Origin of the sequence: Flavobacterium sp. XS2P24, assembly GCF_030010285.1 — a bacterium.
GTDB classification, from domain to species: domain Bacteria; phylum Bacteroidota; class Bacteroidia; order Flavobacteriales; family Flavobacteriaceae; genus Flavobacterium; species Flavobacterium algoritolerans.
The window spans coordinates 173,014-230,684 of sequence record NZ_JASCRU010000003.1 but is presented as its reverse complement, the minus strand read 5'-3'; the positions used below and the strand labels follow the sequence as shown (position 1 = coordinate 230,684).

At 33.0% G+C, this 57,671-nt stretch carries 53 protein-coding genes, 1 pseudogene and 1 riboswitch (1 of these 55 running past the window's edge); of the genes and pseudogenes, 38 read left to right on the top strand and 16 right to left on the bottom strand.

The features are described 5' to 3' along the window. Positions 1–74 precede the first annotated feature (74 nt). Positions 75–695, top strand: a complete 621-nt coding sequence (locus QLS31_RS04185; RefSeq protein WP_282742809.1) for an L-threonylcarbamoyladenylate synthase — start codon at positions 75–77, stop codon at positions 693–695. Between the two features lie 100 nt (positions 696–795). On the opposite strand, the gene QLS31_RS04180 is transcribed toward QLS31_RS04185, so the two are convergent. Genes QLS31_RS04180 through QLS31_RS04170 form a run of 3 tightly spaced genes read right to left on the bottom strand, consistent with a single transcriptional unit; the run spans position 796 to position 3,144 of the window. Then, positions 796–1,629 carry an OmpA family protein gene (locus tag QLS31_RS04180; protein WP_282742808.1) on the bottom strand — a complete coding sequence of 278 codons (834 nt, stop codon included), beginning with the start codon at positions 1,627–1,629 and terminating at the stop codon, positions 796–798. Between the two features lie 44 nt (positions 1,630–1,673). Beyond that, complete coding sequence (locus QLS31_RS04175; RefSeq protein ID WP_282742807.1) at positions 1,674–2,681, bottom strand: glycosyltransferase family 2 protein; 1,008 nt, start codon at positions 2,679–2,681, stop codon at positions 1,674–1,676. Positions 2,682–2,694: 13 nt separating this feature from the next. Beyond that, on the bottom strand, positions 2,695–3,144 hold the full coding sequence (locus QLS31_RS04170) for a type I restriction enzyme HsdR N-terminal domain-containing protein (protein WP_282742805.1): 450 nt from the start codon (positions 3,142–3,144) through the stop codon (positions 2,695–2,697). 92 nt (positions 3,145–3,236) lie between these two features. On the opposite strand from QLS31_RS04170, the gene holA reads away from it, so the two are divergent. The 3 genes from holA to ettA all read left to right on the top strand — a co-directional run bounded on the left by holA (position 3,237) and on the right by ettA (position 6,264). Beyond that, positions 3,237–4,241: a DNA polymerase III subunit delta gene (gene holA / locus QLS31_RS04165; RefSeq protein WP_282742804.1), complete on the top strand. Its 1,005-nt coding sequence runs from the start codon at positions 3,237–3,239 to the stop codon at positions 4,239–4,241. 76 nt (positions 4,242–4,317) lie between these two features. Continuing rightward, positions 4,318–4,500 carry a CAL67264 family membrane protein gene (locus QLS31_RS04160; protein WP_091169561.1) on the top strand — a complete coding sequence of 61 codons (183 nt, stop codon included), beginning with the start codon at positions 4,318–4,320 and terminating at the stop codon, positions 4,498–4,500. Between the two features lie 69 nt (positions 4,501–4,569). Continuing rightward, the gene (gene ettA / locus QLS31_RS04155) at positions 4,570–6,264 is read left to right on the top strand and encodes an energy-dependent translational throttle protein EttA (RefSeq protein WP_282742802.1); all 1,695 of its coding nucleotides are present in this window, start codon (positions 4,570–4,572) and stop codon (positions 6,262–6,264) included. Positions 6,265–6,328: 64 nt separating this feature from the next. Here the strand turns inward: ettA and QLS31_RS04150 are convergent, their stop codons facing one another. The 3 genes from QLS31_RS04150 to QLS31_RS04140 all read right to left on the bottom strand — a co-directional run bounded on the left by QLS31_RS04150 (position 6,329) and on the right by QLS31_RS04140 (position 9,219). Continuing rightward, the gene (locus tag QLS31_RS04150) at positions 6,329–6,454 is read right to left on the bottom strand and encodes a hypothetical protein (RefSeq protein WP_282742801.1); all 126 of its coding nucleotides are present in this window, start codon (positions 6,452–6,454) and stop codon (positions 6,329–6,331) included. A gap of 77 nt (positions 6,455–6,531) precedes the next feature. Then, the gene (locus QLS31_RS04145; protein WP_282742799.1) at positions 6,532–6,948 is read right to left on the bottom strand and encodes a DCC1-like thiol-disulfide oxidoreductase family protein; all 417 of its coding nucleotides are present in this window, start codon (positions 6,946–6,948) and stop codon (positions 6,532–6,534) included. Positions 6,949–7,053: 105 nt separating this feature from the next. Beyond that, positions 7,054–9,219, bottom strand: coding sequence for a DNA mismatch repair protein MutS (locus QLS31_RS04140; protein ID WP_282742798.1), 2,166 nt, complete (start codon positions 9,217–9,219; stop codon positions 7,054–7,056). Positions 9,220–9,364: 145 nt separating this feature from the next. On the opposite strand from QLS31_RS04140, the gene ung reads away from it, so the two are divergent. Beyond that, positions 9,365–10,036, top strand: a complete 672-nt coding sequence (ung, locus tag QLS31_RS04135; RefSeq protein WP_282742797.1) for a uracil-DNA glycosylase — start codon at positions 9,365–9,367, stop codon at positions 10,034–10,036. A 149-nt stretch (positions 10,037–10,185) separates the two neighbouring features. Here the strand turns inward: ung and QLS31_RS04130 are convergent, their stop codons facing one another. From QLS31_RS04130 to QLS31_RS04110, 5 genes are all read right to left on the bottom strand, one after another. Then, a complete protein-coding gene (locus tag QLS31_RS04130) occupies positions 10,186–10,560 on the bottom strand; it encodes a DUF4258 domain-containing protein (protein WP_282742795.1) in 375 nt (124 codons plus the stop codon). Positions 10,561–10,596: 36 nt separating this feature from the next. After that, on the bottom strand, positions 10,597–11,796 hold the full coding sequence (locus QLS31_RS04125) for an alanine dehydrogenase (RefSeq protein ID WP_282742793.1): 1,200 nt from the start codon (positions 11,794–11,796) through the stop codon (positions 10,597–10,599). A 94-nt stretch (positions 11,797–11,890) separates the two neighbouring features. Then, a complete protein-coding gene (locus tag QLS31_RS04120) occupies positions 11,891–12,364 on the bottom strand; it encodes a GNAT family N-acetyltransferase (RefSeq protein ID WP_282742792.1) in 474 nt (157 codons plus the stop codon). An 8-nt stretch (positions 12,365–12,372) separates the two neighbouring features. After that, positions 12,373–12,780, bottom strand: a complete 408-nt coding sequence (gene tsaE / locus QLS31_RS04115; RefSeq protein ID WP_282742790.1) for a tRNA (adenosine(37)-N6)-threonylcarbamoyltransferase complex ATPase subunit type 1 TsaE — start codon at positions 12,778–12,780, stop codon at positions 12,373–12,375. A 71-nt stretch (positions 12,781–12,851) separates the two neighbouring features. Then, positions 12,852–14,405 carry a response regulator gene (locus tag QLS31_RS04110; protein ID WP_121342078.1) on the bottom strand — a complete coding sequence of 518 codons (1,554 nt, stop codon included), beginning with the start codon at positions 14,403–14,405 and terminating at the stop codon, positions 12,852–12,854. Positions 14,406–14,870: 465 nt separating this feature from the next. Between QLS31_RS04110 and QLS31_RS04105 the strand changes: the two genes are divergently transcribed. The 8 genes from QLS31_RS04105 to QLS31_RS04070 all read left to right on the top strand — a co-directional run bounded on the left by QLS31_RS04105 (position 14,871) and on the right by QLS31_RS04070 (position 23,872). Further along, positions 14,871–15,560, top strand: coding sequence for a hypothetical protein (locus QLS31_RS04105; RefSeq protein WP_282742787.1), 690 nt, complete (start codon positions 14,871–14,873; stop codon positions 15,558–15,560). A 28-nt stretch (positions 15,561–15,588) separates the two neighbouring features. Then, positions 15,589–16,533 carry a hypothetical protein gene (locus tag QLS31_RS04100; RefSeq protein WP_282742785.1) on the top strand — a complete coding sequence of 315 codons (945 nt, stop codon included), beginning with the start codon at positions 15,589–15,591 and terminating at the stop codon, positions 16,531–16,533. Between the two features lie 75 nt (positions 16,534–16,608). Next, positions 16,609–18,939, top strand: coding sequence for a tellurite resistance TerB C-terminal domain-containing protein (locus tag QLS31_RS04095; RefSeq protein WP_282742783.1), 2,331 nt, complete (start codon positions 16,609–16,611; stop codon positions 18,937–18,939). Continuing rightward, a complete protein-coding gene (locus QLS31_RS04090; protein ID WP_282742781.1) occupies positions 18,936–20,249 on the top strand; it encodes an ATP-binding protein in 1,314 nt (437 codons plus the stop codon). Before QLS31_RS04095 ends, QLS31_RS04090 begins: the two co-directional genes overlap by 4 nt. Further along, entirely contained in the window at positions 20,249–22,375 is a 2,127-nt protein-coding gene (locus QLS31_RS04085) for a DEAD/DEAH box helicase (protein ID WP_282742779.1), read from the top strand. The genes QLS31_RS04090 and QLS31_RS04085 overlap by 1 nt, the downstream gene beginning before the upstream one ends. A 246-nt stretch (positions 22,376–22,621) precedes the next feature. Continuing rightward, the gene (locus QLS31_RS04080) at positions 22,622–22,789 is read left to right on the top strand and encodes a hypothetical protein (RefSeq protein WP_282742777.1); all 168 of its coding nucleotides are present in this window, start codon (positions 22,622–22,624) and stop codon (positions 22,787–22,789) included. A 31-nt stretch (positions 22,790–22,820) separates the two neighbouring features. Beyond that, positions 22,821–23,360, top strand: coding sequence for a GNAT family N-acetyltransferase (locus tag QLS31_RS04075; protein ID WP_282742776.1), 540 nt, complete (start codon positions 22,821–22,823; stop codon positions 23,358–23,360). Between the two features lie 32 nt (positions 23,361–23,392). Beyond that, positions 23,393–23,872, top strand: a complete 480-nt coding sequence (locus QLS31_RS04070; protein WP_282742774.1) for a GyrI-like domain-containing protein — start codon at positions 23,393–23,395, stop codon at positions 23,870–23,872. A gap of 115 nt (positions 23,873–23,987) precedes the next feature. On the opposite strand, the gene QLS31_RS04065 is transcribed toward QLS31_RS04070, so the two are convergent. From QLS31_RS04065 to QLS31_RS04050, 4 genes are read right to left on the bottom strand one after another with little or no spacing between them, the layout of a single operon-like run. After that, the gene (locus QLS31_RS04065; protein ID WP_282742772.1) at positions 23,988–25,388 is read right to left on the bottom strand and encodes an efflux transporter outer membrane subunit; all 1,401 of its coding nucleotides are present in this window, start codon (positions 25,386–25,388) and stop codon (positions 23,988–23,990) included. After that, complete coding sequence (locus tag QLS31_RS04060) at positions 25,378–28,548, bottom strand: efflux RND transporter permease subunit (protein ID WP_099715478.1); 3,171 nt, start codon at positions 28,546–28,548, stop codon at positions 25,378–25,380. Before QLS31_RS04060 ends, QLS31_RS04065 begins: the two co-directional genes overlap by 11 nt. Before the next feature lie 33 nt (positions 28,549–28,581). Then, a complete protein-coding gene (locus tag QLS31_RS04055; protein ID WP_121342072.1) occupies positions 28,582–29,688 on the bottom strand; it encodes an efflux RND transporter periplasmic adaptor subunit in 1,107 nt (368 codons plus the stop codon). A gap of 35 nt (positions 29,689–29,723) precedes the next feature. Then, entirely contained in the window at positions 29,724–30,212 is a 489-nt protein-coding gene (locus QLS31_RS04050; protein WP_282742770.1) for a hypothetical protein, read from the bottom strand. A gap of 242 nt (positions 30,213–30,454) precedes the next feature. Between QLS31_RS04050 and QLS31_RS04045 the strand changes: the two genes are divergently transcribed. The 16 genes from QLS31_RS04045 (at position 30,455) to QLS31_RS03970 (ending at position 47,340) form a co-directional block, all read left to right on the top strand. Then, on the top strand, positions 30,455–31,249 hold the full coding sequence (locus QLS31_RS04045) for a DUF1080 domain-containing protein (protein WP_099715481.1): 795 nt from the start codon (positions 30,455–30,457) through the stop codon (positions 31,247–31,249). A 123-nt stretch (positions 31,250–31,372) separates the two neighbouring features. Then, positions 31,373–32,602 (top strand): HD domain-containing protein, encoded by a 1,230-nt coding sequence (locus QLS31_RS04040; protein WP_099716332.1) that lies wholly within the window; start codon positions 31,373–31,375, stop codon positions 32,600–32,602. Between the two features lie 40 nt (positions 32,603–32,642). Further along, positions 32,643–33,686, top strand: coding sequence for a UDP-3-O-(3-hydroxymyristoyl)glucosamine N-acyltransferase (lpxD, locus tag QLS31_RS04035; protein WP_282712930.1), 1,044 nt, complete (start codon positions 32,643–32,645; stop codon positions 33,684–33,686). Beyond that, positions 33,679–35,067, top strand: coding sequence for a bifunctional UDP-3-O-[3-hydroxymyristoyl] N-acetylglucosamine deacetylase/3-hydroxyacyl-ACP dehydratase (locus tag QLS31_RS04030; RefSeq protein ID WP_282713076.1), 1,389 nt, complete (start codon positions 33,679–33,681; stop codon positions 35,065–35,067). Before lpxD ends, QLS31_RS04030 begins: the two co-directional genes overlap by 8 nt. A 70-nt stretch (positions 35,068–35,137) precedes the next feature. After that, positions 35,138–35,923, top strand: a complete 786-nt coding sequence (gene lpxA, locus QLS31_RS04025; RefSeq protein WP_099715483.1) for an acyl-ACP--UDP-N-acetylglucosamine O-acyltransferase — start codon at positions 35,138–35,140, stop codon at positions 35,921–35,923. Positions 35,924–35,978: 55 nt separating this feature from the next. Next, positions 35,979–36,545 (top strand): elongation factor P, encoded by a 567-nt coding sequence (efp, locus tag QLS31_RS04020; protein WP_099715484.1) that lies wholly within the window; start codon positions 35,979–35,981, stop codon positions 36,543–36,545. Positions 36,546–36,614: 69 nt separating this feature from the next. Then, a complete protein-coding gene (locus QLS31_RS04015) occupies positions 36,615–37,544 on the top strand; it encodes a UDP-3-O-(3-hydroxymyristoyl)glucosamine N-acyltransferase (protein WP_282742768.1) in 930 nt (309 codons plus the stop codon). 1 nt (position 37,545) lies between these two features. Further along, on the top strand, positions 37,546–37,908 hold the full coding sequence (locus tag QLS31_RS04010; RefSeq protein ID WP_282742767.1) for a nuclear transport factor 2 family protein: 363 nt from the start codon (positions 37,546–37,548) through the stop codon (positions 37,906–37,908). A gap of 94 nt (positions 37,909–38,002) precedes the next feature. Further along, a complete protein-coding gene (gene sucD / locus QLS31_RS04005) occupies positions 38,003–38,875 on the top strand; it encodes a succinate--CoA ligase subunit alpha (RefSeq protein WP_282712933.1) in 873 nt (290 codons plus the stop codon). 216 nt (positions 38,876–39,091) lie between these two features. After that, a complete protein-coding gene (locus QLS31_RS04000) occupies positions 39,092–39,514 on the top strand; it encodes a hypothetical protein (protein ID WP_121342069.1) in 423 nt (140 codons plus the stop codon). Between the two features lie 127 nt (positions 39,515–39,641). Continuing rightward, positions 39,642–39,738: riboswitch (SAM-I-IV-variant riboswitch) on the top strand. Positions 39,739–39,792: 54 nt separating this feature from the next. Continuing rightward, positions 39,793–41,115 (top strand): Na+/H+ antiporter NhaC family protein, encoded by a 1,323-nt coding sequence (locus QLS31_RS03995; protein WP_282742765.1) that lies wholly within the window; start codon positions 39,793–39,795, stop codon positions 41,113–41,115. Between the two features lie 183 nt (positions 41,116–41,298). Next, positions 41,299–42,045: a 3-oxoacyl-[acyl-carrier-protein] reductase gene (gene fabG / locus QLS31_RS03990; RefSeq protein WP_282742764.1), complete on the top strand. Its 747-nt coding sequence runs from the start codon at positions 41,299–41,301 to the stop codon at positions 42,043–42,045. Positions 42,046–42,109: 64 nt separating this feature from the next. Further along, entirely contained in the window at positions 42,110–44,137 is a 2,028-nt protein-coding gene (locus QLS31_RS03985) for a hypothetical protein (RefSeq protein WP_282742761.1), read from the top strand. 19 nt (positions 44,138–44,156) lie between these two features. Beyond that, entirely contained in the window at positions 44,157–45,053 is an 897-nt protein-coding gene (locus QLS31_RS03980; protein ID WP_282742759.1) for a LysR family transcriptional regulator, read from the top strand. Positions 45,054–45,128: 75 nt separating this feature from the next. Beyond that, entirely contained in the window at positions 45,129–46,106 is a 978-nt protein-coding gene (locus QLS31_RS03975; protein WP_282742758.1) for a putative sulfate exporter family transporter, read from the top strand. Between the two features lie 235 nt (positions 46,107–46,341). Beyond that, positions 46,342–47,340, top strand: a complete 999-nt coding sequence (locus QLS31_RS03970; protein WP_282742756.1) for a zinc dependent phospholipase C family protein — start codon at positions 46,342–46,344, stop codon at positions 47,338–47,340. Between the two features lie 57 nt (positions 47,341–47,397). Here QLS31_RS03970 and QLS31_RS03965 read toward each other — a convergent pair whose 3' ends face one another. Further along, a complete protein-coding gene (locus QLS31_RS03965; protein WP_282742754.1) occupies positions 47,398–49,497 on the bottom strand; it encodes an alkaline phosphatase family protein in 2,100 nt (699 codons plus the stop codon). A 247-nt stretch (positions 49,498–49,744) separates the two neighbouring features. On the opposite strand from QLS31_RS03965, the gene QLS31_RS03960 reads away from it, so the two are divergent. The 9 genes and pseudogenes from QLS31_RS03960 to QLS31_RS03920 all read left to right on the top strand — a co-directional run. After that, complete coding sequence (locus QLS31_RS03960; protein WP_282742753.1) at positions 49,745–50,188, top strand: Rieske (2Fe-2S) protein; 444 nt, start codon at positions 49,745–49,747, stop codon at positions 50,186–50,188. A gap of 129 nt (positions 50,189–50,317) precedes the next feature. Further along, positions 50,318–50,752 carry a thioredoxin family protein gene (locus tag QLS31_RS03955; protein WP_282742751.1) on the top strand — a complete coding sequence of 145 codons (435 nt, stop codon included), beginning with the start codon at positions 50,318–50,320 and terminating at the stop codon, positions 50,750–50,752. Continuing rightward, positions 50,749–51,735, top strand: coding sequence for an FAD:protein FMN transferase (locus QLS31_RS03950; RefSeq protein WP_282742748.1), 987 nt, complete (start codon positions 50,749–50,751; stop codon positions 51,733–51,735). The genes QLS31_RS03955 and QLS31_RS03950 overlap by 4 nt, the downstream gene beginning before the upstream one ends. A gap of 15 nt (positions 51,736–51,750) precedes the next feature. After that, the gene (locus QLS31_RS03945) at positions 51,751–51,963 is read left to right on the top strand and encodes a DUF4266 domain-containing protein (RefSeq protein WP_099715498.1); all 213 of its coding nucleotides are present in this window, start codon (positions 51,751–51,753) and stop codon (positions 51,961–51,963) included. A 44-nt stretch (positions 51,964–52,007) separates the two neighbouring features. Further along, positions 52,008–53,429, top strand: a pseudogene (locus tag QLS31_RS03940) (DUF3570 domain-containing protein). A 20-nt stretch (positions 53,430–53,449) separates the two neighbouring features. Further along, positions 53,450–54,112 (top strand): response regulator transcription factor, encoded by a 663-nt coding sequence (locus tag QLS31_RS03935; protein ID WP_121342059.1) that lies wholly within the window; start codon positions 53,450–53,452, stop codon positions 54,110–54,112. Between the two features lie 6 nt (positions 54,113–54,118). After that, complete coding sequence (locus QLS31_RS03930; RefSeq protein WP_282742746.1) at positions 54,119–55,513, top strand: HAMP domain-containing sensor histidine kinase; 1,395 nt, start codon at positions 54,119–54,121, stop codon at positions 55,511–55,513. 202 nt (positions 55,514–55,715) lie between these two features. Continuing rightward, positions 55,716–56,105 (top strand): hypothetical protein, encoded by a 390-nt coding sequence (locus QLS31_RS03925; RefSeq protein ID WP_282742744.1) that lies wholly within the window; start codon positions 55,716–55,718, stop codon positions 56,103–56,105. Between the two features lie 98 nt (positions 56,106–56,203). Next, positions 56,204–57,671, top strand: partial view of a CusA/CzcA family heavy metal efflux RND transporter gene (locus QLS31_RS03920; protein WP_282742742.1) — the start only. 2,876 nt of this gene lie beyond the right edge of the window; only the first 1,468 of its 4,344 coding nucleotides appear in the window; it begins with the start codon at positions 56,204–56,206; its stop codon lies beyond the right edge, outside the window.

Below are 57,671 nucleotides of genomic sequence, written 5' to 3'. Positions count from 1 at the left end.
GCAGTTTGACTAAATATAAAATCAGATGACTGAAGTTTTAAATCAGAAATCATTAATCAAAAATCTTAAATCTGATGGCTCAATTTATAAAAATATACGAAGATAAACCTAATGAAGCGGCAATTGCCAAAGTAGTTAAGGTTTTAAAAGATGGAGGATTAGTAATTTATCCAACGGATACCGTTTATGGTTTGGGTTGTGATATTACTAATACCAAAGCTTTGGAACGTATCGCAAAGATTAAAGGAATAAAGCTGGATAAAGCTAATTTTTCCTTTATCTGTCACGATTTGAGTAATATATCCGATTATGTAAGGCAAATTGACACACCTACTTTTAAACTATTAAAAAGAGCTTTGCCAGGACCTTACACGTTTATTTTACCCGGAAATAATAATTTACCAAAGGAATTCAAAAAGAAAACTACTGTTGGAATCAGGGTTCCTGATAATGCGATAGCTATAGAAATTGTGAAGCAGTTAGGGAATCCAATTGTTTCGACTTCTATTCACGATGAAGATGATGTGATTGAATATACGACTGATCCGGAACTTATTTTTGAGAAATGGCAAAACCTTGTCGATATGGTTGTTGATGGCGGTTATGGTGATAATATGGGATCAACAATTATTGATTTATCGGGAGATGAACCTATTGTAGTGAGAGAAGGTAAAGGAAGTTTGGACATTCTTTAATTAGTATTCAGTCCTGAAGAGTCGGGATTAGTGTTCCGTAAAAACCATAAAAAAACGTCCCGATATTCGGGACGTTTTTTATTTCAAATATAATCTGAAATTATGGTCTTTGTTTTTTCATCTCTTTTTCAATCATTTCATAAAACTGATCGATTTTAGGTAAAACAACAATACGAGTTCTTCTGTTACGAGCTCTGTTTTCAGCGGAATCATTTGCTACTAAAGGAATATATGAGCTTCTTCCTGCTGCAATCAATTGTTCTGGTTTAACACCTAATTGAGTTGTTAATACACGAATGATAGAAGTAGAACGTTTTACACTTAAATCCCAGTTGTCTAATAAAATACCTGAGCCATTGTAAGGAACATTATCAGTATGACCTTCAACCATACATTCAAAATCTGGTTTGTCATTTACTACTTTAGCCACTTTAGCTAAAACACCTTTTGCTTTGTCAGTTACATCGTAACTTCCTGTTTTAAACAACAATTTGTCAGCAATAGATATAAATACAACTCCTTTTTCAACATTTATTTCGATATCTGGATCAGAGATTCCTACAGCGCTTTTCAAACTAGTAACTACAGCAAGTGTTACACTGTCTTTCTTAGTCAAAGCATCTTGCATTCTGCTGATTTTTAAATCTTTCTCTTTGATAGATTCTAAAGCTTTTTCAATGTTTTCAGCTCCTTTTGTAGACAAGATCGTCATGTCTTTAGAAGTACTTATTAATCCTTGGTTTTGCTCTTTTAATAACGATGCAGTAGCAGAAAGCCCTGCTTTTTCTTCTAAACAAGCATTTAATTTTACTGTTGCAGTATTTAATAAGTCTTGAGTTTCTTTATTTCTAGCTTCTAAATCAGTGTATTTCTTTTTAGAAACACATGAAGTCAATAGCGCTAATACAGATAAGGCAATTACTATTTTTTTCATAAATGGTATTAATTTAATAAAATGTTAAAGACAAAGTTACTTTTTTATATTTGTTTTGTTCTAAATAAATCGTTAAAAACAACGATTTTCTTAATAAAATAGATGTAAACGATGCTTTTTGTGTTGTAGTATTTTTGCTTTTGAAATTTAGTTCTTTTTTTATAATGATCTAAAAAAAGTTTGTAAAAAGAAAAATGTGCTTTTAAAATGGCAATAAAATGATTGAATTTTCCTTTCATAAGAAATTGTATTCCAGCAATACCATCCAGAACCATTCTGCTCAAAATAATCGAATATAATTTATTTTTAGGAAGGTTTTTTGTCAACATCAATAAGGAGTTTCTAAAATTTAAAAACGTTTTCTTTGGGTTTCCCTGCTGTAAAGTTGCTCCTCCTACATGATAAACAACTGATTCTGAAATGTATTTTATTTTATATCCTTTATTAAAGACGCGCCAACACAAATCAATTTCTTCTTGGTGTGCAAAAAAAACATCATCAAAACCCATTAATTCTTTATAAACGACGCTTCTAATAAAAAAACAAGCTCCGGTTGCCCAAAATATTTCGCAATTGTCATCGTATTGTCCGTTGTCTTTTTCTAAAGTGTCAAAAATACGACCGCGACAATACGGATATCCATATTGATCTATAAAACCACCGGCAGCACCAGCATATTCAAAGTATTCCTTATTTTTAAAATCCAATATTTTAGGCTGAATTATAGCGGTTTTTGGCTCATTCTCGAAAGTTTTAAGAATAGGTTGTAACCAATTTTCGGTCACCTCAATATCCGAGTTTATCAAGGCATATATATCAGCCTCAATATGTTTTAAAGCTTGATTGTATCCATCTGCAAATCCTAAATTAGTGTCGTTTTTTACAATCTTAACCGAAGGAAAAAAAGCTTTCAAATAGGAAACAGAATCATCTGTAGAAGCATTATCAGCAACATACACCGTGGCTTCCGGAGAATATTTCAGCACTGAAGGCAAAAATTTTTCTAACAATAAAATTCCATTCCAATTCAGGATGACAACAGCTATTTTCATTTAGATTATTTGATTATACAATTTTATACATTGGCAATTCAGGGAGGAATTGATATTTTTCATTTCCAAAATCCATTTGGCAAAAGTAATGATTCAATCCATTGGTTACCATCAAAAATTGTGCATTCATAGTCATGTTATAACGGGCGATTTGATCAAAAGTCGCTTGTGCAATTTTTACTTCAGGTGCTTTGCATTCAATTAAAATGAAAATAGAACCATCAGAATTGAAAACCACTACATCGTATCTTTTGCGCAAGCCATTGACTTTTAAAACTTTCTCTACATTAATCAATGATTTTGGGTATTTTTTTTCTTCCAATAAAAAATGGACTACATGCTGACGAACCCATTCTTCGGGTGTAAGAATGATAAATTTTTTCCTGATTTCATCAAAAATGGAGACTTTATTTTCGCTATTTTTGAAACGAAAATTATAAAGCTGAAAATTTAGTTTTTGCATAAAGCAAAAGTATTAAATAAGTTTAAAATTTAGGGTTTAAAAGTTTCATTCGAAGCAACAAACTTTAAACTTCAAACTTTAAACAAAAAGGAATGGACGAGGTCATAAAAATTGTAAATGATATAAAAAGCGGGAACATCAAACCAATCTATTTTTTGATGGGCGAAGAACCATATTATATTGACAAACTTTCAGATTATATTGAAGAAAAAGTCTTATCCGAAGAAGAAAAAGGCTTCAATCAAACCATTTTATACGGAAGAGATGTTTCTATAGAAGATATCATTTCGACTGCAAAACGCTATCCAATGATGGCGGAACGTCAAGTGGTCATTGTTAAAGAAGCCCAAGATTTAATCAGGACCATAGATAAACTGGAAAGTTACGCTGAAAACCCAATGGCAACAACAGTTTTAGTTTTTTGTTATAAATACAAAACGCTTGATAAACGTAAAAAAGTAACCAAACTGTTAGCCAAAAACGGTATCGTTTATGAAAGTAAGAAACTATATGAAAACCAGGTAGGAGAGTGGATTAAGCGCGTTTTAGCCGGTAAAAAATATTCGATTGAGCCTAAAGCAAATGCTATGTTGGTAGAATTTCTTGGGACAGATTTGAGTAAAATAAACAACGAACTCGAAAAATTACAAATTATTCTTCCGGTTGGAAGCACTATAACTCCCAAAGATATCGAGGAAAATATAGGGTTCAGTAAGGATTTTAATGTATTTGAATTGCGAAAAGCTCTTGGCGAACGCAACCAATTAAAAGCCTATACAATTGCTGAAAATTTTGCTCAGAATCCAAAAGACAATCCAATGGTGGTTACTACAAGTTTAGTTTTTGGATTTTTTATCCAATTATTGAAATACCACGGTTTGAAGGACAGAAATCCAAAAAATGTATCAGCTGTATTAGGCGTAAATCCATTTTTTTTAAAAGAATATGATGTGGCTTTGAAAAACTATCCGATGAAAAAAGTAAGTCAAATTGTTGGCGCTTTAAGAGATATTGATGTAAAAAGTAAAGGTGTTGGTGCTAATGCAATGTCTCAATCTGATTTGTTACGAGAAATGCTTTATAAAATATTTAATTAAAGGACAAAAATTTCCGATATTTGCACTCCCGTTCCGACACTTTGGAATCGGGTTATTTAAAATAAATACCACAATTATGGGAATGAATAAAAACACTATTTTAGGTTGGGCTACTTTGATAATGATTGTAATGGGTTTATTGCTTATCGCATTAGGCGCTTTTAGATATGATGATGTAGCAGGCTGGGGATTTGCAGCTGTAGGTGTTGGCTTTTTGGCTAATGCTTGGGTGTTTAGTTCGCTTAAAGGCAGACTTTAGTAGTAATTTTTAATATAGATTTTAGACTTAAGACCAAATAGATAATATAATTTAAATTAAAAAATAGAGATGGCAGACGATAAAAAAGTGATATTCTCAATGTCAAAATTGAGTAAAACGTATCAAGGAGCAGATAAACCAGTACTTAAAAACATCTATTTGAGTTTCTTTTACGGAGCTAAGATTGGTATTTTAGGTTTAAATGGTTCTGGAAAATCTTCCTTATTAAAAATTATTGCCGGTGTTGACAAAAACTATCAAGGTGATGTCGTTTTTGCACCTGGTTATACGGTAGGTTATTTAGAACAGGAACCTATTTTAGATGATAGTAAAACGGTTATTGAAATTGTAAGAGAAGGAGTTGCTGAAACGATGGCAGTTCTTGATGAATTTAATAAAATCAATGATAGTTTTGGTTTGCCAGAAGTCTATGAGAATGCAGATAAAATGGAGCAATTGATGGATCGTCAAGCGCTTTTGCAAGATAAAATTGATGCATTGGGTGCATGGGAAATCGATACCAAACTTGAAATTGCCATGGATGCGTTGCGTACTCCGGAAGGTGACACGCCAATAAAGAATTTATCTGGGGGTGAGCGTCGCCGTGTAGCTTTATGTCGTTTGTTGTTGCAACAACCTGATGTTTTGCTTTTGGATGAGCCTACGAATCACTTGGATGCAGAAAGTGTACTTTGGTTAGAACAACATTTAGCACAATATGCAGGAACTGTAATTGCAGTAACGCACGATAGATATTTCTTGGATAATGTTGCCGGTTGGATTTTGGAATTAGACAGAGGTGAAGGTATTCCTTGGAAAGGGAATTATTCCTCTTGGCTAGACCAAAAATCAAGCCGTATGGCATTAGAAGAAAAAGTAGCTTCGAAACGCAGAAAAAACTTAGAACGCGAGTTGGACTGGGTTCGTCAAGGAGCCAAAGGGCGTCAAACGAAACAAAAAGCGCGTTTGCAGAACTACGATAAATTATTGAATGAAGACCAAAAACAATTGGATGAAAATCTGGAAATTTATATTCCAAATGGTCCACGTTTAGGGACGAATGTAATTGAAGCTAAAAATGTTGCTAAAGCATTTGGTGATAAATTACTGTATGATAATTTAAATTTCACGTTGCCACAAGCAGGAATTGTTGGGATTATCGGACCCAACGGGGCTGGTAAATCAACCATTTTCAAGATGATAATGGGTGAAGAAAAGCCAGATTCAGGTGAGTTCTCAATAGGAGATACTGTAAAAATCGCTTATGTAGATCAAGCGCATTCTAATATAAATCCAGACAAATCAATTTGGGAAAACTTTGCTGATGGTCAGGAATTGATTATGATGGGCGGAAAACAAGTAAATTCAAGAGCTTATTTGTCACGATTTAATTTTGGTGGTGGAGAACAAAACAAGAAAGTTTCGATGCTTTCTGGTGGAGAACGTAACCGTTTGCACCTAGCAATGACTTTGAAAGAAGAAGGAAACGTATTGCTTCTTGATGAGCCTACAAATGATTTGGATATCAACACACTTCGTGCATTAGAAGAAGGTTTGGAGAGTTTTGCAGGTTGTGCGGTAGTTATTTCTCACGACAGATGGTTCTTAGACAGAATTTGTACACATATTCTAGCTTTTGAAGGAAACTCTGAAGTGTACTATTTTGAAGGTGGTTTCTCTGAGTATGAAGAAAACAAAAAGAAACGTTTAGGTGGTGATTTAACTCCAAAACGATTGAAATACAGAAAATTAATTAGAAGTTAATTTTTCTAATTATAGATTATAACAGAAAGAGGATGTCCATAAAGGCATCCTCTTTTTTATGCTGTTATTTTTTTCTGTCGGAATTCATCATAATTAAAACTGCGGCAACCAGTCCTATGATTACTAAACCAAATACGACAACCATTATAAAAGTTCCGTTATCCCAAGAAAAAAGTGTAATGTCTTTCATGATTAATTAAATTTTAGATTGTCCAAATATATTATTCTTGCAAAATAAAAGGTATGATAATTATCATGATTGGGTGTTTAATCTAAAAATTTGGCTTGTAGCTCTTTTGTGGGAATCAGGCAAGTTTCCTTTTTTCCAAACCATCTGTACCGGTTCTTAGCGATATAATCATAAATATGGTTACTGAATGAAGTGGGTAATATTGAAAATAGTGAAGCAAAATAAAATATTCCTCCCAAATGTTTAGCAATATCTAATGCTGCTTCGGATTTATAATAGTAGGCAAAACCAGGCTGATACAGAATAATACTATCCGTTTTTTGTGTATCAATTCCCAAGTGCTTGATGATTTTTTGACCTAAATCAGATTGTAAGGCTACAAACCGGAAAACATCTTTTTTATCATGCTTAATAATCATTTGCACCGCCGAATCACACAGATTGCAAACGCCGTCAAAGAGGATTATTTTTTTGTCTTTAGGAATATTGAGCATTTTCTTGTTTTGTTATGTCATTTTGAGAAACGGGCGCCTTCGTATTAGGTTGCTCAACTTGCTTCCTGTTAGTGCGATTGCTTCGTTCCTCGCAATGACTTTAGTTTACTTTTTCCCGGCTTCCACAAACTCCAGCGCTTCCAGACTTACTTTTGAAGTAAATACACCATAGTTTACGGTTGCTTTATTTTTTTCAATAGAATCAATCGTTCCCACCGCTTTTCCGTCAAACATTCGCACGCGATCACCTACTTTTAGAACTGGTTTTGGTTTTTCAATCACTACTTTCAATTTCTTCTCTTTCTTTTCTTTTCGGATCTCTTCAACCTGCACCGTAACTTCTTGAATGACTTCTTTTTTCTTTTCAATTAGCGCTTTCGACTCTTTGGTTGTGGCTTTCTTACGCTTTGAATTTTCAATTTCAATGATTTTCAAAAATTCACCAAGGAGTTCTTTCTTGTTTTTATTATTAAAATATTTCTCTGAAATGTCTTCAATTTTTTGTCCAATGTAAATCGTTTTTTGGTTACTGTCATACAATTCTTGATAGCTTTCCAGTTTTTGCTTGATTTTTACATTGATATTCTCCATTTTTTTGCCTTCTTCACGCGCTTTGGTTTCCTCTTCTTTGAGCGTTTGTGAAGTTTTCTCCATTTTAGAACGTTCTTTCTGAAGGGTTGCAATGGTTTTATCGAAACGTACTTTACCCACTTCAATTTTCTTTTTCGCTCGATTGATTAAGCTGAAAGGAATTCCGTTTTTTAAAGCCACTTCAAACGTAAAGGAACTTCCGGCTTGACCTAAAGCCAATTTGTACATAGGTTCCAATGATTTTTCATCAAAGAGCATGTTGGCATTGGTGGCAAAAGGCAATTCGTTAGCCAGAATTTTTAGATTTGAATAATGCGTAGTAATAATCCCGAACGCTTCCCGATGGTAGAATTCCTCCAAGAAAATTTCAGCTAAAGCACCTCCTAATTCTGGATCAGAACCAGTACCAAACTCATCAATAAGGAACATGGTTTTTCTATTGCACTTCTTTAAAAAGTAGTTCATGTTTTTTAATCGATAACTGTATGTACTTAGATGATTTTCAATAGATTGATTGTCACCAATATCTGTTAAAATTCTATCAAATAAAAACGTTTCACTGCGTTCGTGCACCGGAATCAACATTCCGGATTGTAGCATTAATTGTAGTAATCCTACGGTTTTTAACGAAATAGTTTTTCCTCCCGCATTAGGCCCGGAAATCACTATGATTCTACTTTCCTGACTTAATTCAATAGTTTGCGGATGCGTAATTTCGTTTTTTTGTTTGTTGTTCAAATATAGAATTGGATGGTAGGCCTCTCTAAAATAAAGGCGTCGTTCCTCTGTAATTGTTGGCAAAATTCCATTGATTTTATTGGCATATTTTGCTTTCGCAGCAATTACATCAATATCACTAAGAAAATCCTGGTATTTGATTAAAAGCGGTAAATATGGGCGAATATAATTAGATAACTGTTTTAAAATTCGGGTGATTTCTTCTTTCTCTTCGTATTCAAGATTACTCAATTCACGGGAATATTGTAAAGTAGCTTCGGGTTCGATATAGGCGATACTTCCTGTTTTTGAACTGCCCAGAATCGATCCTTTTACTTTACGGCGATACATAGCTAAAACAGCCAAAACGCGTCTGTTTTGAACAAAACTTTCTTTAATATCATCCAAATATCCCAACGAATTGTAATGCGTCATTGCAGTTCCAAAACTTTGATTGACTTTTCCGCGAACAGCATTCATGCTCCTGCGGATGTTCAATAAATCCGGAGAGGCATTGTCTTTAATTTCACCATATTTATCGACTACTTCGTCCACCATCGTGATGATTTCTTTAGTAAGTTCGACTTGATTTGCTCTTGCGTTTATATTTGGATAATAATCCTCGAATTTTCTTAAAAAATTCAACAGGAAATTTACCGTTGAAGAAATGGTGGCAATTTTTCTAAAACTGCCTACTTCTAAGAAACTGTCTTCAATGGCCAGAAACTTTATTTCATGCGTGATAGCATCAAAACCATGATTGGGAATGGCATTGTTATTTTGGAAAGTCGAAACATATTCAGATGTTTGCATTAAGGCTTGCATCAAGGTTTCCTTGTCTTTAAAAGGGGTAATTTCTAATGCTTTTTGCTTTCCAATGTCAGTATTACAAATGGTCGAAATGGTTTCGAGAACAGTTGGAAATTGTAAATCTTGTAATGTTTTTTCAGTGATGGATATCATTTATCGTATAATTCTTTTCAACACAAAAATAGCTAATAGTTAAGACTATTTAACAGACTTTCACAAAGAATTAATGAATGTTTATTATCCTTTTTATGATTCAAAAAAATTTTCTCTCTGTATCTTTGCTTACAAATATTTAATTATGCATATCAATCTCAATCCCACTTGGCAATCCATTTTATCAGATGAGATCAAGGAACCTTATTTTCAAGAATTAATGGAAACGGTTGACGAAGAATATAAAAGTCATACGTGTTATCCTCCGAAAGAATTGATTTTTGCGGCCTTGAATCATTGCAGTTTCAAAGATGTAAAAGTGGTTATGATTGGTCAAGATCCCTATCACGGCAAGGGCGAAGCCAATGGTTTGTGTTTCTCTGTGAACAATGGTGTTCGAATTCCGCCTTCCTTACGTAATATTTTCAGGGAAATGAGTGAGGATTTGGAAACTATTTTCATGCCCACTTCCGGTAATCTTGAAGCTTGGGCAAAGCAGGGCGTTTTGTTGTTGAATGCCTCGCTGACGGTCAGAGAAGACAATGCGAATAGTCACAAACACTTGAAATGGAATCTTTATACTGATGCAGTAATTCAGAAAATTTCGGAAGAAAAAGAGCATGTTATTTTCTTGCTTTGGGGAAATTTTGCGCACAAAAAAGGATTAAAAATCGACCGAACAAAACATCTGGTTTTAGAATCCGGGCATCCTTCGCCAATGAGCGCCAATCAAGGGAAATGGTTTGGGAATAAACATTTTAGTAAAACGAATGCGTATTTGAAAAGTAATAATTTTGAACCTATAAAATGGTTATAGTTTTTTAAACTATTTTCAAATTATCTTTTCTGAACCATTAAGAAATTAAGTTTAATTAAGGTTTTAAAACTTAATTTTCTAAATATCTTAATGGTTTGATTTTAAAAGTACTATTTTCTAAAATTTACTTTTGTTGGTATAAAGAGTAATTATTTTTTAATAATATCCTCTAAAACAGCTTTGTCAGCGTAATTAATGACTTTCAAAGTTACCTCTTGGTTTTTGATTGTTTTTCCTTCGATGATATATAGCTTTCCTTTTTTAAGTTCTTTATTACTTTGGTCGAAATCTACATCACCATATTGTAATGTGTTTTTTATATCGGCAGTATCAATCCATTTTTCAGCCAAAATCTGTGATGCTTTATCCGAATAATGGAAAGGTTTGTTTCTCAAATCATTTAAGACTCTCGCATTTGGAAAATAGTTACAACGGGTATCTTTACCACTAAAAACTAACGCTACAAAAAACAGTCCTATTACTAAACCTACTAGATAATAGGCAAAACGGTGTATAAACTTCATGAATTATATTTTTGGCAAAGGTAGAAGAAAGTTTTCTTAAAAAACAATTAAATTAATGTCGTTATTGGGTAAATCAAACCAATCACCAATGGCACTATTTGTGAGAATTCCATGGTACATGTAAACACCATTTTTTAATCCTTTATCACAACGAATAGCACTTTCAATCCCACCATCTGCAGCAATTTGCAGCAAATACGGTGTTATGATATTACTAATGGATAACGAAGCCGTTTTAGAATATCGGGAAGGAATATTGGGTACGCAATAATGCAATACATTGTTTTTGATAAAAGTTGGTTTCTCATGTGACGTCACTTCTGATGTTTCAAAACAACCGCCGGTGTCAATACTAACATCAACAATTACAGCACCGTTTTTCATGTGTTCGACCATAGTTTCCGAAACAATTACGGGACAACGTTCTTTGCCTCGCATAGCGCCAATAGCGACATCACATCGTCTTAATGCTTTCAGTAAGGACTTTGGTTGTATAGTAGAAGTAAAAATACGCTGATTCAAATTATTTTGTAAACGACGTAATTTGGTAATGGAATTGTCAAAAACTTTGACATTAGCACCTAATCCAATAGCGGTTTTAGCGGCAAATTCACCAACAGTTCCCGCGCCAAGAATTACAACATCAGTAGGAGGAACACCGGTAATGTTTCCAAATAATAATCCTTTTCCAAATTCATTCGTAATCATCAACTCGGCTGCAATAAGAATCGAGGCAATTCCGGCAATTTCGCTCAAGGATTTCACCGCAGGATACGTTCCATCTTCATCTTTTATGTATTCAAAAGCAAGTGCAGTAATTTTCTTTTTTGTCAAAGCCTCAAAATAGACTTTCTTTCGGGTTTTAAGTTGAATGGCTGAGAGCAAAATCGTTTGAGGGTTCATCATTTCAATTTCAGCAAGCGTTGCAGGCTCTACCTTCAATATCATCGGACAACTAAAAACTTTCTTGGTATCATTTGTAATTTCTGCACCGGCATCACAATATTCTTTGTCCGTATAACTGGAATTTAATCCAGCGCCAGCCTCAATCATTACCCGATGCCCATGATAAGTCAGCGAGTTCACAGCGTCTGGAGTAAGACAGATACGGCGTTCCTGATAACTGGTTTCCTTTGGAATACCTATAAAAAGTTCGCTTTTTTTTCTGGCAACCTCTAGTTTTTCTTCTTGAGGTAATAGCTGTTGTTTTGTGAATGGCGTTATAGTAATTGACATTGATGTTGTTAAATTAAGGGTACAATTTACGTAAAAACTTTTAAAAAAAGTACACGATTTGTGGGGATAAATATAAGTTAACTTTCATTTACAATTAGCGAATAATTCTTTCCATTTTTATATCGGCTCGTTCATAAACGCCATCTTCCAACGGTATTTCTACGAAACCAAATTTTTCATACAAATGAATAGCCGACAGTAATTTTCGGTTCGAATATAAAATCAGTTTCTCCATTCCTTTTGCTTCGGCAATAGCAAGACAATGCAGCATTAGTTTTTTGCCAATTCCCAATCCTTGAACACCATCAGTAACTGCCATTTTACTCAGTTCAAAAGTCGTATTGTCAATTTTTATTAAGGATACCGTTCCAACGATTTCATCGTTATATTTCGCATAAAAAATCATTCCGCCTTTGTCTATAATTTGACCTTGCGGATCCGAAAGTACGATTTCGTCTTTGGGTTCAACCTTGAAATATTTTTTCAGCCATTCCAAGTTTAAGGTTTTTATAGGCGCTGCTAATGTTGCTGAAAAAGGGATGATTTCTACAGTATTGTCTAAACTCATAATTACTTTTAGCTTAAGGTTAAAGATCTTTTTCCATCAGTAAGCAGTGAAATAGTAATAACGGAATGTGTTTCAGGAATCAAATTTGGAATCTTCTCTGCCCATTCTATAAAGCACCAATTACCAGAATACAAATAATCATCAATTCCCATATCTAGAGCTTCTTCTTCTTTGTTTAATCGATAAAAATCAAAATGGTAAACCAGCTGATTATCATCGGATTCATATTCATTAACTAAAGAAAAGGTTGGGCTGCTCGTTGCTCCAGTAACGCCAAGCGTTTTACACAATTGTTTAATCAACGTTGTTTTTCCAACGCCCATTTCTCCGTGAAAAAGAATTACTTTTTTAGGATTTTCGGCTATTATTTTTTGTGCAACTTCTTCGAGTTGGTCTATAGAAAAAATGATATTCATTCTTTTAAAATTGTTTAAAGTTTAAAGTTTAAGGTTCTACCAAAAAACTGAAAACTGAGACTGACTTTTTTTTATTTCGGATTAAAAACTAAAAACGGAATAATCATTTCTTCCAATGAAATTCCACCGTGTTGATACGTATTTTTGTAATAACTCACATAATGATTGTAGTTGTTGACATACGCCAAAAACAAATCATTTTTTGCAAAAATATAAGAACTGCTCATATTTATGGTAGGTAAGCCAACATTTTTTGGTTCTTTTACCGCATAAACATCTTTGTGTTCGTAAGTCAAACTACGTCCGGTTTTGTAACGTAAATTCAAACTGGTGTTTTTATCACCTACCACTTTCGAAGGATTTTTTACGTTTATCGTTCCGTGATCTGTTGTTAAAATCAATTTGAAACCCATTTTTTGAGCCTGTTGAATGATTTCTAACAGTGGGGAATTTTTAAACCAACTCAATGTCAGTGAGCGATACGCTTTATCATCTGAGGCCAGTTCTTTTACCACATCCATTTCTGTTTTCGCATGCGAAAGCATATCCACAAAGTTGTAAACTATGGTAACCAAATCATTATCTTTTAAGGCTTTAAAACTTTCGGCTAATTTTTTTCCGCCTGCAAGACTGGTTATTTTAAAATAATCTTCCTTGATATTCAAACCCAATCGTTTCAATTGTGCTGTCAAAAATTCGGCTTCAAAAAGGTTTTTCCCACCTTCTTCCGGGTCATTTTTCCAGTATTGCGGAAACTGTTTTTCCATTTCCAATGGCGTTAAACCTGAGAAAATTGCGTTTCTCGCATATTGCGTTGCCGTAGGAAGAATAGAGTAGTAGGGCACTTCTTTTTCCAGTTTATAGTAATTTCCCACCACGCTTTCAAAGGCTTTCCATTGGTCGTAACGCAGGTTGTCAATCACTACAAACAAAATTGGCTTGTCTTTTTTCTTGAGTTCTGGAAGCACTAATTCTTTGAATAACGTGTGTGATTGAACCGGTTTATCCGCTTTTGGTGCAAACCAATCCTCATAATTGCGCTCAATGAATTTTCCAAATTGTGAATTGGCTTCTGTTTTTTGGGATTCCAAAATTTCAACCATACCCTGATCGTCGATATTTTCCAATTCCAGTTCCCAAAAAATCAATTTTTTATACAACTCAATCCAGTCTTCATAGGAATTTACCATCGCCATTTCCATGGTAATTTTTCTAAATTCTTTCTGATAATCCAGCGTAGTTTTTTGCGAAATCAATCGGGAATGATCCAGATTTTTCTTCAAGCTCAACAAAATCTGGTTCGGATTCACGGGTTTAATCAAATAATCGGCAATTTTAGAACCTATGGCTTCCTCCATAATGTATTCTTCCTCGCTTTTAGTAATCATAATCATGGGAACCGAAGATTTTTTCTCCTTCATTTCTGATAAGGTTTCCAAGCCGCTCATTCCGGGCATATTTTCATCCAAGAAAACAATATCAAAATTGTTTTCTTCAAAAATTGTAATCGCGTCAAGCCCATTGTTACAAGTCGTTACCTCGTAATTTTTCTTTTCCAGAAATAAGATATGTGGTTTCAAAAGGTCGATTTCATCATCTACCCAAAGTATTTTTATTTTATCCATAATTGTATAAACAAGTGTTCTAAAGTACTATTTAAAGTGCCAAATTACATTTTTTTGCAACGGCTACCTGCTAATATTATGATAATTTTTTAACATAGTTACGCTACATTTTATAAAACTGTAATTCGCTTTCGTTCTGTATTAGGTTTGTTCTTGGGCGTGACCCATCCTGCGTAAACTTCGTCCGGATCGGGCTGTACGCTGTATCTTTCCTTTTTAAAGAAAAAAGGAAAGGATTTTTAACTGCTATCGGGGCTCATGAAATCGTGCATTATTAGAAATTTTTATCTCAATACGGTTTCCCGTAAAGCAATATGTTTTCATTTCTATAAATTTGCCAAAAGAATAAAAAATCTAAACACCAACTTTTCTGAAAATATCAGGAATGGAATTGTTTACGATAAGAATAATCTGTACTATTTTATTTATATATTTGGAATGCACATAAATTAGCAATAACCTAAGATGAATCAAATATTAGAAATTATTTATAGTCACCTTTGTAATGAAGAAAATTATAGATTAATTACTATTGAAAAGACTGAGCCTACATCAATAAGTTCATATGAATATGAGGAATTTAGAAAAGATGTAAAAGAGCGTTTAAAAATTAAATTAAAAACAGGTTTGTGTAGTGAATTTCTAATTAATCAACTTGCAATTCATAAAGCTAATTTAGGAGAAAAGTATAGCGATAAAATCGAATTTTACAATGTTTCAGAAATTCTTAATTTAATAGAAAAAATAGAAAATGATAAATTAGTTGGTCTGCCTTATAATAAAGAACCGCTTAAGGGATATCTTCATATTCATCATAATACATATTCAGGATTTGGAGCTTCGCTTGTTAGAAATGTAAAAGAATATTGGTTTAAGAACGGAGTAATTCGCCCACATAGAGTAGAAGAATTTGAAGAAATCTTAAATCAGCATAGTAATGGCAAACTATCTACTGTTGCTATAATGATGCATCAAAAAGCTGTTTTCAATAGAAATTTAAGAGGAGAATGGCTAATCTATAGAATAGTTGACAGCAAAAAATACTATCTATGTTTAGCTTCACACAGAGAAGGAGTTGATAGAGTTAAAAGTGATGAAAATATTTTTGTAAATAAAATTTCTAAATGTTTATTGGAGTTTTCAGAACTAAAATAGCTAACTAGTATTTTAATAAAATGAAAGAATGACTACATATAAAACATTGAGGTCTTATGAAGCAAGTGAGCGTCGAATTGAGAAAGCGCGTCAAAAAACAATAGAGATTCAAAATGCTTATAAAGCAGTAACTGATTGGAAAAATTATGTACTAACTTTAAAAACGATTCATTTAAAATCTTCTCCTGTTATTGATTGGATAAAAATTAAAAACACTGAAAAACCATACGAACCAAAAAGAGAATATAAAAATGAAGATTTTGCTAAAAATAAATTAGAAAATTTCAAACCCACTTTTTTAGATAAATTATTTGGTTTAATTCCAAAAAAAATAAATAAGCTTAAAGAATTTTTAGAACAAGCAAAAGTTAAAGATGAAAATGAAAACGATGCTAATTACAAAAAGTATTTAGATAATCTTAAAGACTGGGAAAAGTTGCAAGAAATAAGTCTAGGGGTTGAAAAAAGTCAAATTGAATTTTATGAAAAAGCTCTTGAATATTTTAGCCCGTTTTCGAAAATTAGCGAATTAGGAAATCAGATTAACATTAATCTAGAAAATGATTTTATTGATGTTGATTTGACAGTTAATGGTCTTGATGTTATACCTGACTACGAACTAAAGCAAACGTCGACGGGTAAATTATCTAAAACAAATATGCCTAAAACAAGATTTAATGAACTATATCAACAACACGTTTGTAGTTGTGTCTTAAGAGTAGGTAGAGAAGTATTTGCCCATTTGCCATATAAATATTCAAGAGTAAATGCGATTACAAAAATTATCAATCTTCAAACAGGAAACATTGAAGAAAAAATAATTCTTTCAGTGATTTTTGCATCAAATACACTGCAAAAATTAAATTTTGGAGTAACTCAACCATCAGATAATATACAGAGTTTTTTTAATAATATGATATTTCATAAAATTAATGGGTTTAATATCATAAGCAGAATGGAATTTAATAAATGATAGAATAATCAAGCTAATTTCATTGAAATTGCTACTCTATTTTTAGTGCGTTTTACAATAAAATTTCAACATAAAATGATGACAATATTCATAATAGGAATAATAATCTTTATAATATACATTGCTTCGAGTAAAGACGATGGCTCTAGACAAAATAATACCTATACAAATTATAATAAGAAGTATGAATCAGATGCTGTAATTCGAAATGAATTAATGCAGAAACTCAATAAAAATATTAAAGTTACTGTAACAACTTCAAGTTCTTCAAACAACATCAAGGATAATCCTATTATTGACGTTACGAGTCAATCCACGCAAATAAACTCAAATTACCGTATGATAAAATACAGTAGTGGAGTACCTAAATGGGAAGATAAACAAATTTATTCTTTTTCTGAAATCACTAAAGCTACACACGAACAAATACAATTTTATAATTTTTACAAAAGGAGCTTTATAAACGGTGATATTGTGTTTTTAGAAGGAAATACAAACTACGCTTTTATCCTGATGTTTGAACTTCAAAGTGAATATAAAAAAGACAAAAATTTATTAAAATTAGAAACCCAATTTAATAAATTAGGTGAATGTTATCCTGCAATAAAGCCTTATGTAGTTTCATTTCTTGAACAAAAAAGACAAGAAGTTGATATTAAGTCTAGTTCGTTAAACAATTATAAGAATGACTCTGTTATTGATGTCACAGGTCAATTCTCCAAAATACGCTCTAATGGGGTTTTGGCTAAATATATTCTAGGTGTGCCTGAATGGAAAAATCAATATGTATATTCTTTTTCTGAAATCAATCAGGCTTCTAATAACCAAAAGGGGTTTTATAATATTTTTAAGAATAGCTTTCTAAATGGAATTTATTATGATTTGTATAAAAATACAAACTATGCTTTCATTCTAATAAATGACTTTAAAAACGAATATGAAGAGGATAAAAATTTGCTAAAACTAGAGACCCAGCTAAAAAAAATAGGGGAAATTTATCCTGACACAAAGCCTTATGGAGGTCTAATTCTTAAACAAAAAAAGGAAGAGGTAAACATTTCTGCGTTAAATAATGTCAATACTTATTCCAATAGCAATTTTTATGAAGAGTATTGGAAATTAGGAAGCAAATACAAGGACAAACTGAAACTGAATGAAGAGGAGGTAAAACTTCTTAATGCTATTTACAATCCAAATAATGCCTTTTTCAACATTGAGTATTGTGGTCTTGAAATCCTAAAACTTTATATTGCAGTAATTTCAGCATTAAAAGATAAATATATTCAAGAGGAAACTAATATTGATAAGCAATTTTTGGCTGTTGCAGATGTAATTGCAAGAAAACATTTCAGATACAGGAATGGGAGTCAGAATTACAAGTATTGCATTGAAACAACACCTAATGAATTTTACTCACATATTTTTAAATGTTGTGAAAACTCGGTTCGCGAACTTTATGGTCATAAACGTAAACTAAATATTGATAATTATTATACCAATATAGAAGCCAAAACAGAGTTTGAAACAAAAATACTTTCCAAAGCAACCGAATTATTACCGATTTTAATTTCAAAAGTTCCTCGACCAAACGAAAACACAGACATTGAACTTTATACAATAAATACAAGTCGTTGGAAAATCAAGTTTGAGCAATTAACTGCAAATTACAATGATAAGCCACAAGAATTTATAGATTCAATTATTTCACTCGGAAAACTAAATAAAAAGAATCCATCTGTTGAAAATATATTTTTTGAAGCATCAAAATTTATTGCAAAATATGACAATGAATCTGCCTTATCCCTTTATATTCATTATCTGTATCAAGATTTAAAATCAGCGACTTTTGATAACAAACAGCATACAAAAACCATTCAAAAAAGTCTATTTAAAACGAATGAGCAATTACACGATTTTGAAAAAATTGTTAGTGAATTAATTAAGGACAAGGATTTAGAAAAAGCTTTAAAACAGATTCCAGAAATTTATAAAATTAAACGCAAAAAAATACAGTTTAATACCGCTTCAATAAATGAAATTCAAAAAAAACATTCCGAAACAGTCGAATTCTTAAATGAGTATCTAAAAGATGATTTTGAAGAGGATAACAATAGCATTAAATCTCAACAAATAAATAAAGAAGAAGTTCATCAGTCCACTTTTGTTAGTGAATTAACTTTTTCAGCAATACATACAACAGCATTAGAGCTATTTGCGAAAAGCAATTTTTCAGTATCTCAAAGCGAACTTGAAGTATTTGCAAAATCAAAAGGAGTTTTCAAAAGCCAATTAATAGAAAGCATTAATGATACTTGTTACGAGTTTTTGGATGATATATTGATTGAAGAAGAAGAGGATTATTACACTATAAACACGAACTATTTTCAAAGAATTTCAACAAAATGACAAACAACATTAAACCTAAAGAAGCCACATCAATTATCAATTCACTAATTGGGGGCGTAGTTCCTAAAATCGGCGTTCAACATATTGCTGTTGGGCGTTCCAAAGAAATAAATGCAGTAGTTTCCGCATTAGAAGATGTGAAGAATGGTCATAGTATGGTAAAATTTTGGATTGGCGATTTTGGTTCAGGAAAATCTTTTATGCTCCATTTGCTTAATACAGTGGCTTTAAAACAGAAGTTTGTAGTAGCCAATGCCGACTTTACTCCAGACAATCGTATGTATTCTAATGATGGGAAAGGAGTTGCTCTTTATACTGCCATTATGGATAATGTATCTATTCAGACCAATCCAGACGGCGGAGCTTTGCCAACTTTATTAGAAAAATGGATTGAGCAAGTTATCACTAAAACAGCGGACGACAATAAAATTTCATTGCCTGAAATTCGCAACGAACAATATTTAAATCTAATTCAAACTAACATTATGAAAACCATTAACGAGATTACCGATGTTGGTGGTTTTGACTTTGGATTGGTCATAATAAAATATTACGAAGGATATATAAAAAACGATGAGCAATTAAGAAGAAATGCCTTGAAATGGCTAAAAGGAGAATACAGAACCAAGACCGAAGCCAGACAAGATTTAGGAATTAGAGAAATTATCAATGATTTGAATTATTATGATATGCTCAAAAATTTCTGCAAACTATTTGTTAGTATGGGTTATAGCGGTTTTATGGTAAATCTTGATGAAGCTATTAATCTTTACAAGATTACAAATACTGCTGTTAGAGAGAAAAATTACGAAAAAATACTTACCATATACAATGATTGTTTTCAAGGAAAAGTTGCCAATTTGTTTTTCAATTTTGCGGGTACAAAAGAGGTTTTAGAAAACCAACGCAGAGGCTTTTTTAGTTACGACGCTTTAAAAACAAGATTGGTAACCAATAAATATGAAACAGCAGAAATAAGAGATTTTGCGCAACCCGTAATTCGCTTACTTCCTCTTAACCACGATGAAATATTGTTTTTGCTTAAAAATTTAAAAGCAATATTTGATTACAATTACAAAACGGAAATTTCAATAAATGACAGCGAAATACATCAGTTTATGGAAGAGTTGTTTAATAAACCTGGAGCTTCTGAATTTTTAATGCCAAGAGAGGTCATTCGAGAATTTTTAAACATCTTAAACATTATTCGTCAAAACCCAACAGTGGATAAAAAGATGCTATTTGGAGGACTTGAAATTTCAGATGAAAGACCAGCAGAATTTTCATTAGACAACATAGAAGAACTATAATGTCATTTGAGTTACTTTCAGAACCAATACGGAAATTTATTCGTGATAAAGGTTGGGAGGAATTGCGCCCAATTCAAACAGCCGCTATTGCTAAAATTTTGGCATCGGATGACAATTTTATTTTAGCATCAAGGACAGCATCCGGGAAAACAGAAGCCGCTTTTTTACCAATACTTTCAAAAGTGGACTTCAATGAGTCGGGTGTTCAAGTCCTTTATATTTCGCCTTTAATCGCTTTAATAAATGACCAATTTTATCGTGTAGGAGAACTTTGCAAAAATCTTGACGTAGATGTTGTAAAATGGCACGGAGAAGCAAACAAAACAGTAAAAGATAAGTTATTAAAGAATCCAAAAGGGATTGTTCTAATAACCCCCGAATCTTTGGAAGCAATGTTTGCAAACAAACCTTTCAATGTAAAGCAATTGTTTTCAAACTTAAAGTATGTCGTTATTGATGAAATTCATTCATTTATAGGAACAGATAGAGGAATTCAGTTGAAATCTATTTTATCAAGATTACAACAAGTTAATTCAAAATCGTTTAGTATTGTTGGACTATCTGCAACAATCGGCGATTATGACGAAGCTAAAAAATTTACAGGAGATGAATCAAAAACAAAAGTATTATTAGACAGGACTGCAAAAGAAATTAATGTGATATTTAAATACTTTAAAAGTAAAAACACCGATTTACCATTAGAGCTTTTAAAAGATTTATACACCGAAACAAAAGATAACAAAGTTTTAATTTTCCCAAACAATAGAGGACGTGTGGAAGAAGTTGCTGTAAAACTTAGAAAAATTTCAGCCTTAGTAAAAGGTCATTCTAATTATTTTTCACACCATTCATCTGTAGATAGAGAAGTTAGAGAATATGTAGAATACTTTGCAAAGAATAACAACAGACAAAATTTTTGCATTTCTTGCACATCAACGCTCGAATTAGGTATTGATATTGGAGCCGTTGACGAAGTGGTTCAAATTGATGCAACTCATAGTATTGCTTCACTAATTCAACGTGTGGGCAGAAGCGGACGAAAAGAGGGAAAAAGCAGTAATTTGTATTTATATGCCACAAATGAATGGAGTTTACTTCAATCAATTGCTTGTTGGTTATTGTACAAAGAAGGTTTTATTGAACCACCACTAAAAAATGAAAAACCTTATGATATTTTAGTTCATCAAGCTTTGTCAATAACAAAAGGATATTCAGGAATTAAATTAACGGTTTTAATAAGTCAACTTCGTGAAAATTCGGCTTTTAAAGGAATTGAATTATTTGAAATTGAAGAAATCCTTAATCATTTAATCGAAATTGATTTTCTTGAAAAATTGCAGCAAGAGGTAATAATTGGTGTAGAAGGAGAAATGGTAGTGAACAGTCGTGAATTTTACAGCGTCTTTAAAACCGAAGAAAATTTTAAAGTGGTAAATGCAGGTAATAAAATTGGGGAAGTACCATTTTCGCCCCAAATTATTGAGGATGAAAATATTTTATTGTCGGCTAAAATTTGGAAAATAAAATTCGTTGACCACAAGGCAAAAAAGATAGAAGTAATCCCAACAAGAGATGGAAAAAAACCAATGTTTTTTGGAAATGGTGGTGCAATACATCCAAGAATAAGAGAAAAAATGTTTGATATTCTTTATTCTAAAACAGATTACGATTTTCTCGACAAACCAAGTTCTGATGAAATAGAAATTCTTCGAAAAGGATTCTTGGTTTTCAATATTAAGGATCTACAATCAGACCGACCTTTACTGGCAATAGAAAAAAACATACAACTCTTCACATTCACAGGAACACGAATAAATAGAACTATACAATTGCTTTTAAATATTGCAGGAATTAAAAATACGCTTGACGACAGTAGTAGTTCATTTAATATTGAAGTTTCTAAACAAAAATTAATTTCTAAATGGAGTTCTGTATCTCTACCATTAGCAAATATTGACAGTCATATTTCTAATCTTTTGAAGACAAACCCAGCATTATTAGATTTTTCAAAATGGGGAGTTTATTTGCCAAAAAACTATAAAGTTAAACTTATAAAAGATAAATACTTTGACATCGAACAAACAGGACAATTATTGACATCAATTAAACTAATAGAAAATGAATAGTATTGAACAATTAGTTTTGATCTATTGCCAACTTAAAAGAGTTACTAAGACTAGTATTTTGAATCTTGTTTTTGTCCAAATGGTTCCTCTGATTCGAGCTAGAAGCTTGTACTAGCCTTTATATTTGTAAAGTAGTTTTTAGTAATTTTAAACAAATAGCTAAGTCATTACGAAGAAACAATAATTACGACTGTATCCTAATTTAATTATTTTTATATTCCTGCAACTTTACTAAAAACAAAAACAATGGAAATAAATTGGATTATTATAGCTGCAGTTTTGGTTTGCGCAATTGCTTTAATTTTATATTTGATTAAAAAGAATCAAAAGGATAAAAAAGACGTAACCAAATTTTTTAATACGGATACTACAATTAGAAAGGAATCAGAACTGGATGAAGAGGAGGAGTATTGATTGCATTCATTAGTAATTATTAAAACAAAAAATGAATACTATAATTCTTAAAACGGAACGATTAATACTAAGACCAATCACACTATTGGATTTGGATTATATTCACGAGTTGCATTCTTTGAAAGAAACCGATGAATTTAATACGTTAGGAATTCCGGCAGCTATTGAAGAAACAAAACTACTTTTAGAAAAGTGGATTTTTGAGAACAACAAAGAACTTACGACCCATTTTACTTTTGCGGTGGAATTAAATACCGGAAACCAAATGATAGGATTAATAGGAATCAATTTGGGGAAAGTAAAATATAAAAATGCCGAAGTTTGGTTTAAACTCCACAAAGACCATTGGAACAAAGGCTACGCTACTGAAGCGTTGAAAGAAATTATCCGTTTTGGATTTGAAGGACTGAATTTGCATCGTATTGAAGCAGGTTGTGCCTTGGGAAATTTAGGTTCTATCAGCGTTTTAGAAAAAACCGGAATGACAAGAGAAGCCCACACCCGAAAATTATTACCATTGTCATCTGGCTGGTCTGATAATTACGGTTACGCTATTTTAGCAACTGATTAGCCATTTGTCCAATCTAAAAAAGCAATTTTTATATGAATCCTAGAATTGAAATGCTACCGGAAACAAAATTAATTGGCAAACGAATAACACTTTCGCTTTCCAATAATAAAACTGCGGAACTTTGGAAAAGTTTCATGCCAAGACGAAAAGAAATTAAAAATAATATTGGAAGTGATTTGTATTCCATGCAAAAATATGATGCGTCGTATTTTAATACTTTTAACCCCAATACTGAATTCGAAAAATGGGCAGCCGTTGCTGTAACTGATTTCAATGAAATTCCAGAAGAAATGGAGCCGTTTATTTTAGCTGGAGGATTGTATGCGGTTTTTGTTCACAAAGGAGATGTATCGACCGCTTCAAACACATTTCAGTATATTTTTGGAACTTGGTTGCCCAACTCTGAATACGTTTTGGATGACAGATTCCATTTTGAATTATTAGGGGAAAAGTACAAGAATAACGATCCCAGTTCCGAAGAGGAAATTTGGATTCCAATCCAACTGAAATAATTTTCGAAATTAATTATCAAAAAGACAAATGGTATAAATGACAAAACCACTGCCGGTACAAAAGCAGTGGTTTTGAAACAAACAGGAATCAATAATAATTAGTCAAGCAATCTCATTATTGCCAGCCACCACCAAGGGCTCTGTACAATTGAATTATTGCTTTATATTGTTGGAATTTATTGTCTATCAAGCTTAGTTCTGCATTCAAAGCATTGTCTTTTACAGTCAAAACTTCTAAATAATTGGCTAAACCGTACGTCAACAATTCATCCGAATAATCAGTGGCTTTATTCAAAGCATCGACTTGTTTTTCTCTAACGGTGAGTTTATATGTTTCATTATTGTATTGTGCCAATGCATCCGAAACTTCTTTTCCAGCAGTTAATAACGACTGCTCAAACTGAAGATAGGCTTTTTCCTGATTGGCTTTTGCAATTTCGAACCTCGTTTTAATTTGTCTTTGATTGAAAATAGGCTGCGTTAATCCCGTAACTATATTTGCAAAAATCGAATTGGCACTAAACCATTCTTTTAAATCAATACTCTGAAGCCCGCCCGTTGCTGTAAGTTTTAATGTTGGATAAAAATTACTTTTGGTAACATTTGTCTGTTCAAAATTTGAAATCAAGTTGTATTCAGCTGCAATCACGTCAGGTCTGTTTCTCAACAATGTCGCAGGAACGCCAAGTGTAATTGTTGGTTGTATGGATTGTGACTCAAATGTGCTTCTTTCGATTTTAGCGGAACCTTCACCCATAAGAATACTCATGGTATTTTCAAGAATGATAATGCTGTTTTTTAAATCGGCAATGATAATTTCAGTAGCATATTTCTGTGCTTCGGTTTGCTTCACGCCAACTTCAGTTACATTTCCTGCTTTTTTTAATGCGACAATAGTTTCAACACTTTGGTTTCTGTTAACCAATGTTTTCTCTGCTAATTTTATTTGTGCATCAACCGAAAGCAATTGATAATACGTAGCTGCAATGTTAGCAATCAATTGCGTTTTCACGGCTTGATTTGCAGCTGTTGTTTGTAGATAAGCGGCATTTACAGCACGCTTATTACTTCTTATTTTTCCCCAAATATCAGCTTCCCAAGAAAGACTTCCCGTAAATTGATATTGATCGGTACTTCTGTCTTGCAGCAATGCTCCAAACTGACTGTTCTTAGAAAGTTCTTGATGCGTCCAATCGGCACCTGCAGAAAGAGTAGGGAAGTATCCCGCTTTTCCTTGTTTCATGGTTGCTTCTGCCGCTGCAATATTTTGCATGGCAATTTTGATATCAAGGTTATTTTCTAATCCTTTTTTGATGTATCCCTGCAAAAGAGGATCTGTGAAAACATTGTTCCAAGCTACATTCGCAAGTGAAATGGTATCGGTGGAAACCACTTCATTTCGATACAAATTTTCCGTTTTTAATTCCGGTCGTTTGTAATCTTTGGCAACAAAGCAAGACTGCATCAGTATTGCTGTAACTCCCAAGAGTGTGATTCTATATATATTATTTTTCATTTTTTTCATCTAAAAGTGTAACATCTGATTCCTGATTTTCTACAGGAAGTGGTTTTGTAGAAATTTTTTCCTGTAGGGTTTGGAAAACGATAAACAATACCGGAATAACAAATACCCCAAAAATGGTTCCGATTAACATTCCGCCAATTGCTCCAGTTCCAATAGCATTGTTTCCAACAGCTCCAGCTCCTTTGGCTAACATTAAAGGCAATAATCCGAAGATAAATGCAAATGATGTCATCAAAATAGGACGTAAACGAGCAACAGCACCATGAATAGCAGCTTGCGTAATACTCATTCCTTTTTTCCTGGAATCTACAGAAAACTCGACTATCAAAATGGCGTTTTTAGCTAGCAATCCAATAAGCATAATAAGTGTTATTTGTAAGTAAATGTTATTACTCACATTGAATAAATAAGCAAATAGATAAGCTCCAGCTAAACCAATAGGCAATGAAATTAATACGGCAAAAGGCAACATATAACTTTCATATTGAGCAGCTAACAAGAAATATACAAAAACCAAGCACAATAAGAAAATATACAATGTCTGACCACCTGCACTAATTTCCTCACGAGTCATTCCTGAATACTCATAACCATATCCAACAGGTAAGCTTTGACTTGCCACTTCTTCAACGGCTTTAATCGCATCACCAGAACTGAAACCTTCATTTGGTGCACCAGTGATTTTTACCGATGTAAATAAATTGAAACGTTCAATTGCCTGTGGACCAAATACTTTTACTAAAGTCACAAATTGTGAAATAGGAGCCATCTGACCGGTATTATTTCTAACCAATACTTTATTCAATGATTCAGGATTACTTCTAAACTCAGGATCAGATTGGTAAACTACTCGATATTGTTTTCCAAATTTGTTAAAATTCGAGGCATAAACTCCGCCATAATAGCCTTGCATGGTTCCTAAAATATCAGTTACTGTTAAACCTGATTTTTTTATGGCAGCAACATTCAAATCAATTCGGTATTGCGGGTAATTAGGAGAAAAAGAAGTAGCTGCATATTTGATTTCGGGACGGCTGTTTAAAGCAGCCAAAAATTTATTATTTACTTCACTTAACTCTTGGATAGAACCTCCTTTTTGATCTTGCAATTGAAATTCAAAACCATTGGTAAAACCAAAACCAACAAGAGTAGGACGAGCAAAATAAAGTACTTTCGCATCTTTAATTGCAGCGGTACGCTTAAATAGTTCAGCTACAACAGCTGTTATTTCCTGATTGGCATCTTTACGTTCAGCCCAGGTTTTCAATTTTACAATGACCATTCCGTAGTTACTACCAGTACCACTTATCAAACTACGACCTGAAATACGAAGCACTTCTTTTATTTCAGGAATGTCTTTTACTTTATTTTCAATTTGCAACAATACTTCCTCTGTTCTTTCTAATGAAGTTCCGGGTGGAAGTGAAACATCCGAAAGAATGGCACCTGTATCTTCACCGGGAACAAATGCCTTTGGAGTAATATTTAATAACAAGATAAAAATCCCTGCGAAAACCGCAATTCCTAAAAAGGCTAACCATTTGCGTTTTATAAAAAACTCAACGGATCTTTTGTATTTGGCGGTTGTTGTTTCAAATCCAGCATTAAATGCAGTATAAAAACGCTCCATAAAACCCTTCTTCTTGGAACTTTTATCGTGTTCTTTTAAGAAAATGGCACATAATGCAGGAGAAAGCGTTAAGGCGTTAATCGCTGATAATACAATTGAAACGGCTAAAGTTAATCCAAACTGTTTGTAGAAAACTCCTGCTGAACCACTGATAAATGATACAGGAATAAATACCGCAGACATAACAAGTGTAATGGAAATAATTGCACTACTGATATCTTGCATGGCACTGTGAGCCGCTTTTTTTGGATCGTGCTCTCCAGCTTCCATTTTGGCATGGACGGCTTCGACCACTACAATGGCATCATCAACCACAATTCCGACGGCAAGTACTAAGGCAAAAAGCGTTAATAAGTTAATGGTAAAGCCAAATAGACTTAGGAAAAAGAAAGTTCCCACAATAGCCACAGGTACAGAAATTGCAGGTATAAGAGTTGATCTCCAATCTTGTAAGAAGATAAAAACTACAATAAATACTAGTAAAAAGGCTTCTATTAAAGTATGAATCACTTTTGTGATAGATTCATCTAAGAAGTCATTTGCATTAATTAATGTAGCATATTTTACCCCTTTAGGGAAATTTACTTCTGCTTGATCCAATACTTTTAAGGATCCTTCAATTACTTCTTGTGCATTAGATCCAGCAGTTTGTGCAATAGCAATTGCAATAGATTTGTTTCCGTTTGTATACGCATTACTGGCATAATTTACAGCTCCCAATTCAATTTTTGCAACATCACCTAACTTAAGGATTTCTCCGTTTTCGGTTGAACGAACAATAATTTCTTCAAACTCTTTTGCATTTTGTAAACGCCCTTTGTATTTTAATGTATATTGAAACGATTGGTCGCCACTTTCACCCAATTGACCTGGAGCAGCTTCAATATTTTGCTCCGCTAATAACGTTGTAATATCCGAAGGAACCAGTCCATAAGCTCCCATTACATCTGGCTTAAGCCAAATACGCATAGAGTAGTCTTTTTGACCAAAAATCATTGCTTCTCCAACTCCAGCTACACGTTTTATTTTTGGTAAAATATTGATGTTTGCATAATTTTGAAGAAAAACATCGTCATAATCAGGGTTTTCACTGTACAGTGATAAAATCAAAATATTATCACTTTGTCTCTTTGAAGTTGTAACACCGGCTCTTGTGACTTCCTGAGGCAATAAAGGTGTGGCACGTGATACACGATTTTGTACATTCACAGCTGCTAAATCAGGATTTGTACCTAATTTAAAGTATATATTAATGGAAGCAGAACCATCATTATTTGATGTTGAAGTCATATAAGTCATGTCTTCAACACCGTTGATTTGTTCTTCTAATGGAATTACTACCGAGTTCATTACAACTTCGGCACTTGCTCCTTGATAATTTGCTGATACAGTTACCGTAGGTGGCGCTATTTCTGGATATTGAGATACTGGAAGTGAGGTTAACCCTAAAACTCCCAAAATTACGATGATAATAGATACCACCGTTGACAATACCGGTCTGTCAATGAATTTTGAAAACATATTTTATTATTTATTCAATAGTTAGTTTGTCAATTATTTTTTTGTTGGATTGATTATCGTATTAAAATCAACTACTTCAGGTTTAATGAGGGTTCCTTCAGTTACAATCCCAACTCCTTCAATAAGTATTTTATCGTTAATATTTAATCCGCTATCAACTACAAAAAATTTGCCTCCAGGAATTGCACGCACTTCAATTGGAACTGCTTTTACTTTGTTATCTTTATCCACAACAAGTGCCACACGCTTGTCTTGTAATTCTAATGAAGCATTTTGTGGAATAATAATAACATCTTCTAAATCTGTTGGGATTTGAATAGTTCCACTTCCTCCAGAACGCAATAATTTATTCCCGTTTGGAAAACTTGCCCTTACATTAAAGGAACCTGTTGCTGCATTGGCTTGTCCGCTAAAGGTTTCAATTTTACCCTTTTGTTCATATTGCATACCATTGCTCAAAACTAAGTTTACAGCTTCCATTTTGTTTATTTTTTCTTGAAAAGACTTTCCTTGAGCATGCATCATGATGTCCAATTGTTCTTTTTCATTTACTGAAAAATAGGCATAAATGGTACTAACATCTGAAATGCGAGTTAATGGTTCGACTGTTTGACTGCTGACATAACTTCCCAGTCTTAAAGGTAAAGTTCCCACAATTCCATTAACCGGACTTTTTATAGTAGCATAATTAATTCTGGCAACGATACTTTGATAAGTACTTTTAGCACTAGCTAAATTTGCTTTTGCAGTTTCTAATTGAACATCACTGATTATTTTTCTTTCTACCAACGGGATTAAACGATTTACTTCCACTTGAGCAGCGGCAACTTTTGCTTTTGCAGCACCAGCTTCTTGGGTTGCCGTTTGTGTCTCTAATTTAAAAAGCAATTGACCTTTTTTAACTTCTTGACCTTCTTGTACATATATTTTTTCAATATATCCATCTACTTTTGCACGAATGTCAATATCTGTAACACCTTCTAGACTAGCAGGATATTCAGCTAACAAAGTGGTATTAGATGTTCCTATTTCGACAACTTTATAGGGCATTACAGGAGGAGCTGTTGGAGCGGTTTCTTTTTTACAGGAGAGCAAGCTTATTGATAACAAAATTGCACTTATAAAATATTTCTTTTTCATACGGGACTATTTACTAAAATTGATTAATTATTATTTTAACTGTTATTTCTTTCTATTTCTTTGAATTTTTCGATCGTCTTAATTAAAAGTTCTTCTACTTCGCAAACGTGTACCTTGTAGGCCTTGACATTTTCCATATTGCATCGTTCTTCAGTACACGAAATAGTTTGCTCTCTGTAAGAGATTAATTTGTCTATTATCTTTTTTTCAAAATCCAGGATTTTGATATAATTTGTTAATCTTTCACTGAATTGGGAAGGCTTAAAATATTTTTTTCGATCACCACATAAGGTGTAATAATTTATTTTATCCATTTTTAGAAGCAGATTCAAGTTGGTTGAAATAGAGCTTTTACTGGCTCCAAGTTTTTCTACTATCTCTTCAAATGTTAACCCGGTTTTGCAACCATCAATTATTAGTAATCCTAAAATTCTGGAACCTAGTGGCGGTAAATTGTATAATAACTCAAAATGAATTCCGAACATCTCGATAAGTTCTTCTCTCTCTTTTTGTATTGCAGCCATGATTTTTTTTGCAAAATTAAAGTTAGTTCGTAATTTACCGAACTAAACGAACTTAAAATTATGTTAATTTTTTAAGAAAACGATTTCTTTGGAATTGTCAGCCTTTGGAATAAAAATCTAAAGTTTAACCATCAATTAGTTATATTTAAATTAAAAGTTAGTTCGTGAAAAAAAAATGCTTAATATTGAAAAGAGAACAATTATGCTATATTTATATTTTTTTAAACCAAATGAATTTAACTATGAAATCTAAAAACTTCAAGAACTCTTTTTTAATGATTGCCTTATTTTCTGCAACGGCAGCTATGGCGCAACACAAATATGTGAATACTCCACCTGAGGTTTCCCCAATGCCAATGAAACCCGAAATGACGGAAATTTGGGAACCGGAAGTAAAAGTAATAACGCCAGCTAAAACTCTTGGAAGTGCGCCTTCGGATGCGATTATTTTATTTGACGGTAAAAACTTAGACCAATGGGTAAGTCAAAAAGATGCAAGCAAACCTGCAGGATGGAAAATTGTTGACAAAGATTATATGGAAGTTGTTCCGGGTTCTGGAGCGATTCAAACCAAAATGGCTTTTGGTGATTGCCAGTTGCACTTGGAGTGGAGCGCACCGGATGTTGTTTTAGATGGAGGACAGGCTAGAGGAAATAGCGGTGTCTTTTTCCAAAACAGATACGAATTGCAAATATTGGATTCCTACAATAACAGAACATACAATAATGGTCAGGCGGGAAGTATTTATAAAGACCATCCACCATTGGTAAACGCTGTAAAAACGCCACTGGAATGGAATATTTATGATGTAATCTACACTGCACCAAGATTCAAAGCTGATGGCAAGATTGATGCTCCGGCGAGAATTACCGTATTTTTGAATGGTGTTTTGGTACAAAATAATACTACCATAAACGGGTTGACTCTTTATATTGGTTTGCATAATTATCCTTCCTCTCATGGCGATGATGTTATTTCGCTTCAAGATCATGATTCTAAAAATCAATTCAGAAATATTTGGATTAGAAAACTTTAAAAAATTATACTAACGGAGCGCTTCAAACGCTCCGTTTTTTTTGGCTCCAAATCACAATTAGGAACAACTCTGTTTTGAAATCTAATTTACTTATATTTGTTGACCTTAAAAACAAACTTAATAGTGAGTCAAATCAATAAGCTTAAAATATTCAATGATCCCATTTATGGGTTTATTACCATTCCAAATGCCTTAATCTACGATTTAGTTCAGCATCCTTATTTTCAACGTTTGCGTCGAATTTCTCAAATGGGATTGTCGTATTTAGTATATCCTGGCGCAAATCACACCCGTTTTCATCATGCTTTGGGTTGTATGCATTTGATGCAAAAAGCGGTAGATGTATTGCGTTTTAAAGGCGTATTAATATCTCCTGAAGAAGAAAATGCATTATATATTGCTATTTTATTGCATGATATAGGTCACGGACCGTTTTCACATGCGATGGAAAAAAGCATTGTTGAAGATGTACATCACGAAGAAATCTCTTTGCTATTTATGAACCAATTGAATGTGGAATTTAACGGTCAGTTAAGTTTGGCAATTCAGGTTTTTAAAGGAGAATATAATAGAAAATTTATGTTACAGTTGATTTCCAGTCAATTGGACATGGATCGAATGGATTATTTGAAACGTGATAGCTTTTATTCTGGAGTGGCAGAAGGAAATGTCAACTCGGAACGATTGATTCAAATGATGAATGTCGTGGACGATTATTTGGTAATCGAAGAAAAAGGAATTTACTCTGTAGAGAAATTTTTAATGTCCAGACGATTGATGTATTGGCAGGCGTATTTGCACAAAACCAGTTTGGTAGCAGAGTTAATTTTGATGAAAATCTTAAAACGCGCCAAAGAATTGACGTTAAAAGGAGTGCAATTACCATGCAGCGAGCCTTTATTGTTTTTTATGCAAAACAAAGTGACCATAGATACTTTTGATGCTGAAACCTTGGATTTATTTGCTCAATTAGATGATTTTGATATTATTGGAGCATTAAAAGCTTGGCAAAAACAAGATGATTTTATATTATCATCTTTAAGCAAAATGATTGTCAATCGAGATTTATTAAAAATAAAACTAACCAGTGAAAAAGTGGCGATTGAAGAATTGCATCCACTAAAGGAGCGTTTTGCATTGGAAAATAATATTTCATTATTAGAAACCAATTATTTTATTTTTAAAGGCAAAATAAAAAATCAAGCGTATAGTAAAGAAGCCGAACCGATACGAATTTTGAAAAAAGACAGCACAATTGAGGACGTTATAGAATCTTCTGACCAGCTGAATTTAAAATCGTTATCTAAATTAGTGACTAAGTATTATATCTGTTTCCCAAAACAACTGCTATAAAAAGGTCATTTAAAATCTATTTTTTTATATTTTTGTCGCAATGAAATTTACAGCAGAACAAATAGCGGGGATTTTAGAAGGAGAAGTTGTTGGGAATCCCATGGCGGAAGTTTTTAGATTGTCAAAAATCGAGGAAGGTACTGATGGATCGCTAACTTTTTTATCAAATCCTAAATATCTCAATTATATATATTCTACAAAAGCCTCAGTAACAATTGTTAATGAGACTTTTGTGCCAGAATCACCTTTAACCACTACATTAATAAAAGTGGAAGATGCGTATGCCGCATTTTCTAAATTATTAGAGTTTTACAATCAGGTGAAATTGAATAAAAGCGGAATAGAACAGCCTTCCTTCCTGTCACAAAGTGTAAAATACGGAGATAAGTTATATCTTGGTAGTTTCAGTTATGTGGGTGAGAATGTAGTTTTGGGTGAAAATGTAAAAATATATCCTAATTGTTTCGTGGGGGATAATGTGGTAATAGGGGATAATGTAATATTGTTCGCTGGCGCAAAAATATATTCGGAGACTGTAATTGGGAATAATTGTACGATTCATTCCGGTGCTATAATAGGCGCTGATGGTTTTGGTTTTGCACCCAATCCAGACGGAACCTACACTAAGATTCCGCAAATAGGAAATGTAATTATTGAAGATAATGTAGATATAGGCTCATGTACTACAATAGACAGAGCTACAATGGGGTCAACAATTATTAGAAAAGGAGTAAAGCTTGACAATCAAATTCAGATTGCCCATAATGTAGAAATTGGTGAAAACACCGTAATTGCTGCTCAAACAGGAGTTGCAGGTTCTACAAAAATTGGAAAAAGTGGTATGATTGGCGGACAAGTTGGAATCTCGGGGCATTTAACCATTGGTAATAATGTTCGAATCCAAGCGCAATCAGGTGTGGGACGTAATATAAAAGATGATGAAATCTTGCAAGGAAGCCCTACATTTGGATACAATGATTTTAGTAAATCATATGTTCATTTCAAGAATTTACCTAAAATTGTTGCAGAAATAGAAGAATTAAAAAAACAAATATTAAACCAAAAAAATGGAAACAATGGTTAAACAGAAGACCATCAAAACAGAAATTTCGCTAACTGGAGTTGGATTACACACAGGAAAAGAAGTAAAAATGACTTTTAAACCTGCTCCAGTAAATAATGGTTTTACTTTTGTTCGAGTAGATCTGGAAGGACAACCTATTATTGAAGCAGATGCTAATTATGTTGTAAACACGCAAAGAGGAACCAATTTAGAAAAATTAGGCGTAAAAATTCAGACACCTGAACATGTTTTAGCAGCACTAATTGGTTGTGATTTAGATAATGTAATCATTGAATTGAATGCCTCTGAACTTCCTATTATGGATGGTTCTTCAAAATATTTTGTTGAAGCGCTTGAAAAAGCAGAAATTGAAGAACAAAACGCTAAAAGAAATGTATACGTAGTAAAAGAAGTAATTTCTTTTACAGATGAAGCTTCTGGTAGTGAAATATTGGTAATGCCAAACGATCATTATTCAGTTACTGCAATGGTAGATTTTGGTACTAAAATACTGGGTACTCAAAATGCTACAATGAAAAGCATCTCAGATTTTAAAACGGAAATATCGGAGTCTAGAACATTTAGTTTTTTGCATGAATTAGAATCATTGTTAGAAAATGGTTTAATAAAAGGTGGCGATTTAAATAATGCTATTGTATACGTAGATAAAGAAATATCGGCAGCTACAATGGAAAATTTAAAAGTTGCTTTTGGAAAAGACGAAATTACAGTTAAACCAAATGGAATTTTAGACAATCTTACTTTGCATTATCCAAATGAAGCGGCAAGACACAAATTACTTGATGTAGTAGGTGATTTAGCTTTAATTGGAACAAGAATTCAAGGTAAAGTAATTGCTAATAAACCAGGACATTTTGTAAATACACAGTTTGCCAAAAAAATGGCAAAAATCATAAAAATCGAACAAAGAAATTATGTTCCTGTTTATGATTTGCATCAAGAACCATTAATGGACATTCATAAAATTATGGCTGTTCTACCACATAGACCACCGTTTTTATTGATTGACAGAATTATTGAAATGTCTGAATCTCATGTTGTCGGTATGAAAAATGTTACCATGAATGAGAATTTCTTTGTTGGACATTTTCCTGAAGCTCCAGTTATGCCAGGTGTTTTAATTGTTGAAGCAATGGCACAAACGGGTGGAATTTTAGTTTTAAGCACTGTTCCGGATCCTGAAAATTATTTGACTTATTTTATGAAAATAGATAATGTTAAATTCAAACATAAAGTATTGCCTGGTGATACCTTAATTTTTAAGTGTGATTTAATTACACCTATTAGAAGAGGGATTTGTCACATGCAAGCAAACGCTTACGCAAATGGAAAACTAGTTGCTGAAGCAGAATTAATGGCACAAATTGCTAAGAAACAGTAATTTTTTTGTTGATTTGGTTAATCGTGTATTCGGTTAATCGATTAAACAGTTAAACGATTAAACAAAGAATATGAATCAACCACTAGCCTATGTTCATCCAGGCGCCAAAATCGCCAAAAATGTTGTCATTGAACCATTTACAACCATTCACAATAATGTAGTTATTGGGGACGGAACTTGGATTGGTTCGAATGTTACCATAATGGAAGGCGCAAGAATTGGAAAAAATTGTAATATATTCCCTGGTGCAGTTATTTCGGCAGTTCCACAGGATTTAAAATTTGGTGGAGAAGATTCTTTAGCAATAATTGGAGACAATTGTACCATCAGAGAATGTGTAACTATCAATAGAGGAACAATTGCATCCGGACAAACTACTTTAGGGAATAATTGTTTGGTAATGGCAACTGCGCATATTGCCCACGATTGTCATATTGGCGATAATGCAATTATTGTAAATGGAGTAGCTTTGGCAGGTCACGTTACCGTAGGTAAATTTGCGGTTATCGGTGGATTGGCAGCAATACATCAATTTATTCAAATTGGTGATCATGCCATGATATCAGGTGGATCTCTGGTAAGAAAAGATGTTCCTCCTTATACAAAAGCAGCAAAAGAGCCATTGTCGTATGTTGGAATTAACTCTGTTGGATTGAGAAGACGCGGTTTTACAACTGAAAAAATCAGAGAGATTCAAGATATTTATAGAATTCTATATCAAAAAAATTACAATACAACTCAAGCTTTGGGTATTATTGAAGCAGAGATGGAAGCGACACCGGAAAGAGATGAAATCATTGATTTTATTCGAAATTCTTCAAGAGGAGTAATGAAAGGATATTCTGGAAACTACTAAAAAAAGTAGTTTTTAGTTACCAAAAAATAAAAATAGTAATAAAAATAAAAAAATAATGGCATCTACATCAGATATTAAAAACGGATTGTGTATTAAATACAACAACGATATTTACAAAATCATTGAATTTCTTCACGTAAAACCAGGAAAAGGTCCTGCTTTTGTTAGAACAAAACTTAGAAGTTTAACTAACGGGAAAGTTTTGGACAACACTTTTTCTGCAGGTCATAAAATTGAAGAAGTTAGAGTAGAAAACCATAAATTTCAATTTTTGTACCCAGAAGGTGATCAATTTCATTTTATGAATACAGAGACTTTCGAACAAATTACTTTAAACAAAAACATTTTAGATTCACCAGATTTATTGAAAGAAGGAGAAAATGTAATGGTAAGCATCAATACTGAGACTGATTTACCGCTTTCAGTAGATATGCCAGCTTCAGTTATTCTTGAAGTGACATACGCTGAGCCAGGAATTAAAGGAAATACTGCTACAAATGCAACAAAATCAGCAACTGTTGAAACTGGCGCATCTGTAAATGTCCCTTTGTTTATTAATGAAGGAGATAAAATTAAAATTGATACTGCATCAGGTTCTTACATGGAACGAGTTAAAGAATAGTTTACAGTAATCAGTGTTCAGTAATCAGATATACTGGACACTGATTGCTGAACACTGAATACTAAATAAATGAAATTCCAAAAAGTTTACTCTTTAGAAGCAATTGCAAATATCATCGGCTGTGAATATGTTGGTGATAAAGATTTTCCAGTGACTGGAATGAATGAAATACATGTTGTTGAATCTGGAGATATTGTTTTTGTGGATCATCCTAAGTATTATGACAAGGCATTAAACTCTGCAGCGACTGTTGTTTTAATCAATAAAAATGTAGCTTGTCCAGATGGAAAAGCATTGTTGATTTCTGAAGATCCTTTTAGAGATTTTAATAAATTAACAAACTATTTCAAGCCTTTTCAGTTTTCGAATGTTTCAATAGCTGCTTCAGCTTCAATAGGTGAAGATACTGTAATACAACCTAATACGTTTATTGGGAATCATGTTGTTATTGGAAAGAATTGTTTGATTCATTCTAATGTTTCCATTTATGATTATACCGTAATAGGCGATAATGTAATGATTCATGCTGGAACCGTTCTTGGTGCTGATGCGTTTTATTATAAAAAACGTCCTGAAGGATATGATCAATTACTTTCCTGTGGAAGAGTAGTTATCAAAGATAATGTGGGAATAGGAGCGCTTTGTACAATTGACAAAGGTGTGACTGGCGATACAACTATTGGCGAAGGCACAAAAATTGACAATCAAGTACATGTTGGCCATGATACCGTTATTGGAAAAAATTGTTTAATTGCTTCACAAACCGGAATTGCGGGTTGTGTCATTATTGAAGACGAAGTTACTATTTGGGGACAAGTAGGAACTACAAGCGGGATCACAATAGGAGCAAAGGCTGTCATTCTTGGTCAAACCGGAGTTACAAAATCAGTTGAAGGAGGAAAGTCTTATTTTGGTACACCAATAGAAGAATCAAGAGAAAAATTGAAACAACTGGCTAATATCAAGAAGATACCAGAAATTCTTAATAAACTAAAGTAATATGTCTGCTAAAGAAATCATTCAGAAGTTTTACAAATCAGATGCGCTAATTGACAACGAAGTCATAAAAGATTTTTTGCATCCTGAAGTTATTGTTGAATGGTACAGCAGTAAGGGATTAGTTCAATTGGATTATAATTCTTTATTGAGTCTGTCTAATGATTTGAGTAAAGCTTACGTTCGTTCAAAGGTTAGAATTAGTCATATTGTAAGTGAAAATGATACCATTTCGGTGCGTTATTCTCATTTTGTGAAAACGATTGAGAATCCAAGAGAAGAAATGTTATTGGCGCATTTTATGGTTATTTGGCAAATAAAAGACAATAAACTATTTCGAGGGTATCAAATGAGTCAATTATCATAATTTAGTGTCAAAAAACTGAATACTGAATACTGATTACTGATTACTATTTTATACTTTTGCATAACAATTTTAAAAACTACATAAAAAATATATCATGAGTGTTTTAGTTAATAAAGATTCCAAAATAATTGTTCAAGGTTTTACAGGAAGCGAAGGAACTTTCCATGCTTCTCAAATGATTGAGTACGGTACTAACGTTGTTGGTGGTGTAACTCCAGGAAAAGGGGGAACTACTCACTTAGACAGACCAGTTTTCAATACTGTAAAAGATGCTGTAGAACAAGCAGGAGCTGATACAACTATCATTTTTGTTCCGCCGGCTTTTGCTGCAGATGCAATTATGGAAGCTGCAGATGCTGGAATTAAAGTAATTATTGCAATTACTGAAGGAATTCCTGTTGCTGACATGATAAAAGCAAATAGTTATGTTAAAGAAAGAAATTCTAGATTAATAGGTCCAAACTGTCCAGGTGTAATCACTCCGGGTGAAGCTAAAGTTGGTATTATGCCAGGTTTTGTTTTCAAAAAAGGAACTGTTGGTATTGTTTCTAAATCTGGAACATTAACCTACGAAGCAGCTGACCAAGTAGTAAAACAAGGATTAGGAATCACTACTGCAATTGGTATAGGTGGAGACCCAATCATTGGAACAACTACAAAAGAAGCAGTTGAATTATTGATGAATGACCCAGAAACAGAATGTATCGTAATGATAGGTGAAATTGGTGGACAATTAGAAGCTGATGCTGCTCATTGGATCAAAGCGGATGGTAACCGTAAGCCAGTAGTTGGTTTCATTGCAGGAGTTACTGCTCCTCCAGGACGTACAATGGGACATGCAGGTGCTATCGTTGGTGGATCTGACGATACTGCTGAAGCTAAAAAACAAATCATGAGAGAATGTGGAATTCACGTGGTAGATTCTCCAGCTGAAATTGGTAAAAAAGTAAAAGAAGTTTTAGGTTAATCTAAACTCTAATTAAATATTTTAAAAGCCTCACAATTTGTGGGGCTTTTTTATTATAAATATGAATTAAAGAAATATCTTTGCACTTTATTAAAGGCATCTGTTTTTAAGATGTAATCCTAATAAAAACAAACATAAACGAATGGTTTCTAATGGACCTCACGATTTTGTGGGGTATTTTTTTGTCGAAGCCAGTTCAAATAAAAATAAAATAATATGTACAAAGAGTTAAAAAAATTCAAAGTTAGCAATCAGTTTTCATTTACTACAGAAGATAGTTTAGCAGAAGTTTGCAATGCATCAGAAGGATCTGGAGTATTTTTAGTGTATTCAGTAGGAGATGAAAAAGAGTTAATTATGGTTGGTTCTACTGGAACTGTTCAAAATAACGGAACTTTGAAAATTAAAAATGGTGGTTTAAAAGACAAAATTGTTGAAGGACACCAATTTGCTAAAACTGGAAGAAAATATTCTTGGCCTGCACAAATGAAAATCGAAGATATTAGCACACTTGAAGTGGTTTGGTATGAGACATTCAACGATAAGACAAAAGTGATTCCAACATTTGTAGAGGGACAAGTTTTACAAAACTTCCTTGACGAAAATGGAAGACTGCCAAAATGGAATGTAGCTTTTTAATTATTTAAAGTTTGCCTTTCAACATCTTAATTATAATCGCGCTACATTTTCATGTGGCGCTTTTTTTTGAATTATCTTTTTTTGGAATAAAATTAGGCTAATTTCATAAATAATTAATTACTTTTGCATCCGTTATCACGAATCCTTCAATAGGATAGCAACCTGCAACAACAAGCAAGGTGCTAAAACGATAAGCCAAATCCTTTGGAAAAAATGTTGTCTACATTCCCATATTTAGCTTTGTTTTTCGTCATAATTTTTAATTTTAAATTATTTTTATGACTTTATTTTCAAAAGAAAAAGGAAATGCCTTTGCCTTGATTCCTTTATTGGTTTTTATTTTTACTTTTTTAGGAGCAGGAATTGTTCTGAATGATTTTTATGCTTTTCCATCGCCAGTGGCAGTTGTAGTTGGTATCATAGCAGCCTTTTTACTTTTCAAATCCACTACTGATGAAAAAGTTGCTACATTGATTGCAGGATGTGGTGAAAGTAAAATCATGACCATGTGTTTAATTTATTTGCTAGCAGGAGCCTTCGCAGTAGTAAGTAAAGCGATGGGTGGAGTTGATGCTGTCGTGAATCTTGGAATAAATACTATTGATGTTGCTTATTTTCCTTTAGGAATTTTCTTGATTGCTTCTTTTTTATCAACTGCTACAGGAACATCAGTGGGTGCAATTGTAGCTATTGGCCCGATAGCTGTCGCTTTAGCTGATAAAAGCGGTGCTTCATTACCTTTAATTTCAGGCGCTTTATTAGGTGGCTCTATGTTAGGTGATAATCTTTCGATGATTTCTGATACTACTATCGCAGCAACGCAGTCATTGGGATGTGATCTAAAGGACAAGTTTAAGATTAACTTATTTATTGCCTTTCCTGCTGCAATTTTGACTATTATGGTTTTCTTTTATCTTGGTTTAAACTCGGATATTGTGACTGTTGCCATTGCAAAAAATGATTTTTCCTGGATTGCAATTGTACCTTATGTATTAGTAATAGTATTGGCGGTAGTAGGTGTTAATGTATTTTCAACATTGCTTATTGGAACTTTATTGGCAGGAATCATAGGTTATTTTAGTGGTTCGTTTACGTTAATGGAGTTCACTCAAAAGATATATGAAGGCTTTACCAGTATGACTGATATTTTCTTATTGTCAATGCTTACTGGAGGTTTAGCAGCTATGGTAGATAAAGCGGGTGGAATAACGTATTTATTAGTTCAAATTAAAAAAAGAATTAAAAGTAAAAAATCAGCTCAAGCGGGAATTGGTGCTTTAGTGGGTTTTGCTAATTTAGCAATAGCGAACAACACGGTTTCTATTGTAATTACAGGGCCTATTGCCAAAGAAATTAATGATGAATATGGATTGAATCCTAGAAAAACGGCTGCAATTCTGGATATTTTTTCGTGTATAATTCAAGGAGTTTTACCGTATGGCGCTCAAGTATTGCTTATATTGAGCTACGCTAATGGAAAATTAGATTTCTTTGACTTAATTAGTAATGCTTGGTACCATTTATTTTTACTGATTTTCACATTGGTGGCTATTTATATTTCGTTTTGGGACAAATGGACAAAGCGATTCTTTAAAATTTAAGAATTGAATTTTTGACTGTAATTGCTTTTGAATTTTTTTTAAAAAGGGAATTATTATATATTTGACGGGTGTAAGATAGCCCTGATAGTAGTGAAAATCCTTTTATGTGAACGTTAGTGTTCATAAAAGATTGAAGCGGATAGCAGGATTAGCTTCAAATAAAATTTAAACTAATTTTTGAATATGAAATTACTAGAAGGAAAAGTTGCCATAATTACAGGTGCAAGCCGCGGAATTGGAAAAGGAATTGCAGAAGTTTTTGCAAAACATGGTGCAAATGTTGCATTTACATACAGTTCGTCAGTGGAATCAGCTTTGGCTCTTGAAAAAGAATTGAACGCTTTAGGAATTAAAGCTAAAGGATATCAATCTAACGCAGCCGATTTTAATGAAGCGCAAACTTTTGTAGATGCAGTTTTGGCTGAATTTGGAACGGTTGATATTTTAATTAATAACGCTGGGATTACTAAAGACAACCTTTTGATGCGTATGTCCGAAGAAGATTTTGACAAAGTGATGGATGTCAATTTGAAATCAGTTTTTAATATGACCAAAGCAATTCAACGTACTTTCTTGAAACAACGTTCTGGTTCTATAATCAATATGAGTTCAGTTGTAGGTGTGAAAGGAAATGCTGGACAAACTAATTATGCTGCTTCAAAAGCGGGAGTTATTGGTTTTTCTAAATCAGTGGCGTTGGAATTAGGATCACGTAATATTCGTTGTAATGTAATTGCTCCTGGATTCATCGAAACAGAAATGACGGCAAAATTAAACGAAGATGTGGTAAAAGGATGGAGAGACGGAATCCCGTTGAAACGTGGCGGAACGACTGAGGACGTTGCTAATGCATGTCTTTTCTTCGCGTCTGATATGAGTGCGTATGTAACTGGACAGGTTATGAATGTTTGTGGAGGAATGCTTACCTAAAAAAAATAGTGATCAGTCATCAGTGCTCAGTTGCTGAATACTGATGACTGAACACTACTAAAATATGACAACAAACACTTTACTATTATTACTACTTTCTTTATTAATAGCTGGCGGTTTGTCATTTTTTCAATATATCTACAAAGCCAAAAACAAATCGAAAGTCGGTTGGTTTTTGGCTTTTTTGCGTTTTTCATCCATTTTTGGAATTTTATTATTATTGATTAATCCAATACTAACAAAAAATACGCTGGAAACGGTAAAAACCCCTTTGCCGATAATTGTTGATAATTCGAGTTCTATTTCTTTTTTGAATGCCAATGAAAAAGCATTGGAATTGTATAAAAAAATACAATCAAACTCAGATTTACAAGAGAAATTCGATGTGCAATCGTATCAGTTTTCAGATGATTTTGAACCGACTGAAACATTTGATTTTAAAGGAACTCAAACTAATATTGATGTTGTTACCAAAAATCTAAAAAGCATTTATAAAAATGCAATCTATCCAACAGTTTTAATTACGGATGGAAACCAGACTTCGGGAAATGATTATGTATTTAGTTTTGATACTGCAAATAAAATATATCCTGTAATTGTAGGCGATACAACTACTTTCTTAGATTTTAAAATCAATCAACTGAATGTTAATAAATATGCTTTTCATAAGAATAAATTTCCTGTAGAAGCTTTTTTACAGTATTCAGGAACTAAAAGCATAACGGCCGATTTTATTATTTTACAAGGAAATTCGGTATTTAGCAAACAATCGATTGCCTTTTCTCCTTCCAAAAAAACGGCAACTGTAAGCGTACTTTTACCAGCTGATAAAATAGGATTACAGATTTTTAAAGCTACTATTTCATCTAAAGAAAAAGAAAAAAACACGTACAATAACACTAAGAATTTTGCGGTTGAAGTTATAGACCAAAAAACAAATATTGCTATAGTATCAGCTATAATTCATCCTGATTTAGGCGCACTAAAAAGAGCCATTGAATCAAATGTACAACGTAAAGTAACTATCGTTAAACCTAATGATATTAAGACGTTACAAGATTTTAATGTTTTTATTTTATACCAGCCAACAGCCGAATTTAAAAACATTTTTGAGAGTAATAAAGGTGCTGGAATCAATACGTTTATCATTACTGGTAACAACACCGATTTTAATTTTCTGAATCAACAACAGGATAATTTGAACTTTAAAATGAGCGGACAAAAAGAAGATTATTTGTCGGTTTTTAATGCGCAGTTTAATTTGTTTGCGGTTGATAATATTGGGTTTGAAAATTTACCGCCTTTGCAAAATGCTTTTGGAACCGTAACTACAAAAGGTGCGGTGTCAGTTTTGCTTTCATCAAAAATTAGAGTAATAGACACCAATTCACCTTTGCTGGCTTTCACAGAAAATCAAGGCAGGCGAGCCGCTTATCTTTTGGGAGAAAACAGCTGGAAATGGCGTTTGCAAACACATGTCAACAATCAATCATTTGAAAAATATGATGTTTTCATGGATAAGATTATTCAATTTTTGGCTTCTAATAATTCTAAAAAATCATTAGTGGTAGAACATGAAAGTTTCTATAATTCCGGTGAAGCGATTGAAATAACCGCGCAATATTTCAATAAGAATTATGAGTTTGATGAAAAAGCACGTTTGACAATTGCGGTAACGAATACCAAAACGAAACAAACAAAAAATTACGATTTATTAAAAGGAAATAATTCCTATAAAGTCAATCTTGACGGGCTTAAAGCGGGACCTTACGCGTTTACGGTAAAAGAATTGAATTCTAAAACGACGTATTCCAGTAGTTTTGAAATTCTTGATTTTGATATCGAAAAGCAATTTGTCAATCCAGATGTGGAGAAATTGACACAATTAGCTACGCAAACACAAGGGAAAGCGTATTTTCCGGACCAAGTAGATGTGTTGATTAAAGCGCTTTTGGAAAATGAGGAATATAAGGCGATACAAAAGAATATTGTTACCAAAACACCTTTGATTGATTGGATTTGGTTACTGGTTTTGATTTCAATTTTGTTGGCAACCGAATGGTTTGTTCGAAAATACAACGGATTACTGTAATAAAATACAATTAAACATCATGGATTTTAGACTAAAAGTATTCTATACCGTTGCTAATCGGTTGAGTTTCACAAAAGCTGCAACTGAATTGTTTATTACGCAACCTGCGATTTCAAAGCATATTCAGGAATTAGAGGAACAATATAAAATTAAACTTTTTGACAGAAACGGTTCTAAAATTTCACTGACAGCTGCAGGTGAAGTCTTACTGAAGCATACCAAAAACATTTTTGAAATATACCGTGAAATAGATTTTGATATGAGTACGCTGATAAATCAACGTTCCGGATTGTTACGATTGGGAGCCAGTACGACCATTTCTCAGTATATAATTCCGCCACTTTTAGCTCGTTTTCATCAAAAATTACAAGATGTAAAAGTAAGTTTACTAAATGGAAATACGGAACAAATAGAAAATGCTTTATTAAAACAGGAAATCGAAATAGGAATTGTTGAAGGACAATCAAAAAATAAGTCTATTAAATATACGGAGTTTCTAAAAGACGAATTGGTTTTAGTCTGTAAGAGTTCCAATCCGTTAGTAAGTCGTGATGAAGTGACTCAGGAAGATCTTAAAAAAATGTATTTTTTGATGCGGGAACAAGGTTCAGGAACACTTGAAGTTATTGAACATGCGTTAAAACCATTTGAAATTAAATTATCAGAATTAAAAATCGAAATGCAATTAGGAAGTACCGAAAGCATAAAATCCTATTTGATGAACTCTGATTGTGTGGCTTTTATATCGATTCATGCCATAGAAAAAGAACTTCAAAACAATGAATTGGCTATATTAGATATTAAAGATCTTATTATAGAACGTTTCTTTTACGTTATTACGTTACAAGGAAAAACGGATTCGTTATCCGATTTGTTTATCCAGAACATTTCGAATCATTATAATTTAAAGTTATAGGAGATTATAATTTGCGATTGGTATAAATAGATTTATCTATCCACCTTTGTACTGTAATAATTCAACAACTTTACATTGGAAACGCATCAAAAACTTATTCAAAAAGAGTCTTTTATTTTTTTTAAAGTAAATGCCACATTGCAGCAACTCATTTTCTTTGCATTGCTATTGTTTTGCACTACCATTTTTGTTTCTCCACCAATTGCTTTAGTCTTAGGATTGATTGTAGCCAATCTTTTTGGACATCCTTTTTTAGAATTGAATCATAAAGCCACTAATTATCTGTTGCAGTTTTCGGTAGTTGGTTTAGGATTTGGAATGAATGTCCACAGTGCAGTTTCTGCTGGTAAAGAAGGCTTTTTATTTACGATTATTTCTATTGTGAGCACTTTAGTTTTAGGAACTTTTTTAGGGAAATGGTTGGAAACGGAGAAGAAAACCTCTCATTTAATTTCATGCGGAACTGCAATTTGCGGAGGGAGCGCCATAGCCGCGATTGCCCCAGTAATCAAATCAAATGAAAAACAAACCTCAGTTGCCTTGGGAGTGATATTCATTCTGAATTCGGTGGCGCTGTTTTTATTTCCAGCGGTGGGTGATTGGTTGGATTTATCACAAAAAGAATTTGGATTATGGTGTGCCATTGCTATTCATGATACGAGTTCAGTGGTAGGAGCTGCCAGTAAATATGGTCCGGAAGCCTTGCAAATAGCTACTACGGTAAAATTAGCCCGAGCTTTGTGGATAATTCCTGTAGCATTGATTACGGCATTTATTTTCAAAAATAAATCGGGGAAAATAAAAATCCCATATTTTATTGGACTGTTTATTTTGGTTATGATTGCCAATACGTATCTGCCTCAAATGAAGAGCATAGGACCGCATTTTGTTTCAGTTGCCAAAATAGGTCTTACGGTTACTTTGTTTTTAATTGGAGCCGGATTAAATAGAACTGTTCTAAAATCAGTGGGGTTAAAACCGCTGGCTCAAGGAATTTTACTTTGGGGCTTCATTGCAACCGCGACTTTAATTTCGATTATTTATTTAAAATAGTTTTATGATGAAAGGTTTTTCGTTTGATAACATGAAATTCAAATCGGAAAGTATCATTAAAAATTGCTGTAACAAAACTATGGCGTAGATAAACGTAAATCATGAAAACGGCTCTTTTTCCTTACTATCGAAAACATATTTGTAAGTTTTCTTTTTTAATTAACAGAATCTTAAAGCCAATTTTTTCTAATAACGATTTAAAGAAATACATTTACATTTCAAAAAAATAAAATTAATGAAAAATTTTAAAATCAGACCTACACTCATTGCGTTATCTACTCTTGGAGTTGCTTTTTTTCTTTTATCATGGGGAGTTATTGGACATGAACGAATCAATAGAGCAGCGGTAATGGCACTTCCAAAACCATTGCAGACTTTTTTTTACAATCATATTGATTTCATTACACAAGAATCTACTGTTCCAGATTTAAGAAGAAATGTTTTGAATGATAAAGCTGAGCCACCTCGTCATTATTTTGACATGGAGAATTTTGGTGATGTAGAAACTTTTCCTAAAACAATGGAAGAAGCAAAGCTAAAATACGATGAGAAGTTTTTGACTAAAAACGGAATATTACCTTGGTACATTCAGGATATGATGGTCAAATTGACTAAGGCTTTTAAGGACAAAAGAAAAAACGAAATATTATTCATTGCAGGCGATTTAGGACATTATATTGCAGATGCACACATGCCATTGCATACTTCTGACAATCACGATGGACAAAATACCAACCAAAAAGGAATTCATTCGTTGTGGGAAAGTCGTTTGCCGGAATTGTTTGCTAAAGATTATAAATTGAATGTTGCACAAGGAAAATATTTAGAGGATGTAGATAAAGCAACTTGGGATATCATTTTTGACACTCATAGTTTAGTGGAACCTTTGTTGGCTACTGATAAAAAACTAAGAATTGCAACTGCAGAAAACAAGATGTATGTAACTGATGCTACTGGAAATGTAGTCAAAAATAAATACGGTGGAATGTTATATTCTGATGAATATGCAGCTAAATTACATACGGATTTGAATGGAATGGTTGAAAAGCAAATGAAAAAAGCCATTACTGCAACAGCAAGTTTTTGGTACACGGCTTGGGTAAATGCAGGAAAACCGGATTTAAGTAATCTTGATGCTGCCGAACTTACAAAACGCAACAGCAAAACGTTAAAAAAGGATTTAAAAATTTTTGAAAAAGGGAATCTTTTTGGTTTGACAAGCGAAAGAGAGTAATCCTATATTTCCAATTAAAAAACGGGTGAGATTTTAATTTCACCCGTTTTTTTTATGTCAGTTAATTTTTTGATATTTCTTTTTCTTCAACATATCCGAGGCTGTTTGATAGTATGAAATCGTTTCGTTTATTAAATCTGGTCTTTCTTTTTTCAACACTATTTGATCGTAATGAATTTGGAAATCACGAGCTACTTTTTGGTTGGGTTTCAAAGTCAATTGAAACTGTTTTACTTTTTGTTTGGGAGAAATAACCGTTAAAACATTGTCTTTTATTAATCCTAAATCCTGATAGGTTGCAATTAACGCTCTGGGTTTGTACTCTGGTTTTAAAACATCCTGACCATAAAATTTACTTTGGTAATCAAAATTTAACAACCCAAAAAGAGTTGGCATAATGTCTATTTGTGACATCAGGTTTGCATATTTTTTTGGTTCAACAAAATCGGGACTATAGATTAGGGCAGGAATTCTATATTTATCTGCCGGAAGTTCTGTTTTTCCAGCACTGGAAGCACAATGATCGGCTAGAATGACAAAAACAGTATCGTTAAACCAAGGTTGTTTCTTGGCCATTTCAAAGAATTTTTTCATTGCATAATCCGTGTACTTGACACCGCCATCCCGAGATTTTGCATCACCCGGAATATCAATTTTACCATTTGGATACGTGAATGGTCTGTGATTGCTTACGGTCATAATGTGATTGAAGAACGGCTTATTTGCTGTCGCTTCTTTGTTCATTACCTTGATTGCTTTGTTGTACATATCTTCATCGCAAACACCCCAAATATTAGCAAAAGTGATCTCGTTTGGTGCAAATGTTTTTTTGTCTACAATTTCATATCCATTTCCTGAAAAGAAATCTCCCATATTATCAAAAAAGGAATCGCCACCGTACATGAATTTTACAGTATAGCCTTTTTGTTTAAATATAGTTGCAGTAGAAAATTTATTTTTATTGTCTTCTCGTTTCACCACACTTTCGCCAGCGGTAGGAGGAAAGGATAAAGTAACCGCTTCAAGACCGCGAACCGTTCTGTTTCCCACAGCATAGAGGTTTGTAAAAACTAAACTTTTAGTTGCCAAACTATCTAAAAACGGAGTTATATTCTTTTCACTTCCGTACATTTTCATAAACTCTGCGCTGTAACTTTCGATAGTTATTAGCACCACGTTTTTGTGGTTTTCAGCAGCTTCATTCTTTATTTCTCTCAAAGTAGTTTCTCCTGAAATGGAAGGAATTTGTTGCCTTAATTGAGCAAAAGCTTCGCTATTGGGAACGGTTTTATAGAATTTAAAATAATCCAATTCACTTTTCATAAAGGCAATGTAGAATTTATACAGACCATTGGCCTGTAATTCATTGGCAAATATATTTTGAGAATTTTCTCTAGTGGATAACGCGGGAATTGCGACCAAAGATAACCCGAAAAGAAGCAGGTAAATTCCTAAAATTTGGATTTTTTCTACAAAAGCGGGAATGCTTTCAATGTAATTTTTTGATTTTTTTACTATGAAATAGGTAACTAATCCTGCAATTATAAAGAGTACTGAAAACAATGGAATAACAGGATAAGATTCCATAATATTACCGATGACTTCATTGGTGTAAACCAAATAATTTACTGCGATGAAATTGTATTTTACCCCAAATTCATTCCAAAAAAAGTACTCACTGATTCCATTTTGTAAAATTAAAACCACGTAGAGAAAAATCACAAAGGAGAACAACCAAAATCTGATTTGACTTCGGTATTTCGGAAGGAAAAGTAATAATCCAAATAAAACTGTTTTGATTGCTATAAAAGTAATGCCAATTTTAGGTAAGGCACCACCATATTCATTAAGAATAGTTTTGCCAAATGAAACATAGAGTAATAAGGATAGTAATAAACCAAAAAGGATGTAACCGTATGGTTTAAAGTATTTTGAATTAGATATAAAAATGAGATATAACCATAAAAAGCCACTAAGTAAAACAAAAATAAAAAAGTCAGATACAAACCCAAAAACAAATAAAGACAGCGTATCAGTCCAAGTAAATGATGTTTGCGTTATGGGATGAAAAAATAGTGTAACCCTTAAAACAAAGCTTACAGCAATGTAAAAGAGTAATAAATAATAAAAAGGGGATGACTTTTTCAGAAAATTCATAGTATTGTTTTTATATACAAAAGTATACATAATTTTTAGTGCTATTTTTTAAGAATTGCTTAATATTTTATGAAAACACGATCTTAGATTAAGGAGATTTAATCGATTTTATGATTACTGTAGAAATTTTAAAACAGTCCTGAAATATTTTGCATCTTTATACAAGTTCTGTTTGTTAGTTCTAAAAAAACTATAAGTATTTTTTTTGCGTATGTAATTATATTAACCAACCTAATATAAAATAATCATGACTAGAAAAGAATTTTTTGCGAGAGTAGGATTTGGAGCGGCAACTGTTTTATTACCTGCTTGTATAGCCGGTTTAGCTACTAGTTGTAGCTCAGATGATTCTAATACTGGTGGTTCAGGTTCATCAACACCAACACCAACCGCCACAAGTAATTTTACAGTTGATACCAGCACAGGACCTTTGGCCACAAATGGAGGTTTCCAGGTCACTAAAGGGATTATCATTGCACGGACCACTACGGGAACTTTTTTGGCTGTATCGTCTTCCTGTACTCACGAAGGTGTAACGCTTGGTTATGATAAGTCAGGGAATGTATTTGTATGTCCAAGGCATAATTCTCAGTTTACAAGTACTGGGACCGTAATTTCGGGACCTGCGCCATCTAATTTAAAACAATATCAGACTACATTATCTGGAACAACTTTGACCGTTATTGTTTAGTCCAATAAATAAAGAATCATGTATATCTGTAAAAAGTCGTTAAATTAATTCTATCTTAATTTTCACTGTCAGAAAACTATACTTCACTAGAAATAAATACTTTTACAGTATTAAAAACAGATTTAAAAGATGAAAAAACAGGTCATGTTCTTGTTTCTTTTTATAGGAACGTTAGGATATTCTCAAAACTGGAAATCCAATTTTGAAGAAGCAAAAGCGCAGTCACTTTCAGAAGATAAAAACATCCTTCTTGTATTTTCAGGATCAGATTGGTGTGCTCCATGCATTAAATTAGAAAACGCCATTTGGAAATCGGAAGAATTTAAAAAGGAAGCCGACCAAAATTGGGTTATTTATAAAGCTGATTTTCCAAAGAAAAAAGCAAATCAACTCGAACCAGAGTTAAAGGAGAGCAATAAAAAATTAGCAGAAAAATACAATAAATCAGGAAATTTTCCATTAGTGTTACTTTTGGACAAAACTGGGAATGTGTTAGGCATTACAGGTTTCAAAAACCTTTCTCCAGCTGATTATATCAAATTAATCCATTCCTTTGAAAAATGATGAAGAGCATAATTTCCCTATGTTTAGTATTGACAACTTTCATTTCCGTTGGTCAAGTCGCCCATAAAAGAAAGTTGTCGATGTTAGGAAGCCCGTTTGAGATTACAGCTGTTGCAAATGATACTATAAAATCCAATGAATATATAGATTTGGCTGTAGCCGAAGTAAAACGCATAGAGAATTTAATTTCTGATTGGATTCCGACTACACAAATTTCAGAAATCAACCGTAATGCAGGAATTAAACCTGTAAAAGTGGATACTGAAGTTTTGGAATTGGTCGAAAGAGCCATTAAAATTTCCCAAATTACCGATGGCGCATTTGATATTTCGTATGCTTCCATGGACAAAATATGGAAATTTGACGGTTCGATGAAAGTAATGCCAACAGAAGAAGCCATAAAAAAATCAGTTGTAAAAATTGGATACAGAAATATTATTATAAACAAGAAAGAACAAACCATTTTCCTGAAATTAGAAGGAATGAAATTAGGTTTGGGCGGAATTGGTCAAGGTTATATTGCTGATAAAGTGAAAGATTTATTGGTTTCAAAAGGCTGTATTTCAGGAATTGTAAATGTTTCCGGAGATATTAATGCTTGGGGAAAACAACCCGATGGGAAATTTTGGAATGTGGGAATTGTAAATCCTTTGAATAAAAATAAAGTTTTTGCTACATTTCCATTAGAAGACAGCGCTGTAGAAACTTCGGGAAGTTATGAAAAGTATGTTATTTTTAATGGAATTCGCTACTCGCATATTATAGATCCCAGAACGGGTTATCCGGCAACTGGCGTGGTGAGTGTATCTGTTTTTGCAAAGCAAACGGAAATAGCTGATGCTTTGGCAACGGGAATTTTTGTTCTCGGGGTAGAAGTAGGGTTGGATTTAGTCAATCAGCTTAAAGGGATTGAATGTATTATTGTTGATGACAAAGGTAAAATCCATTCGTCAAAAGGAATTGATATCAAAAAATATAATTAATAAAAGACATTCAAAATGATAAAGACAATAACGGTTTTGTTTTTTGTAATGCTGATTTTACAATCCTGTAGTTCAGTAAAAGAATATGAAAAAGAAAAAATAAATGATCCTGACATGAAACTAACCGCAAGAACTGCAGAGCGATATGAAACTTCTTTTCAAGTGTATCGTGAGGCAGCTGCTGGGGCCAATGGAGGTAAATCAGGTGGTGGTTGTGGTTGCAACTAATTTACAAAACAACAATTTAGATAGTAAATAGTAATTTCTATACAATGAAAATAAAATTTTTATTTCTTTTAGTATTAATCAGCAGCATTGCCTTTTCGCAAGACAAAACTACTGCGCCAGCATTTAAAAAACGAGTTTTAGAAAGTACTGAAGTCGATTTTTTAGCCAGTTATTACAATCAGGACGGTTCAAAATCAGCTGTTTCAGGAGGTTTAGGTTCTGAAAAATTAACGGATGTTGCTTCGAATATTGTGGTGGCGATGCCATTAAATGATGATGATGTTTTAACCATTGATTTGGGAATATCTGCCTATTCATCGGCTTCGTCGAGTAATATAAATCCATTCAATGCCACTGGAGCGTCTGGCGGCGATGATGATAGGATAGCGGCTCCAACGCCTAGTGGAACTCCTTGGCAAGCTTCATCAGGTGCTTCCAAAAGTGATCAATTAGTGTCAATTGTTGCTAATTATAGTCATAGCAGCGATTCCAGTAATTTTATTTGGAATACTGATGTTTCGTTTTCAAATGAGTATGATTATACTTCGGTTGGTTTTGGAGGAGGAATTGCGACTCTTTTTAATGAAAAAAACACTGAATTGAGTTTGAAAGCCAATGTATATCTGGATCAATGGAGACCTATTTATCCAACGGAACTCCACGAATATTCAAAATATGGTGCTAATTTTTTAAATCAAGGCTATTTTAATGGCGTATCGGTTTTGGATCAAAATGGTCAAGCTACAACAAATTATTTGCCTTCAGCATTTTAAACGGTAAGTGGCGTAAATAGAAACTCTTATTCGGCTTCTGTTGGTTTCTCTCAGGTTTTAACCAAAAAACTACAGTTTTCAATCTTCTTCGATATTTTACAGCAACAAGGATTATTGTCTTCACCGTATCACCGAATTTATTTTGCTGATAAAGCTAATTATTACATCGGTCAGGCACAATACATTAATACTTACGAAAGTTCAACGAATACTGGAGTTTATAAACTGGCTGATGATATCGAAAGATTACCGGATTCCCGATTTAAAATCCCTGTTGGAGCACGTTTGAATTATTACATCAACGAGCGATTTATATTGCGAACCTATTATCGTTTTTATTCCGATAATTGGGATATTCAATCGCATACCGCAACGATTGAGCTTCCTATAAAATTATCTGATAGGTTTACCGTTTTTCCAATGTATCGTTACTATACCCAAACGGCTTCAAAATATTATGCGCCTTATGAAACCCATTTATCAACAGAAAGATATTATACCTCTGATGCAGATTTAGCTACATTTGATGCGAATCAATACGGTTTTGGAATCAATTATACGGATATTTTCACAGATGCAAAAATTTGGAAATTTGGTTTGAAAAATATTGATTTTAGATTCAATCATTATGAAAGAAGTGACAATTTAAATGCTAATATTGGTACAATTGCCTTTAAATTTGTAATGCAATAATAGCCTAAATTTATATAATCATGCACATATTAATCGTGGAAGATGAAGCGGGAATTGTTCAATTTCTTCAACAAGGATTAGAAGAAGAAGGATATACAATCACCAGTGCTTCGGATGGTTTAAAAGGGTTTGAACTGACTCAAAAAAACAATTTTGATCTGATTTTATTAGATTGGATGTTGCCAAAAATGACAGGACTGGAACTTTGTAAATCCATTCGGTTGAAAAACAGTCATACGCCAATCTTATTTTTGACGGCCAAAGATACTGTGCAAGAAACAATTGAAGGTTTGAAAGCGGGTGCCAATGATTATATCAAAAAACCATTTAGTTTTGATGAATTACTGGAACGCATCAAAATTCATTTTAGAAACCAAAATGAAAATCAAATTCTAAAACTTGGAACGATAGAAATTGATATTGCCAAACATCGTGTTTTAGTGAGTGATACTGAAGTGAATTTGACTCAACGTGAATTTGATTTATTGACGTATTTGGTCAAAAATAAAGGCAAAGTATGCACCAGAACCCAAATTATCGAGGATGTTTGGGACATTCATTTTGAATATGATACGGGTGTGATTGATGTTTTTATGAATGCGATTCGTAAAAAATTAAATTTAAAAATTGAACAAGACTACATAAAAACAGTTCGCGGTGTGGGTTATATCGCTAATGACTAAATAAAAATGCAACAACTTTCCTTTAAAAATAGAATTGCCTCCCATTATATAGTGACTACAGCTTTATTGATTTTTGTAGTTTTCTTTATCATCTATTCTATTGTTAAATTCAGTGTTTACAGTCATGTGAATAATGATATTACCAGTGAAGTTGATAAACATCTATCCGAAATTGAAATTGTAGGCAACACTTTTCATTTAATTCATAAAGAAGAATGGAAAGAACGAGAACACAATACTCTGGATGTAAATCCTGTATTTATTCAGTTTGTGGATCAAAATAGAAATGTGATTGAAAAATCGCCTAATCTCAAAAAATCGTCTCTTATCTTTAATGAAAATAATGCGGAGAACAAGCTCTTTGATACAAAATTAGCCGATAATTCTATTCGACAAATTCAGGTTCCCATTTATCAAAAAACAAAAATTATTGGGTACATCATAATTGCAATGTCCTTAGAAGATGCCACAATGGTACTTAATAATTTATTTGAGGTCTTGCTAATTGTTTATCCTTTAATTCTAATGGTACTTTTCTTTATAGCACGATTTATTGCCGGAAGGAGCATAAAACCTATTAGTTCCATAATCACTACTTCTAATATTATTACTAAAGACAATCTGACATCCAGAATTCCATTACCACAAAACCGTTACGAATTGTATATTCTGTCTCAAACCATAAATAATTTATTAGATAGAATTGAAACCGCTATCGAAAGAGAAAAACAATTCACCTCGGATGCATCGCATGAATTAAGAACGCCTTTAACGGTTATCAAAGGGACATTGGAAGTTTTGATTCTAAAACCTCGAAATCCTGCTGAATATGAAGAAAAAATTAATTTTTGTGTAACCGAAGTCGATCGTTTAAATCATTTGGTTGATCAGTTGCTTTTATTGGCCCGATTTGAAAATCAAAAACAAAGTTTAAAAATAGAAAAAGTCTATTTGAACGCTATATTTTTAGATACTATTGCCAGAAACTCTACTGCAATACAGTCTAAAAACATTACTATCACTACAAATTTTTCCAGAGATTATTACATAGAAACAGATAGTTATCTATTTTTAATTATTGTCAATAATTTAATTTCTAATGCGTTGAAATATTCAAATCAAAACGGGAAGTTAACGGTGCATATAAAAAGTGTAGCGTCTAGAATTGAATGTCATATCATTGATTCTGGGATAGGAATACCTGCTGATGATTTAGAGAATATTTTCAATCAATTTTATCGCTCACAATCGAATGCACACCCTGAAATAAAAGGAACTGGATTGGGCTTGTCTATTGTAAAAAGACTCTGTTCGTTGCTTACTATTGATATTGCAATTACCAGTGAAGAAAACATAGGAACACGAGTGGTATTAAGTTTATTTGAAGCAGACCTTAAGTAATTCTTAAGTAAATCCTTAAATTTATGTTCTACATTTATGCTTTATTTAATTGATTATACATAATCATGAAGTTATGAATTTAATATTTTACAAAAGTCACCAGGTTATTTAATTTTCTTTAAAACAAGAAACGTAATGTGTCAATGCTTAAGTATATCATATCATTTAAAATAAAATCTAAAAAAGTACTTAAATTTGTTTTGTGAAATTTCTAAAAAGCATAATAACTTTAATCATTTGCCTGCAACTAACGATTCCTTTTGTTGTTGAGGATAGTTTGCGCCTACCTATTTTGGTTTCACATTTCATTGAACACAATCATAATCATAGAGCCGTTACTATGGTCCATTTCTTGGCGGATCATTATTTAAACAAGCATCATGATGAGAAACACGATGATCATGGAGATTTACCTCTCCATAATCATTCTGACTTTTCATTTAATCAAAATTTAGCAATAAACGTAGAAATAAAATTATTCAAATTTATTCCTAACTATTATTTTAAAGAACCACAAAAAATTGCTTTTTCACAAAATCATTTTTCTTCAAGAGTTCTACTATCTATCTGGAGACCTCCAAAAAATTGTTAATTATTTTTAATGCTTTTTTACAATTCATCATCGTCTATACATTGATGAGCATTTGTATTACAGCATATTCTTAGAAAAATAATTAATAATTATAAATTATGTTGAATAAAATAATTGAGTTTTCAATAAAAAATAAACTCATCATTGGTCTTTTTATTATTGCCCTGATAGGATATGGAAGTTATCAATTTACCAAATTACCTATCGATGCGGTTCCCGATATTACGGATAATCAAGTTCAAATAATCACATCAGCACCATCATTGGGCGCAACTGATATTGAACGACTAATTACATTTCCAATAGAACAGGCCAATAGCAATATTCCTGGACTGAAAGAAATTCGTAGTTTTTCTCGTTTCGGTTTATCAGTGGTAACCATTGTTTTTGATGATGCAACTGATGTGTATTGGGCTAGACAACAAGTAACAGAACGATTAAGTGCGGTAAAAGACCAGATTCCAAAAGGAATAGGCAATCCATTTCTGGCACCAGTAACTACTGGGCTGGGTGAAATTTACCAATATGCGGTTCGAACAAAACCTGGTTATGAAAAAAAATACGATGTAACCGAGTTGAGAACCATTCAGGATTGGATTGTTCGCCGTCAATTATTAAGCGTGGAAGGTGTAGCAGAAGTGAGTAGTTTCGGTGGGAAATTAAAACAATTTGAAATTGCCATTGACCCCAATAAATTACAATCGTATAATATTACGATTGCTGATGTTTTTTCTGCTTTAGAAAAAAACAATCAAAATACTGGTGGTGCTTATATCGAAAAAGGTCCGAAGGTTTTATACATCCGAAGTGAAGGATTGATTAATACCATCGAAAATATAAAAGACATTTCAATTAAAAACACCAGTAGCGGTAGTCCCTTATTTATCCGTGATGTAGCCGATGTTCGTATTGGTAGTGCTATCCGATATGGTGCTATGACTTTTAATAAAAAAGGAGTGCCATCTGGCGAAGTTTCAGGTGCAGTAGTGATGATGTTAAAGGGTGCTAACAGTAATGTGGTTATTAAAAAAATTAAAGAACGTATCGAGCAAATACAAAAAACCTTACCCGAAGGCGTTATTGTAGAACCCTTTCTAGACCGAACAAAAATGGTAAATAATTCCATTTCAACGGTAGAAACTAATTTATTAGAAGGAGCATTGATAGTCCTTTTTGTTTTAATTTTCTTTTTAGGAAATATAAGAGCAGGATTAATCGTTGCCTCAGTTATTCCTTTAGCGATGTTAATTGCAGTCATACTGATGAATATTTTTGGTGTGAGCGGTAATTTAATGAGTTTAGGAGCATTAGATTTTGGATTGATTGTAGATGGTGCCGTTATTATTGTTGAAGCATGTTTGTTTAGCTTACACAGCAGGAAAACTTCTCAAATCTCACAGCAAGAAATGGATAACACCGTATTGAAAACGTCTATAAAAATGCGTAATGTATCCGTTTTTGGAGAACTGATTATATTGATAGTATACATTCCAATTTTTACTTTGCGAGGTATTGAAGGAAAAATGTTTTTACCAATGGCACAAACAATTGCGTTTGCTCTGTTTG

What these genes read in the sequence shown, in the direction of transcription:
- QLS31_RS04185 (WP_282742809.1), top strand. Translation starts at nt 75, where the DNA reads ATGGCTCAATTTATAAAAATATACGAAGATAAACCTAATGAAGCGGCA.
- QLS31_RS04180 (WP_282742808.1), bottom strand. Translation starts at nt 1,629, where the DNA reads ATGAAAAAAATAGTAATTGCCTTATCTGTATTAGCGCTATTGACTTCA.
- QLS31_RS04175 (WP_282742807.1), bottom strand. Translation starts at nt 2,681, where the DNA reads ATGAAAATAGCTGTTGTCATCCTGAATTGGAATGGAATTTTATTGTTA.
- QLS31_RS04170 (WP_282742805.1), bottom strand. Translation starts at nt 3,144, where the DNA reads ATGCAAAAACTAAATTTTCAGCTTTATAATTTTCGTTTCAAAAATAGC.
- holA (WP_282742804.1), top strand. Translation starts at nt 3,237, where the DNA reads ATGGACGAGGTCATAAAAATTGTAAATGATATAAAAAGCGGGAACATC.
- QLS31_RS04160 (WP_091169561.1), top strand. Translation starts at nt 4,318, where the DNA reads ATGGGAATGAATAAAAACACTATTTTAGGTTGGGCTACTTTGATAATG.
- ettA (WP_282742802.1), top strand. Translation starts at nt 4,570, where the DNA reads ATGGCAGACGATAAAAAAGTGATATTCTCAATGTCAAAATTGAGTAAA.
- QLS31_RS04150 (WP_282742801.1), bottom strand. Translation starts at nt 6,454, where the DNA reads ATGAAAGACATTACACTTTTTTCTTGGGATAACGGAACTTTTATAATG.
- QLS31_RS04145 (WP_282742799.1), bottom strand. Translation starts at nt 6,948, where the DNA reads ATGCTCAATATTCCTAAAGACAAAAAAATAATCCTCTTTGACGGCGTT.
- QLS31_RS04140 (WP_282742798.1), bottom strand. Translation starts at nt 9,219, where the DNA reads ATGATATCCATCACTGAAAAAACATTACAAGATTTACAATTTCCAACT.
- ung (WP_282742797.1), top strand. Translation starts at nt 9,365, where the DNA reads ATGCATATCAATCTCAATCCCACTTGGCAATCCATTTTATCAGATGAG.
- QLS31_RS04130 (WP_282742795.1), bottom strand. Translation starts at nt 10,560, where the DNA reads ATGAAGTTTATACACCGTTTTGCCTATTATCTAGTAGGTTTAGTAATA.
- QLS31_RS04125 (WP_282742793.1), bottom strand. Translation starts at nt 11,796, where the DNA reads ATGTCAATTACTATAACGCCATTCACAAAACAACAGCTATTACCTCAA.
- QLS31_RS04120 (WP_282742792.1), bottom strand. Translation starts at nt 12,364, where the DNA reads ATGAGTTTAGACAATACTGTAGAAATCATCCCTTTTTCAGCAACATTA.
- tsaE (WP_282742790.1), bottom strand. Translation starts at nt 12,780, where the DNA reads ATGAATATCATTTTTTCTATAGACCAACTCGAAGAAGTTGCACAAAAA.
- QLS31_RS04110 (WP_121342078.1), bottom strand. Translation starts at nt 14,405, where the DNA reads ATGGATAAAATAAAAATACTTTGGGTAGATGATGAAATCGACCTTTTG.
- QLS31_RS04105 (WP_282742787.1), top strand. Translation starts at nt 14,871, where the DNA reads ATGAATCAAATATTAGAAATTATTTATAGTCACCTTTGTAATGAAGAA.
- QLS31_RS04100 (WP_282742785.1), top strand. Translation starts at nt 15,589, where the DNA reads ATGACTACATATAAAACATTGAGGTCTTATGAAGCAAGTGAGCGTCGA.
- QLS31_RS04095 (WP_282742783.1), top strand. Translation starts at nt 16,609, where the DNA reads ATGATGACAATATTCATAATAGGAATAATAATCTTTATAATATACATT.
- QLS31_RS04090 (WP_282742781.1), top strand. Translation starts at nt 18,936, where the DNA reads ATGACAAACAACATTAAACCTAAAGAAGCCACATCAATTATCAATTCA.
- QLS31_RS04085 (WP_282742779.1), top strand. Translation starts at nt 20,249, where the DNA reads ATGTCATTTGAGTTACTTTCAGAACCAATACGGAAATTTATTCGTGAT.
- QLS31_RS04080 (WP_282742777.1), top strand. Translation starts at nt 22,622, where the DNA reads ATGGAAATAAATTGGATTATTATAGCTGCAGTTTTGGTTTGCGCAATT.
- QLS31_RS04075 (WP_282742776.1), top strand. Translation starts at nt 22,821, where the DNA reads ATGAATACTATAATTCTTAAAACGGAACGATTAATACTAAGACCAATC.
- QLS31_RS04070 (WP_282742774.1), top strand. Translation starts at nt 23,393, where the DNA reads ATGAATCCTAGAATTGAAATGCTACCGGAAACAAAATTAATTGGCAAA.
- QLS31_RS04065 (WP_282742772.1), bottom strand. Translation starts at nt 25,388, where the DNA reads ATGAAAAATAATATATATAGAATCACACTCTTGGGAGTTACAGCAATA.
- QLS31_RS04060 (WP_099715478.1), bottom strand. Translation starts at nt 28,548, where the DNA reads ATGTTTTCAAAATTCATTGACAGACCGGTATTGTCAACGGTGGTATCT.
- QLS31_RS04055 (WP_121342072.1), bottom strand. Translation starts at nt 29,688, where the DNA reads ATGAAAAAGAAATATTTTATAAGTGCAATTTTGTTATCAATAAGCTTG.
- QLS31_RS04050 (WP_282742770.1), bottom strand. Translation starts at nt 30,212, where the DNA reads ATGGCTGCAATACAAAAAGAGAGAGAAGAACTTATCGAGATGTTCGGA.
- QLS31_RS04045 (WP_099715481.1), top strand. Translation starts at nt 30,455, where the DNA reads ATGAAATCTAAAAACTTCAAGAACTCTTTTTTAATGATTGCCTTATTT.
- lpxD (WP_282712930.1), top strand. Translation starts at nt 32,643, where the DNA reads ATGAAATTTACAGCAGAACAAATAGCGGGGATTTTAGAAGGAGAAGTT.
- QLS31_RS04030 (WP_282713076.1), top strand. Translation starts at nt 33,679, where the DNA reads ATGGTTAAACAGAAGACCATCAAAACAGAAATTTCGCTAACTGGAGTT.
- lpxA (WP_099715483.1), top strand. Translation starts at nt 35,138, where the DNA reads ATGAATCAACCACTAGCCTATGTTCATCCAGGCGCCAAAATCGCCAAA.
- efp (WP_099715484.1), top strand. Translation starts at nt 35,979, where the DNA reads ATGGCATCTACATCAGATATTAAAAACGGATTGTGTATTAAATACAAC.
- QLS31_RS04015 (WP_282742768.1), top strand. Translation starts at nt 36,615, where the DNA reads ATGAAATTCCAAAAAGTTTACTCTTTAGAAGCAATTGCAAATATCATC.
- QLS31_RS04010 (WP_282742767.1), top strand. Translation starts at nt 37,546, where the DNA reads ATGTCTGCTAAAGAAATCATTCAGAAGTTTTACAAATCAGATGCGCTA.
- sucD (WP_282712933.1), top strand. Translation starts at nt 38,003, where the DNA reads ATGAGTGTTTTAGTTAATAAAGATTCCAAAATAATTGTTCAAGGTTTT.
- QLS31_RS04000 (WP_121342069.1), top strand. Translation starts at nt 39,092, where the DNA reads ATGTACAAAGAGTTAAAAAAATTCAAAGTTAGCAATCAGTTTTCATTT.
- QLS31_RS03995 (WP_282742765.1), top strand. Translation starts at nt 39,793, where the DNA reads ATGACTTTATTTTCAAAAGAAAAAGGAAATGCCTTTGCCTTGATTCCT.
- fabG (WP_282742764.1), top strand. Translation starts at nt 41,299, where the DNA reads ATGAAATTACTAGAAGGAAAAGTTGCCATAATTACAGGTGCAAGCCGC.
- QLS31_RS03985 (WP_282742761.1), top strand. Translation starts at nt 42,110, where the DNA reads ATGACAACAAACACTTTACTATTATTACTACTTTCTTTATTAATAGCT.
- QLS31_RS03980 (WP_282742759.1), top strand. Translation starts at nt 44,157, where the DNA reads ATGGATTTTAGACTAAAAGTATTCTATACCGTTGCTAATCGGTTGAGT.
- QLS31_RS03970 (WP_282742756.1), top strand. Translation starts at nt 46,342, where the DNA reads ATGAAAAATTTTAAAATCAGACCTACACTCATTGCGTTATCTACTCTT.
- QLS31_RS03965 (WP_282742754.1), bottom strand. Translation starts at nt 49,497, where the DNA reads ATGAATTTTCTGAAAAAGTCATCCCCTTTTTATTATTTATTACTCTTT.
- QLS31_RS03960 (WP_282742753.1), top strand. Translation starts at nt 49,745, where the DNA reads ATGACTAGAAAAGAATTTTTTGCGAGAGTAGGATTTGGAGCGGCAACT.
- QLS31_RS03955 (WP_282742751.1), top strand. Translation starts at nt 50,318, where the DNA reads ATGAAAAAACAGGTCATGTTCTTGTTTCTTTTTATAGGAACGTTAGGA.
- QLS31_RS03950 (WP_282742748.1), top strand. Translation starts at nt 50,749, where the DNA reads ATGATGAAGAGCATAATTTCCCTATGTTTAGTATTGACAACTTTCATT.
- QLS31_RS03945 (WP_099715498.1), top strand. Translation starts at nt 51,751, where the DNA reads ATGATAAAGACAATAACGGTTTTGTTTTTTGTAATGCTGATTTTACAA.
- QLS31_RS03935 (WP_121342059.1), top strand. Translation starts at nt 53,450, where the DNA reads ATGCACATATTAATCGTGGAAGATGAAGCGGGAATTGTTCAATTTCTT.
- QLS31_RS03930 (WP_282742746.1), top strand. Translation starts at nt 54,119, where the DNA reads ATGCAACAACTTTCCTTTAAAAATAGAATTGCCTCCCATTATATAGTG.